The 56315-nt window shown below is 63.5% G+C and carries 57 protein-coding genes (1 of these 57 running past the window's edge); 33 read left to right on the forward strand and 24 right to left on the reverse strand.

The window, feature by feature from the left end:
- Nucleotides 1-219: hypothetical protein (locus tag NCR34_RS12100; RefSeq protein WP_250500042.1), on the forward strand; the 219-nt coding region annotated here is incomplete at its 5' end.
- On the opposite strand, the gene NCR34_RS12105 is transcribed toward NCR34_RS12100, so the two are convergent.
- Nucleotides 206-982, reverse strand: coding sequence for an enoyl-CoA hydratase (locus NCR34_RS12105; RefSeq protein WP_175946657.1), 777 nt, complete (start codon nt 980-982; stop codon nt 206-208). The genes NCR34_RS12100 and NCR34_RS12105 overlap by 14 nt on opposite strands.
- Before the next feature lie 136 nt (nt 983-1118).
- Here NCR34_RS12105 and paaN point away from each other — a divergent pair, with 136 nt between their 5' ends.
- From paaN to paaK, 4 genes are all read left to right on the forward strand, one after another.
- Nucleotides 1119-2828, forward strand: a complete 1710-nt coding sequence (gene paaN, locus NCR34_RS12110; RefSeq protein WP_250500043.1) for a phenylacetic acid degradation protein PaaN — start codon at nt 1119-1121, stop codon at nt 2826-2828.
- 129 nt (nt 2829-2957) lie between these two features.
- Nucleotides 2958-3749 carry a 2-(1,2-epoxy-1,2-dihydrophenyl)acetyl-CoA isomerase PaaG gene (gene paaG / locus NCR34_RS12115; RefSeq protein ID WP_250500044.1) on the forward strand — a complete coding sequence of 264 codons (792 nt, stop codon included), beginning with the start codon at nt 2958-2960 and terminating at the stop codon, nt 3747-3749.
- A gap of 59 nt (nt 3750-3808) precedes the next feature.
- Nucleotides 3809-4195: a hydroxyphenylacetyl-CoA thioesterase PaaI gene (gene paaI, locus NCR34_RS12120; RefSeq protein ID WP_241269903.1), complete on the forward strand. Its 387-nt coding sequence runs from the start codon at nt 3809-3811 to the stop codon at nt 4193-4195.
- 45 nt (nt 4196-4240) lie between these two features.
- Entirely contained in the window at nt 4241-5545 is a 1305-nt protein-coding gene (paaK, locus tag NCR34_RS12125; protein ID WP_250500045.1) for a phenylacetate--CoA ligase PaaK, read from the forward strand.
- Nucleotides 5546-5555: 10 nt separating this feature from the next.
- Here paaK and mltA read toward each other — a convergent pair whose 3' ends face one another.
- The gene (mltA, locus tag NCR34_RS12130; protein ID WP_502800072.1) at nt 5556-6719 is read right to left on the reverse strand and encodes a murein transglycosylase A; all 1164 of its coding nucleotides are present in this window, start codon (nt 6717-6719) and stop codon (nt 5556-5558) included.
- Between mltA and NCR34_RS28345 the strand changes: the two genes are divergently transcribed.
- Nucleotides 6718-6867, forward strand: coding sequence for a hypothetical protein (locus NCR34_RS28345; protein ID WP_502800073.1), 150 nt, complete (start codon nt 6718-6720; stop codon nt 6865-6867). The genes mltA and NCR34_RS28345 overlap by 2 nt on opposite strands.
- Nucleotides 6868-6893: 26 nt before the next feature.
- Here the strand turns inward: NCR34_RS28345 and apaG are convergent, their stop codons facing one another.
- Nucleotides 6894-7268 carry a Co2+/Mg2+ efflux facilitator ApaG/CorD gene (gene apaG, locus NCR34_RS12135; protein WP_250473135.1) on the reverse strand — a complete coding sequence of 125 codons (375 nt, stop codon included), beginning with the start codon at nt 7266-7268 and terminating at the stop codon, nt 6894-6896.
- 263 nt (nt 7269-7531) lie between these two features.
- Here apaG and rpe point away from each other — a divergent pair, with 263 nt between their 5' ends.
- From rpe to NCR34_RS12175, 8 genes are all read left to right on the forward strand, one after another.
- On the forward strand, nt 7532-8221 hold the full coding sequence (gene rpe, locus NCR34_RS12140) for a ribulose-phosphate 3-epimerase (protein WP_250500047.1): 690 nt from the start codon (nt 7532-7534) through the stop codon (nt 8219-8221).
- Nucleotides 8218-8958: a phosphoglycolate phosphatase gene (gene gph / locus NCR34_RS12145; protein ID WP_250500048.1), complete on the forward strand. Its 741-nt coding sequence runs from the start codon at nt 8218-8220 to the stop codon at nt 8956-8958. Before rpe ends, gph begins: the two co-directional genes overlap by 4 nt.
- Before the next feature lie 410 nt (nt 8959-9368).
- A complete protein-coding gene (trpE, locus tag NCR34_RS12150; RefSeq protein ID WP_175946637.1) occupies nt 9369-10865 on the forward strand; it encodes an anthranilate synthase component I in 1497 nt (498 codons plus the stop codon).
- Nucleotides 10866-10877: 12 nt separating this feature from the next.
- Nucleotides 10878-11462, forward strand: a complete 585-nt coding sequence (locus NCR34_RS12155; protein WP_159837057.1) for an aminodeoxychorismate/anthranilate synthase component II — start codon at nt 10878-10880, stop codon at nt 11460-11462.
- Between the two features lie 4 nt (nt 11463-11466).
- Nucleotides 11467-12498 (forward strand): anthranilate phosphoribosyltransferase, encoded by a 1032-nt coding sequence (gene trpD / locus NCR34_RS12160; protein WP_248320559.1) that lies wholly within the window; start codon nt 11467-11469, stop codon nt 12496-12498.
- A gap of 11 nt (nt 12499-12509) precedes the next feature.
- A complete protein-coding gene (gene trpC, locus NCR34_RS12165) occupies nt 12510-13295 on the forward strand; it encodes an indole-3-glycerol phosphate synthase TrpC (RefSeq protein WP_248320560.1) in 786 nt (261 codons plus the stop codon).
- Between the two features lie 12 nt (nt 13296-13307).
- Complete coding sequence (locus NCR34_RS12170; RefSeq protein ID WP_248320561.1) at nt 13308-13961, forward strand: CYTH domain-containing protein; 654 nt, start codon at nt 13308-13310, stop codon at nt 13959-13961.
- Nucleotides 13958-14725: a uracil-DNA glycosylase gene (locus NCR34_RS12175; protein ID WP_248320562.1), complete on the forward strand. Its 768-nt coding sequence runs from the start codon at nt 13958-13960 to the stop codon at nt 14723-14725. Before NCR34_RS12170 ends, NCR34_RS12175 begins: the two co-directional genes overlap by 4 nt.
- A gap of 60 nt (nt 14726-14785) precedes the next feature.
- On the opposite strand, the gene NCR34_RS12180 is transcribed toward NCR34_RS12175, so the two are convergent.
- From NCR34_RS12180 to NCR34_RS12195, 4 genes are all read right to left on the reverse strand, one after another.
- Nucleotides 14786-15382, reverse strand: a complete 597-nt coding sequence (locus NCR34_RS12180; protein ID WP_248320563.1) for an FMN-dependent NADH-azoreductase — start codon at nt 15380-15382, stop codon at nt 14786-14788.
- 146 nt (nt 15383-15528) lie between these two features.
- Entirely contained in the window at nt 15529-17340 is a 1812-nt protein-coding gene (locus NCR34_RS12185; RefSeq protein ID WP_250500049.1) for a M61 family metallopeptidase, read from the reverse strand.
- Between the two features lie 118 nt (nt 17341-17458).
- Nucleotides 17459-18190: a DsbC family protein gene (locus tag NCR34_RS12190; protein ID WP_248320565.1), complete on the reverse strand. Its 732-nt coding sequence runs from the start codon at nt 18188-18190 to the stop codon at nt 17459-17461.
- A gap of 79 nt (nt 18191-18269) precedes the next feature.
- The gene (locus NCR34_RS12195; RefSeq protein WP_248320566.1) at nt 18270-19442 is read right to left on the reverse strand and encodes a UbiH/UbiF family hydroxylase; all 1173 of its coding nucleotides are present in this window, start codon (nt 19440-19442) and stop codon (nt 18270-18272) included.
- A gap of 212 nt (nt 19443-19654) precedes the next feature.
- Between NCR34_RS12195 and ychF the strand changes: the two genes are divergently transcribed.
- The gene (gene ychF / locus NCR34_RS12200; RefSeq protein ID WP_175946619.1) at nt 19655-20749 is read left to right on the forward strand and encodes a redox-regulated ATPase YchF; all 1095 of its coding nucleotides are present in this window, start codon (nt 19655-19657) and stop codon (nt 20747-20749) included.
- A gap of 121 nt (nt 20750-20870) precedes the next feature.
- Nucleotides 20871-21170, forward strand: a complete 300-nt coding sequence (locus NCR34_RS12205; RefSeq protein ID WP_371747347.1) for a DUF3761 domain-containing protein — start codon at nt 20871-20873, stop codon at nt 21168-21170.
- A 42-nt stretch (nt 21171-21212) separates the two neighbouring features.
- Here NCR34_RS12205 and NCR34_RS12210 read toward each other — a convergent pair whose 3' ends face one another.
- The 7 genes from NCR34_RS12210 to NCR34_RS12240 all read right to left on the reverse strand — a co-directional run bounded on the left by NCR34_RS12210 (nt 21213) and on the right by NCR34_RS12240 (nt 28755).
- The gene (locus NCR34_RS12210; protein ID WP_248320567.1) at nt 21213-22403 is read right to left on the reverse strand and encodes an MFS transporter; all 1191 of its coding nucleotides are present in this window, start codon (nt 22401-22403) and stop codon (nt 21213-21215) included.
- Nucleotides 22400-23653 (reverse strand): ATP-grasp domain-containing protein, encoded by a 1254-nt coding sequence (locus NCR34_RS12215; RefSeq protein ID WP_250500050.1) that lies wholly within the window; start codon nt 23651-23653, stop codon nt 22400-22402. The genes NCR34_RS12210 and NCR34_RS12215 overlap by 4 nt, the downstream gene beginning before the upstream one ends.
- Nucleotides 23654-23669: 16 nt before the next feature.
- A complete protein-coding gene (locus tag NCR34_RS12220; protein WP_248320569.1) occupies nt 23670-25025 on the reverse strand; it encodes an ATP-grasp domain-containing protein in 1356 nt (451 codons plus the stop codon).
- 25 nt (nt 25026-25050) lie between these two features.
- Complete coding sequence (locus NCR34_RS12225; RefSeq protein WP_248320570.1) at nt 25051-26400, reverse strand: ATP-grasp domain-containing protein; 1350 nt, start codon at nt 26398-26400, stop codon at nt 25051-25053.
- Between the two features lie 14 nt (nt 26401-26414).
- Entirely contained in the window at nt 26415-27164 is a 750-nt protein-coding gene (locus NCR34_RS12230; protein ID WP_248320571.1) for a hypothetical protein, read from the reverse strand.
- A gap of 81 nt (nt 27165-27245) precedes the next feature.
- Complete coding sequence (locus tag NCR34_RS12235) at nt 27246-27569, reverse strand: 2Fe-2S iron-sulfur cluster-binding protein (protein WP_248320572.1); 324 nt, start codon at nt 27567-27569, stop codon at nt 27246-27248.
- Nucleotides 27570-27744: 175 nt separating this feature from the next.
- Nucleotides 27745-28755, reverse strand: a complete 1011-nt coding sequence (locus tag NCR34_RS12240; RefSeq protein WP_248320573.1) for a LysR substrate-binding domain-containing protein — start codon at nt 28753-28755, stop codon at nt 27745-27747.
- Between the two features lie 176 nt (nt 28756-28931).
- Between NCR34_RS12240 and ettA the strand changes: the two genes are divergently transcribed.
- A complete protein-coding gene (gene ettA / locus NCR34_RS12245) occupies nt 28932-30599 on the forward strand; it encodes an energy-dependent translational throttle protein EttA (RefSeq protein ID WP_206467091.1) in 1668 nt (555 codons plus the stop codon).
- Between the two features lie 136 nt (nt 30600-30735).
- On the forward strand, nt 30736-31860 hold the full coding sequence (locus tag NCR34_RS12250; RefSeq protein WP_248322348.1) for a DUF748 domain-containing protein: 1125 nt from the start codon (nt 30736-30738) through the stop codon (nt 31858-31860).
- Between the two features lie 36 nt (nt 31861-31896).
- On the opposite strand, the gene NCR34_RS12255 is transcribed toward NCR34_RS12250, so the two are convergent.
- Genes NCR34_RS12255 through NCR34_RS12270 form a run of 4 tightly spaced genes read right to left on the reverse strand, consistent with a single transcriptional unit; the run spans nt 31897 to nt 35215 of the window.
- Entirely contained in the window at nt 31897-32520 is a 624-nt protein-coding gene (locus tag NCR34_RS12255; RefSeq protein WP_248320574.1) for an HAD family hydrolase, read from the reverse strand.
- On the reverse strand, nt 32517-33071 hold the full coding sequence (locus NCR34_RS12260; protein ID WP_248320575.1) for a cysteine hydrolase family protein: 555 nt from the start codon (nt 33069-33071) through the stop codon (nt 32517-32519). The genes NCR34_RS12255 and NCR34_RS12260 overlap by 4 nt, the downstream gene beginning before the upstream one ends.
- A 1-nt stretch (nt 33072) precedes the next feature.
- Nucleotides 33073-34902, reverse strand: a complete 1830-nt coding sequence (locus NCR34_RS12265) for an aminopeptidase P family protein (RefSeq protein WP_248320576.1) — start codon at nt 34900-34902, stop codon at nt 33073-33075.
- A gap of 40 nt (nt 34903-34942) precedes the next feature.
- Nucleotides 34943-35215 (reverse strand): hypothetical protein, encoded by a 273-nt coding sequence (locus tag NCR34_RS12270; protein ID WP_248320577.1) that lies wholly within the window; start codon nt 35213-35215, stop codon nt 34943-34945.
- 304 nt (nt 35216-35519) lie between these two features.
- On the opposite strand from NCR34_RS12270, the gene NCR34_RS12275 reads away from it, so the two are divergent.
- The 7 genes from NCR34_RS12275 (at nt 35520) to NCR34_RS12305 (ending at nt 41713) form a co-directional block, all read left to right on the forward strand.
- Complete coding sequence (locus NCR34_RS12275) at nt 35520-36332, forward strand: glycosyltransferase family 2 protein (RefSeq protein WP_250500051.1); 813 nt, start codon at nt 35520-35522, stop codon at nt 36330-36332.
- Between the two features lie 170 nt (nt 36333-36502).
- Nucleotides 36503-37801 (forward strand): glutamyl-tRNA reductase, encoded by a 1299-nt coding sequence (gene hemA, locus NCR34_RS12280; protein WP_248320579.1) that lies wholly within the window; start codon nt 36503-36505, stop codon nt 37799-37801.
- Nucleotides 37802-37900: 99 nt separating this feature from the next.
- Complete coding sequence (gene prfA / locus NCR34_RS12285; protein ID WP_206467097.1) at nt 37901-38983, forward strand: peptide chain release factor 1; 1083 nt, start codon at nt 37901-37903, stop codon at nt 38981-38983.
- The gene (prmC, locus tag NCR34_RS12290; RefSeq protein ID WP_248320580.1) at nt 38980-39816 is read left to right on the forward strand and encodes a peptide chain release factor N(5)-glutamine methyltransferase; all 837 of its coding nucleotides are present in this window, start codon (nt 38980-38982) and stop codon (nt 39814-39816) included. The genes prfA and prmC overlap by 4 nt, the downstream gene beginning before the upstream one ends.
- An 87-nt stretch (nt 39817-39903) precedes the next feature.
- Nucleotides 39904-40215, forward strand: coding sequence for a Grx4 family monothiol glutaredoxin (gene grxD / locus NCR34_RS12295; protein WP_175946598.1), 312 nt, complete (start codon nt 39904-39906; stop codon nt 40213-40215).
- A gap of 13 nt (nt 40216-40228) precedes the next feature.
- On the forward strand, nt 40229-40828 hold the full coding sequence (locus tag NCR34_RS12300; protein ID WP_248320581.1) for a UbiX family flavin prenyltransferase: 600 nt from the start codon (nt 40229-40231) through the stop codon (nt 40826-40828).
- 99 nt (nt 40829-40927) lie between these two features.
- Nucleotides 40928-41713 (forward strand): DODA-type extradiol aromatic ring-opening family dioxygenase, encoded by a 786-nt coding sequence (locus NCR34_RS12305; RefSeq protein ID WP_248320582.1) that lies wholly within the window; start codon nt 40928-40930, stop codon nt 41711-41713.
- Between the two features lie 66 nt (nt 41714-41779).
- Here NCR34_RS12305 and NCR34_RS12310 read toward each other — a convergent pair whose 3' ends face one another.
- A complete protein-coding gene (locus NCR34_RS12310; RefSeq protein WP_248320583.1) occupies nt 41780-43372 on the reverse strand; it encodes an APC family permease in 1593 nt (530 codons plus the stop codon).
- 454 nt (nt 43373-43826) lie between these two features.
- On the opposite strand from NCR34_RS12310, the gene NCR34_RS12315 reads away from it, so the two are divergent.
- Nucleotides 43827-44030: a cold-shock protein gene (locus NCR34_RS12315; protein WP_007000074.1), complete on the forward strand. Its 204-nt coding sequence runs from the start codon at nt 43827-43829 to the stop codon at nt 44028-44030.
- A gap of 87 nt (nt 44031-44117) precedes the next feature.
- On the opposite strand, the gene NCR34_RS12320 is transcribed toward NCR34_RS12315, so the two are convergent.
- The gene (locus tag NCR34_RS12320; protein WP_248320584.1) at nt 44118-45368 is read right to left on the reverse strand and encodes an Hsp70 family protein; all 1251 of its coding nucleotides are present in this window, start codon (nt 45366-45368) and stop codon (nt 44118-44120) included.
- 186 nt (nt 45369-45554) lie between these two features.
- Between NCR34_RS12320 and NCR34_RS12325 the strand changes: the two genes are divergently transcribed.
- Nucleotides 45555-47042 (forward strand): MFS transporter, encoded by a 1488-nt coding sequence (locus tag NCR34_RS12325; RefSeq protein WP_248320585.1) that lies wholly within the window; start codon nt 45555-45557, stop codon nt 47040-47042.
- Between the two features lie 247 nt (nt 47043-47289).
- On the opposite strand, the gene NCR34_RS12330 is transcribed toward NCR34_RS12325, so the two are convergent.
- Nucleotides 47290-47886, reverse strand: a complete 597-nt coding sequence (locus NCR34_RS12330) for a nitroreductase family protein (protein WP_248320586.1) — start codon at nt 47884-47886, stop codon at nt 47290-47292.
- Nucleotides 47887-47959: 73 nt separating this feature from the next.
- The gene (locus tag NCR34_RS12335; protein WP_175946584.1) at nt 47960-49243 is read right to left on the reverse strand and encodes an MFS transporter; all 1284 of its coding nucleotides are present in this window, start codon (nt 49241-49243) and stop codon (nt 47960-47962) included.
- A 113-nt stretch (nt 49244-49356) separates the two neighbouring features.
- On the opposite strand from NCR34_RS12335, the gene NCR34_RS12340 reads away from it, so the two are divergent.
- Together NCR34_RS12340 and NCR34_RS12345 are read left to right on the forward strand one after the other, a co-directional pair.
- Nucleotides 49357-50016 (forward strand): TetR/AcrR family transcriptional regulator, encoded by a 660-nt coding sequence (locus tag NCR34_RS12340; RefSeq protein WP_248320587.1) that lies wholly within the window; start codon nt 49357-49359, stop codon nt 50014-50016.
- Entirely contained in the window at nt 50013-50567 is a 555-nt protein-coding gene (locus tag NCR34_RS12345; RefSeq protein ID WP_248320588.1) for a DUF1415 domain-containing protein, read from the forward strand. Before NCR34_RS12340 ends, NCR34_RS12345 begins: the two co-directional genes overlap by 4 nt.
- Here NCR34_RS12345 and NCR34_RS12350 read toward each other — a convergent pair whose 3' ends face one another.
- Nucleotides 50568-51437: a class I SAM-dependent methyltransferase gene (locus NCR34_RS12350; RefSeq protein ID WP_248320589.1), complete on the reverse strand. Its 870-nt coding sequence runs from the start codon at nt 51435-51437 to the stop codon at nt 50568-50570.
- A gap of 385 nt (nt 51438-51822) precedes the next feature.
- Between NCR34_RS12350 and NCR34_RS12355 the strand changes: the two genes are divergently transcribed.
- A complete protein-coding gene (locus tag NCR34_RS12355; protein ID WP_061125643.1) occupies nt 51823-52143 on the forward strand; it encodes a hypothetical protein in 321 nt (106 codons plus the stop codon).
- Nucleotides 52144-52191: 48 nt separating this feature from the next.
- Here the strand turns inward: NCR34_RS12355 and NCR34_RS12360 are convergent, their stop codons facing one another.
- A complete protein-coding gene (locus NCR34_RS12360; RefSeq protein WP_305854663.1) occupies nt 52192-52890 on the reverse strand; it encodes a FadR/GntR family transcriptional regulator in 699 nt (232 codons plus the stop codon).
- Between the two features lie 267 nt (nt 52891-53157).
- On the opposite strand from NCR34_RS12360, the gene NCR34_RS12365 reads away from it, so the two are divergent.
- From NCR34_RS12365 to NCR34_RS12375, 3 genes are all read left to right on the forward strand, one after another.
- Nucleotides 53158-54288, forward strand: coding sequence for a mannitol dehydrogenase family protein (locus tag NCR34_RS12365; RefSeq protein WP_248320590.1), 1131 nt, complete (start codon nt 53158-53160; stop codon nt 54286-54288).
- Between the two features lie 123 nt (nt 54289-54411).
- Entirely contained in the window at nt 54412-55692 is a 1281-nt protein-coding gene (locus tag NCR34_RS12370) for an MFS transporter (protein ID WP_175946573.1), read from the forward strand.
- 8 nt (nt 55693-55700) lie between these two features.
- Nucleotides 55701-56315 carry the 5' portion of a UxaA family hydrolase gene (locus NCR34_RS12375; RefSeq protein ID WP_248320591.1) on the forward strand. 927 nt of this gene lie beyond the right edge of the window, so 615 of the gene's 1542 nt are visible here — the first part of the coding sequence; its start codon is at nt 55701-55703; the stop codon falls past the right edge of the window.

The following is a 56315-nucleotide window of genomic DNA, read 5'->3' on the forward strand; positions in this document are numbered from 1 at the left end:
CAGAGAAACGAGATTATGTACGTCGTTTCGGTCAGTGTCAACAAGTTTTTGAAGCATTTCACTCGTCAACCGCGCTCGGAACACTTCTCACCTTCCAAGCCAACCACGACACCACTACTTCCCGCTTCCTTCGCGTTTGTTGAATCGCGAAGGAACGGAATTCTAGTGACCGGCGCGGCAATACGCAAGGGTTCCGCGCAAGAAATTATCGATGTTTGAACGCCGGTTTGCGCTTCTCGACGAACGCCGACATTCCCTCCTTCTGATCCTCGGTCGCGAACAGCGAATGGAACAAACGCCGCTCGAAGTGAACGCCTTCGGCAAGCGTCGTCTCATAGGCGCGGTTCACCGACTCCTTGGCCATCATGACCGCCGGCAACGAGAAGCCTGCGATGATGGTCGCGGCTTCCACAGCCTCGTCGAGCAGACGCTCGGCTCCCACCACGCGCGACACCAAGCCCGCACGCTCGGCTTCGGCTGCGTCCATCATTCGCGCCGTGAGACACATGTCCATCGCTTTCGCCTTCGATACGGCGCGCGGCAGGCGCTGCGTGCCGCCCGCGCCCGGAATCACGCCGAGCTTAATTTCCGGCTGACCGAACTTCGCCGTGTCCGCCGCGATGACGATGTCGCACATCATGGCCAACTCGCACCCGCCGCCGAGCGCGAACCCGGCCACCGCAGCGATGATCGGCTTCCGAATGGACCGGATCGTCTCCCAATTCCGCGTGATGTAGTCGCCTTTGTAGACGTCCATATAGGAATACTTGGCCATCATGCCGATGTCCGCGCCCGCCGCGAAAGCCTTCTCACTGCCGGTCAGCACGATCGCACCGATGTCGTCGTCCGCGTCGAACGACTTCAGGGCCGCGCCGAGCTCATCCATTAACGCATCGTTCAACGCGTTCAGCGCCTTCGGGCGATTCAGCGTGATCAGTCCGACCCGCCCGCGTGTCTCGACCAGCAGATTCTCGTAAGTCATGCGCTCCTCCTAGCGATCCTCAGGTAAGTCCTAATGAAAAGACCTCTTGTCCGTCATCTCGATAATGCTAACATCACCAACCAACCGGTCGGTTAATTAATCGGCTGAACCGTCCTTCACTTCCGTTCTCGCGACCATGACACATCCGCTATTCACGAAGCATGAGGCGATGCTCGACCAAGCTCTCGCTGCCATCGAAACCCGCGGCTACTGGAGCCCGTTCGCCGAAATGCCCAGTCCCAAAGTGTACGGGGAAACCGCCAACGCGGACGGAGAAGCGACGTTCAAGGCGTACCTCGGCAAGACGTTCGAACTGGACCAACCGTCGACGGGCGAAACCGTCGGCAAAGAGCAATCGCCTTTCGGCATCGCGCTCGATATTCGCTATCCGAAGGCGGACCCGGACGCGCTCATTCACGCTGCTGCGAAAGCGCAGGTCGAATGGCGCGCCGCCGGTCCGCAGGCGTGGGTCGGCGTGAGCCTCGAGATCCTGTCACGGCTCAATCGCGCGAGCTTCGAGATCGGCTACAGCGTGATGCACACCACCGGACAGGCGTTCATGATGGCCTTCCAAGCAGGCGGCCCGCACGCGCAGGACCGCGCGCTCGAGGCCGTGGTCTACGCCTGGGACCAGTTGCGCCGCATTCCTTCCGAAGCGCACTGGGAAAAGCCGCAGGGCAAGAATCCGCCGCTCGCCATGCACAAGCGCTACACCGTCGTACCTCGCGGCACCGCGCTCGTGCTCGGCTGCTGCACGTTTCCGACGTGGAATGGATACCCCGGTCTCTTCGCCGATCTCGCCACCGGCAACACCGTCATCGTCAAACCCCATCCGGGCGCGATCCTGCCGCTGGCAATCACCGTCCGAATCGCCCGAGAGGTGCTTCGCGAAGCGGGCTTCGATCCCAACATCGTCACGCTGCTCGCAACGGAGCCGAATGACGGCCCGCTCGTGCAGCAGCTCGCGGTTCGCCCCGAGATCAAAGTCATCGACTTCACCGGCAGCACGCAAAACGGCACCTGGCTCGAGCGCAATGCGCATCAGGCTCAGGTCTACACCGAGAAGGCGGGCGTCAACCAGATCGTCATCGATTCCGTCGACGACATGAAAGCCGCCGCTCGCAACATCGCGTTCTCGCTCGCGCTCTACTCCGGTCAGATGTGCACCGCGCCGCAGAACATCTACGTGTCGCGCGACGGCATCAGCACCGCCGACGGTCACTTGAGCTTCGACGATGTCGCGAAGTCGCTCGCCGGCGCGGTCGAGAAGCTGACGTCGGATGCAGCGCGCGCCGTCGAGCTGATCGGCGCAATCCAGAACGAAGGCGTCGTCGCGCGCATTGCCGAGGCCCGCGCAATCGGCGAGGTATTGCTCGATAGCCAGACGCTCACCCATCCGGGTTTCCCCGACGCGCGCATTCATACGCCTCTCCTGCTCAAGATGGACGCCCGCTCCGACCAAGCGAAGTTCACGAAGGAATGGTTCGGCCCCATCTCGTTCGTCATCGCGACGGATTCGACCGCGCAGTCCCTCCACCTCGCCGGCTCGATCGCTCAGGAGCACGGCGCGCTTACGTTGTCCGTCTACAGCACCGACGACGTCGTCATTCATTCCGCTCATGAGGCCGCGATACGCGGCGGCGTCGCGCTTTCGATCAATCTGACCGGTGGCGTGTTCGTCAATCAGTCGGCCGCGTTTTCGGACTTCCATGGCACCGGCGCCAACCCGGCCGCCAACGCCGCGCTCGCGGATGCCGCCTTCGTCGCGAATCGCTTCCGGGTTGTTCAGAGTCGGGTTCATGTTGCCCCGAAAGCAACGCCCGCGGAAGCTGGCCAAACGGCATAGGCGAAAACGACAACACGCGAAAGCGTGCAATCGGCTTATGCCGTTCGGCCGAATGGAAAGCGGCGCGCAGCACGCCTAGTATCGGCGGGTGAGTGAGCAACGCAGCCGGCACCTGTCCAAGGAGATGCCATGTCAGAGAAGTCTGTCCTGTATCACATCGACGGCGATACGCGCGTCGCGACCATCACGCTGAACCGCCCGGACAAGCTGAACAGTTTCACGCGCGAAATGCACGGCCATCTCAGCCACGCGCTCACGGAGGTAGAGGCCAGCAACGCGCGCGCGGTCGTCATCACGGGCGCGGGGCGCGGCTTCTGTGCGGGACAGGACTTGGCCGACCTCGACTTCACGCCCGGTTCGATGTCCGACCTCGGCGAGCTGATCGACGCGCACTTCAATCCGCTCGTGCGCCGCCTGCAGACGATGTCGCTACCCGTCATCGCTGCCGTCAATGGCACAGCCGCCGGCGCGGGCGCGAATCTGGCGATGGCGTGCGACCTCGTCATCGCCGCGCGCTCGGCAAGCTTCATTCAGGCATTCGTGAAGATCGGCCTTGTGCCCGATTCGGGCGGGACGTGGCTGCTGCCGCGCCGCGTCGGCGAAGCGCGTGCCCTCGCCCTCGCGCTCACCGGCGACAAGTTGAGCGCGGAAAAGGCGGAAGCCTGGGGCATCGTGTGGCGGGTCGTCGAAGACAGTGAATTGCAGCAGGCCGCCGCGCAACTGGCGGCGCAACTCGCGCAACAGCCGGCGCGCGCAGTGGCCGCGATCAAACAACTGATGGGTGCGAGCGCGAACAACACGTTCGATGCCCAGCTCGACCTCGAACGCGACATTCAACGCGAACTGGGCGCATCGCCCGACTATATCGAGGGCGTCGCGGCGTTCAAGGAGAAGCGCGCGCCGCGCTTCGAGGGCCTGTAAGACCATTACCGGAGAGACTTGTGACGCCTCAACAGCTGGCGGAAGCCACCGCCAAGGCCATGTACGAAGCGGACGCTTGCTCGCGCGCGCTCGGTATCGAGTTGATAGAAGTGCGCCCGGGCTATGCCCGCCTGCAGATGAACGTCCGTCCTGACTTCCTGAACGGTCACGCGATCTGCCACGGCGGTCTGATCTTCACGCTCGCGGATTCCGCGTTCGCCTTCGCGTGCAATTCGTACAACGTCAGCACGGTCGCGGCGGGCTGCTCGATCGAGTTTTTGCGGCCCGTGCAAGGCGGCGACCGGCTCACTGCGGAGGCGGTCGAACAGACGTTGAGCGGACGCGCGGGCATCTACGACATCCGCGTGACCAACCGCGACAGCGAAACGGTGGCGATGTTTCGCGGCAAGTCGGCGCAAATCAAGGGAACTGTGATTCCCGTCTGACGGGCCGTCCAGCGCACCACGACAGCGAGCATGAAGGAGACACTGATGACCACAGCATTGCCGCTCGATCCGATCGAAAAGGCGAGCCGCGACGAGCTCGTCGCGTTGCAACTGCAACGCCTGAAATGGACGCTGAAGCACGCCTACGAGAACTCGCCGGTCTACCGGCGCAAGTTCGACGAAGCGGGCGTGCATCCCGACGAAGTGCAGTCACTCGCCGATCTCGCGCGGTTTCCGTTCACGACCAAGAAGGACCTGCGCGACAACTATCCGTTCGGCATGTTCGCCGTGCCGCAAGGGCGAGTCGCGCGTATTCACGCGTCGTCGGGAACCACGGGCAAGCCGACAGTCGTCGGCTACACGGCGAAAGATATCGACACGTGGGCGGATCTCGTCGCGCGCTCGATTCGCGCAGCGGGCGCGCGGCGCGGCGACAAGGTGCACGTGAGCTATGGCTACGGCCTCTTCACCGGCGGGCTCGGCGCGCACTACGGCGCCGAACGCGCGGGGCTCACCGTGATTCCGTTCGGCGGCGGGCAAACCGAGAAGCAGGTGCAACTGATCCAGGACTTCCGGCCCGACATCATCATGGTCACGCCGAGCTACATGCTGTCGATTGCGGACGAGCTCGAGCGGCAAGGCTTGGATCCGTCGAACTCGTCACTGCGCATCGGCATTTTCGGCGCGGAGCCGTGGACGAACGACATGCGCCGTGCCATCGAGCAACGCATGGGTATCGATGCCGTGGACATTTACGGATTGTCGGAGGTCATGGGACCGGGCGTAGCGTCCGAGTGCGCCGAGACCAAGGACGGCCCGACGATCTGGGAAGATCACTTCTATCCCGAGATCATCGATCCCGAAACGGGCGAAGTCCTGCCCGATGGCGAATTCGGCGAGCTCGTGTTCACCTCGCTCACGAAGGAAGCGTTGCCGATCATCCGCTATCGCACACGCGATCTGACGCGCCTTTTGCCCGGCACCGCTCGGACGATGCGCCGCATGGAAAAGATCACCGGCCGCTCCGACGACATGATGATCGTGCGGGGCGTCAACGTGTTCCCGACGCAGATCGAGGAATTGCTGCTGAAGCGTCCCGTGCTCGCGCCGCATTATCAGATCGTGCTGACGAAGGACGGCCCGCTCGACGTTCTCACGCTCAACTGCGAGCCGTGTCCGGAATCGGCGCCGGATCTAGCCGCGTTGGAGAGTGCGAAGACCGCGCTTGCCTATGACATCAAGGCGCTCATCGGCGTGAGCGCGGTCGTGAAAGTCCTTGCGGTCAATGGCATCGAAAGGTCGGTCGGCAAGGCGCGGCGTGTGGTCGACAAGCGCAATGTGAGCGCGTAAGTCGATGCGTTCAGGAGTTCGGCATCAGCAGCCACATCCGGCCGCCTTGCTTCATGCGTCCGGCAAGATCGCCGGCATCGTCGCCGAGGCCCCAGAAGTAATCGGCGCGCACGCCGCCCTTGATCGCCGTGCCGGTGTCCTGCGCGAAGACGAGGCGGTTCATCGGCTGGTTGCTGAGCGGCCGCGTGGTCTGCAGGAACACGGGCGTGCCGAGCGGAATGGCAGACGGATCGACGGCAATCGAACGTTCGGGCGTGAGCGGTACGCCGAGCGCGCCGACGGGGCCATCGCCGAGACTCGCGCTCATCACGTCGTTCGCGGGCATCTCGCGGAAGAAGACGAAGCGCGGGTTCACGTCGAGCAGCGCATCGACGCGCGCCGGGTTCGCCTTCGCCCACGCCTTGATGCCCTGCATCGTCGCCTGCGCGGGCGTGAGTTCGCCGCGATCGAGCAACTCTTTGCCGATGGATCGGTACGGCTGGTTATTCGTCCCGCCGAAACCCACGCGCATGACGCTGCCGTCTTCCATCACGATGCGCCCCGACCCCTGCACTTGCAGGAAGAACGCTTCGATGGGGTCGTCGACCCACACGAGTTCGTTGCCGTTCAGCACGCCGGAGCGTTCGAGTTGCGCGCGCGCCGGCAGCGCGGAGCCCGGCTTGTACCGATACGGCCAGCGATACAACGCGTACTGATAAGCACCGTGGCGCGTGCGCGAGCCGCGCAGCAACGGCTCGTAATAGCCGGTCACGAGGCCGTCGACGGTGCCGTCGGTATTGGCGAGCTGGAACGGCGTGAAATACGCTTCGAAGAAACTGCGCGCCGCCGACATGTCCAGATCGTCGAGGCTTTGTGCCGCCGCGCATGCCTTCTGCCATCCGGGCTGGCGCGCGAGCCGGCTGCAGTTTTGTCGGAGCGCAGCCGTCGCGCCGATCAGACTATCGTCCTGCCAGCCGGGAACCTGCTGCCAACTGACTGCGGTGAGTCGCGACGACGCGCGCTGGCCGGTGGTAATGGGCGTGCCGCCCGCCGTGCTCGGCCCCGGCTTCACGTAACTGCCGCCGCCGCACGAGGCGAGCAGCACGGCCGTTGCAATCGACGCGGCCCAGGCCGCTCCTCGCGCGGCGCGTGGCGCTAACCGCATACAATGCTCGTTCTTGATGGGAACCGCCATGTCTGATCTGTTCGACGAATATCCAATGCTGATCTTCGCGCTCGAGGCGCTCGTGGCGCTCGGGCTCTTGATTTTCATCGTCGCGTGGACGGCTTCGGGCAAAAAGAAACACCAGAACCGCGCGAACGATTCGGCCAAACGTCGTTGATTTGCGCTCGGCCGCTGCCTGCGCACTTAGTGCAGCGTGCGCGGCACGTGCAACGCGAATTCCGCGATGGGCGCTTCGAAGCGTTCGCCGTCGTCCGCCACGCAGAAGTACTCGCCGCGCATGGTGCCCACCGGCGTCGCGATCACAGCCCAGCTCGTATATTCGAACTGCTCGCCCGGCGCAAGCAACGGCTGCTGGCCGACCACGCCTAGCCCCTTCACTTCCTGCACCTGATTGTCGCTATCCGTGATGATCCAGTGGCGCGAAATCAACTGAGCCGTCACATGGCCCGTATTGCGGATCGTCAGCGTGTAGGCGAACGCGTATTGGCGGCTGTCCGGGTCGGACTGCTCGGGCATATATCGCGTCTCGACGGACACGGTGAATTCGTACTGGCTCATCGTCGTTCCAATTCAATTCATCGCTGCGCTGCGCAAAAACAGCGCGCGGGTGCGCCGCTACTGGTCAGGCATTCTGCTTGATGCAGCCCGCGCCCGCAACACGGACCGGGCCTCGCGGGCGTTTTCCGCGCTGCCAAGCTGGCCGTCCGGCCGACTTACGCTAAAGACAGCGCGGGTTAGAATTGCGTTTCAGACCGTCGGCTGCACGCTTGGCCGCGCGAATCGAGTCTCGTGGTCCCTGCGGCCCCAAACCGGATACGTCCATGGCGCAATTTCACATCGCTCCCAGCATCCTTTCCGCCGACTTTTCCCGGCTCGGCGAGGAAGTCCGCAACGTCGTCGCCGCGGGAGCCGACTGGATTCACTTCGACGTGATGGACAACCATTACGTGCCGAATCTCACGATTGGCCCGATGGTGTGCGAAGCCATTCGCCCGCACACGGAAGTGCCTATCGACGTGCATCTGATGGTGCGGCCGGTGGATCGCATCGTGCCCGATTTTGCGAAAGCCGGCGCGAATGTGATCAGCTTTCACCCGGAAGGTTCGGACCACATCGACCGCACGCTTTCGCTCATTCGCGACCACGGCTGCAAGGGGGGTCTCGTCTTCAATCCCGCAACGCCGCTCAATTATCTCGATCACGTGATGGACCGGCTCGATCTCGTGCTGATCATGTCGGTGAATCCGGGCTTCGGCGGGCAGTCGTTCATTCCGGAAGCACTCAACAAGCTGCGCGAGGCGCGCGCGCGCGTCGACGCGTACCGCGAGCGCACGGGCCGCGAGATTCATCTGGAAATCGACGGCGGCGTGAAAGTGGACAACATCGCGGAAATCGCGGCGGCCGGGGCGGACACGTTCGTCGCGGGCTCGGCCATTTTCGGCAAGCACGACTACAAGCAGGTCATCGACGCCATGCGCGCCGAACTGGCGAAATCGGGAGCGCAGCAATGAGCGAGCTCACCGCGCCGCCGTCGGCATTCACGAACCGCCCCATCCGCGCCGCGATCATCGACCTCGACGGCACGATGGTCGACACCGCAGACGACTTCGTCGCCGCGCTCAACGGCATGCTGACGCGCGTGGGCATCGACCAGCCCGCCACCCGCGAAGAAGTCGTCGGCTACATCGGCAAGGGTTCGGAAAATTTGATCCGCAGCGTGCTCGGCGCGCGCCTGCCGCATCCGCAGGCCACCGCTCAGTTCGACGACGCCCTGGCCACGTATCAAAGCGAGTACGCGAAGATCAACGGCAAGCATTCGACGCTTTTCCCCGAGGTCGAGGCAGGGCTCGAAGCCATGCGCGAGCTCGGCATCGCGCTCGCGTGTGTCACGAACAAGCCGCATCGCTTCGCGGTGGAATTGCTGTCGCACTTCGGCATCGCGCAATACTTCAAGGTCATTCTCGGCGGCGATTCCGTGCCGTTGAAGAAACCCGATCCGCTGCCGATGCTCACCGCATGCGAGCGGCTGGACGTGCTGCCGCGCGAGACGGTGGCCGTTGGCGATTCCGAAAACGACGCGCTCGCGGGCCGCGCCGCCGGCATGGCGACGCTCACGGTGCCCTACGGTTACAACCATGGGAAAGCCGTGCAATCGGTGAAATCCGATGGTATAGTTTCCTCGCTGCGCGCAGCCGCTTCGGCAATTGCCGCCACGCTTGCGCCGCCGAATACCACACTGACTGAATAGTCCATCTCTCATGTTTCTCAACAGAAAACGGAGTCTGAGCAGCATCGACCGGGGAGCCTGGCCCTGGCGTCGCTGGTCGCGCTAACCTCGCCCGAGGTACGCTGAAGTGACGTTGCGTTCCGCTTCACTCGCTTCAGCAACCGTTTTTTGTTTCGCTGCGCATTCCCGCGCCGTTTCCGTTGATTGGTCGTACATCGGTCGTACATCGAGCCTTGCTTCGGCATGCGCCGTCTAGCGTTGCGCGCGGCATGTGCCGTACGTGCAGGCCGCTCACGTGACATCGAACTCGTTCGATGCCGCGCGGCCAAGCCGCATCGACCGTCAATCCGGCAAACGGGCTGCTCGCAGCGCCGTAAGCATCCCCTTTGACGCGCCCTGACACAACGAACGCGTCGCTCAAGGACCGCAAGATGACCGAACTCGAATTCCAATCGCTGGCGAACGAAGGTTACAACCGCATTCCGCTGATCGCCGAAGCCCTCGCCGACCTCGAAACGCCGCTCTCGCTCTACCTTAAGCTCGCCCAGAGCGAGCGCAATGGCGCGAACTCTTTCCTGCTGGAATCGGTCGTCGGCGGCGAGCGGTTCGGGCGTTATTCGTTCATCGGCTTGCCGGCCCGCACGACGGTGCGCGTGCAGAACGGCGTGTCGCAAGTGGTCACGGACGGCACGGTCACCGAGACCGACGAAGGCGATCCGCTCGCGTTCATCGAACGCTTCCAGAAACGCTTCAAAGTGGCCATGCGCCCCGGCCTGCCGCGCTTTTGCGGCGGTCTCGCCGGGTACTTCGGTTACGACGCGGTCCGCTACATCGAGAAGAAGCTCGCCGACACGGCCCCGCGCGACGATCTCAACCTGCCCGACATCCAGTTGCTGCTGACTGAAGAAGTCGCGGTTATCGACAATCTGGCGGGCAAGCTCTACCTCATCGTCTATGCAGACCCGACGAAGCCCGAAGCGTACGCGAAGGCGAAGCACCGTCTGCGCGAGTTGCGCGGCCGTCTGCGCGCCACGGTTCAGCCGCCGGTGACGTCGGCGAGCGTGCGCACGGAGACGTATCGCGAGTTCGCGAAAGAGGACTATCTCAAGGCCGTTCGTCGCGCGAAGGAGTACATCGCGGCGGGCGAACTCATGCAGGTGCAAGTCGGCCAGCGGCTGATCAAGCCGTTCCGCGACAATCCGCTTTCGCTGTATCGCGCGTTGCGGTCGCTGAATCCGTCGCCGTACATGTACTACTACAACTTCGGCGGCGACGTTCACGTGGTCGGCGCATCGCCCGAGATTCTCGTGCGTCAGGAAAAGCGCGCCGAAGACCGTATCGTCACCATTCGCCCGCTCGCCGGCACGCGGCCGCGCGGCAACACGCCCGAGCGCGACGCCGAACTCGCCACCGAGTTGCTGAACGATCCGAAGGAAATCGCCGAACACGTCATGTTGATCGACCTCGCGCGTAACGACGTGGGCCGTATCGCGGAGACGGGCTCGGTCGCGGTGACGGACAAGATGGTCATCGAGAAGTACTCGCACGTGCAGCATATCGTGAGCTCGGTCGAAGGCAGATTGAAGCCGGGCATGAACAATTTCGACGTGCTGCGCGCGACATTTCCCGCCGGCACGCTTTCCGGCGCACCGAAAGTCCGCGCGATGGAACTGATCGACGAACTCGAGCCCGTCAAGCGCGGGCTGTACGGCGGCGCAGTCGGCTATCTGTCGTTCAGCGGCGAGATGGATTTGGCCATCGCTATTCGCACCGGCCTCATCCACAAAGGCAATTTGTATGTGCAGGCGGCGGCAGGCGTCGTCGCGGACAGCGTGCCCGAATCCGAATGGCAAGAGACGGAGAACAAGGCGCGCGCCGTGCTGCGCGCGGCCGAGCAAGTGCAAGACGGCCTCGACAGCGACTTCTGAGGAGACAAGACCATGCTGCTGATGATCGACAACTACGATTCGTTCACCTATAACCTGGTCCAGTACTTCGGCGAGCTCGGCGAGGACGTGCGCACGTATCGCAACGACGAAATCACGCTCGACCAGATCGCGGAACTGCAACCCGAGCGCATCTGTCTCTCGCCCGGGCCGAGCAACCCGCAGCACGCGGGCATCACGCTCGACGTGCTGCGCGAATTCTCCGGCAAGCTGCCGATTCTCGGCGTCTGCCTCGGCCATCAGGCGATCGGCGAGGCGTTCGGCGGGCGCGTCGTGCGCGCGCAGACCATCATGCACGGCAAGGTGAGCCAGATCGAGACGGACTGCAAGGGCGTCTTCTCCGATCTGCCGAAGCACTTCAACGTCACGCGCTATCACTCGCTCGCCATCGAGCGCGAGTCGTTGCCGGACTGTCTGGAAGTGTCGGCGTGGACGGCGGACGGCGAAATCATGGGCGTGCGTCACAAGGAACTCGCCGTCGAAGGCGTGCAGTTCCACCCGGAATCCATTCTTTCCGAGCACGGCCACGCGCTGCTCGAAAACTTCGTGAAGAACACGGCGTCCGGCAAGCGGGCTTAAGAACATGACGATCACTGCACAAGAAGCCCTGCAACGCACCATCGAGCACCGCGAAATCTTCCACGACGAAATGCTGCATCTCATGCGCCAGATCATGCGCGCGGAGATGTCGCCCGTGATGGCCGCCGCGATCATCACCGGCTTGCGCGTGAAGAAGGAAACCATCGGCGAGATCGCGGCGGCGGCGACCGTCATGCGCGAGTTCGCCAATCACGTCGAGGTGGCGGACAACTCCAATTTCGTCGATATCGTCGGCACGGGCGGCGACGGCTCGCACACGTTCAACATCTCCACGGCGTCGATGTTCGTCACCGCAGCAGCCGGCGCGAAAGTCGCGAAGCACGGCAATCGCGGCGTGTCGAGCAAGTCGGGCAGCGCGGACGTGCTCGAAGCACTCGGCGTCAACATCGACCTGACGCCGGAGCAAGTGGCCGCCTCCATCGCCGAAACGGGCATGGGCTTCATGTTCGCGCCAAATCATCATCCGGCCATGAAGAACATCGCGGCCGTGCGGCGCGAACTCGGCGTGCGAACCATCTTCAATATCCTCGGGCCGCTCACGAATCCGGCGAGCGCGCCGAACCAGCTTCAGGGCGTGTTCCACGAAGACCTCGTCGGCATTCAGGTTCGCGTGATGCAGCGGCTCGGCGCGAAACACGTGCTCGTCGTGCATGGCAAGGACGGCATGGACGAAGTGTCGCTCGGCGCGGCGACGAAAGTCGGCGAACTGAGGCACGGCGAAGTGCGCGAGTACGAGATTCATCCGGAAGACTTCGGCTTGCAGATGGTCTCGAACCGCTCGCTCAAAGTGCAGGACGCGCAAGAGTCGAAGGCCATGCTGCTCGGCGCGCTGAACAACAAGGCGGGCGTCGCGCGCGAGATCGTCATACTGAACGCGGGCGCGGCGCTCTATGCCGCCGACAGGTGCGATTCGATCGCCGAAGGCATGGCCGCCGCGCGCGAAGCGATCGAAAGCGGCGCGGCGCGCGAGAAGGTCGAGGCCTTGGTACGCTTCACGCAGCAATTCACGAAATAACGGAACCCATCATGAGCGACATTCTCGATCGCATCATCGCGGTCAAGCGCGAGGAAGTTCGCGCCGCCGAACAGAGCGCGCCGCTCGAAGAGCTGAAGCTCGAAGCGAGCGCGCGGGACCTGCGCGATTTCGTCGGCGCATTGCGCGCGAAGCACGCCGCCGGGCAAGCCGCGGTGATCGCGGAAATCAAGAAGGCGAGCCCGTCGAAAGGCGTGATACGCGAGGACTTCGTGCCCGCCGACATCGCGCGTTCGTACGAAAAAGGCGGCGCCGCGTGCCTGTCCGTGCTCACCGACGTGCAGTTCTTCAAAGGCAGCGTCGCGTATCTGGAAGAGGCGCGCGCCGCGTGCAGCCTGCCGGTGCTGCGCAAGGACTTCATCGTCGATCCGTATCAAGTGATCGAAGCTCGCGCGATGGGGGCGGACTGCATCTTGCTGATCGCAGCAGCACTGGAGCTCTCGCAGATGCAGGACCTGGAAGCGTACGCGCATTCGCTCGGTCTCGCGGTCCTCGTCGAAGTCCACGACACCGACGAACTGCGCGACGCGCTCACGCTCAAGACGCCGCTCATCGGCATCAACAATCGCAACCTGCGCACGTTTCAGACGACGATCGATACGACCATCGGCATGCTCGAATCGATGCCGGACGACCGTATCGTGGTGACGGAATCGGGCATCCTGTCGCGTCTCGACGTCGAGCGGCTGCGCGCGATGCGCGTAAACACCTTCCTCGTCGGCGAGGCGTTCATGCGCGCCGACGACCCGGGCGCGGAACTCGCCCGCATGTTCTTCTAATTGGACTGCATCGTGGCAATCGAACGCGAAATCAAGCTGGCGCTGCCGCCGTCGCAACACGACGACGTGGCGCGTTTCTTCGACGAGCGCGCCGGCGCGGGCAGGCCGTTCGATCTGGGCAACGTCTACTTCGACACGCCTCAGCTCGCGCTCGCCGAAGCCAAGGCCGCGCTGCGCCTGCGCCGCGCGCCGGACGAATGGCTGCAAACCTACAAGACGCTCGGCGAATCGCGCGCGGGCATGCACAGCCGCCACGAATGGGAAATGCCGGTGAAAGGCGAGGCGCTCGAAATCGACGCGCTGCTCGCCGCCTGCGACGACGAAACCGCCCGCGAGGCGCTCAAAGCCGCCGCGCCGGAACTGGTTGCGCTGTTTCGCACGGACTACCGGCGCATCGTGTGGGACGTCGAGCACGAGGGCGCGCAGATCGAAGTGGCGCTCGACCTCGGCGAAGTGACAGCAAATGTCGACGGCGAAACGCGTCGCGCGGAAATCAGCGAACTGGAGTTCGAGTTGAAGTCGGGTAACGAACACGCGCTGGAAACGCTTTCCGCCGAAGTGCGCGGCGCTTTTCCGGAACTCGTTCCCGAAGATCTGAGCAAGGCGCAGCGCGGCTACCGGCTGCGCGAGCAGCCGCAAAGCGGTATTCAAGACGCCGAAGCATGAATCGTCAGCCTTCCCTGTTTGCGGAGCCGGAAGGCGCGACGGACGCGCCCGCGTTCACCACGCTCGAAAGCCAGTTCGATGCGCTGCCCGCCGACTGGCGGCGGCATTTGATGCCGTTCATCGAAAGCCCGCGCTATGCGACGCTCTGCGCGTTCGTGGATGCCGAGCGCGCCGCCGGCAAGACCGTCTATCCCGCCGACGTTTTTCGCGCACTGCGTCTGACGCGCCCCGGCGACGTCAAGGTCATCATTCTCGGCCAGGACCCGTATCACGGCGAAGACAAGGGCGCGCCGCAAGCGCACGGTCTCGCGTTTTCGGTGCCCGCGCCGGTGCGGCCGCCGCCGTCGCTGCGCAACATCTTCAAGGAGATTCAGGCGAGTCTCGGGTTCGCGGCGCCGTCGCATGGTTGTCTCGATGCTTGGGCGAAGCAAGGCGTCTTGCTTCTGAACACGTCCTTGACGGTCGAGCGCGACAAGGCCGGCAGTCACGCGAAGCGCGGCTGGGAGCAATGCACCGACACGCTCATCCACGAGATGGCGCTGCGGCACGACGGCCTCGTGTTCATGTTGTGGGGCGCGCACGCGCAGGCCAAGCGCGGGTTGATCGAGGGCACCGGCAAAGCGCACTGCGTGCTGGAAGCGCCGCATCCGTCGCCGCTCTCCGCGCATCGCGGATTTCTCGGCTGCGGGCATTTCGCGCGGGCGAACGCGTATCTCGTCGAACACGGACGAGCGCCGATCGACTGGCGCTTGCCGCCTGCATAAAAAAGCCCGCTGCGTCGAACGACGCAGCGGGCTTTAACTATCGGCGGCTCTAGAAGCCGCTTACAGCGCCGCAATCGCCTCGCGCGCTTGCGCCAGCGCCGTGCCGGCCACGTCCGCGCCCATGTTCAGGCCTTCGGCGTAGATGAAGTTGACATCCGTCATGCCGAGGAAGCCGAGGAACGACTTCAGATACGGCGTCTGCGAGTCATGCGGCGTGCCGACATACTTGCCGCCGCGCGCCGACACCACGAACACCTTCTTGCCCTTCACGAGACCTTCTGGACCGTTCGCCGTGTAGCGGAACGTGATGCCGGACCGCGCGATCTGGTCGAAGTACGCCTTCAGTTGCGACGAAATGCCGAAGTTGTACAGCGGCGCCGCGATCACGACGATATCCGCCGCTTGCAGTTCTTCGATCAGCGCGATGCTCTTCGCATCGATGGCGGCCTGCTCGGGCGTGCGCTTGTCGGCGGGCGTGAAGAACGCGCCTAGCGTGGCGTCGTCGAGGTGCGGCAGGTTGTCGGCGAGCAGATTGCGCACAACGACCTTCGCGCCCGGATTGCTTTGTTGCAGTTTCGCGGTGAGTTCGTCGGCGAGCAGCGTCGACTGAGCGCCTTGCGAACGCGCGGCGGAATTGATTTGCAGAATCGTCGTCATGATGTCTTCCTTCCTGAGTGAGGAGCGGACGGCAAGCGCGCCCGCGTTAGGAAGCATTCTTCAATTTTCGACGTTCGGGAAAAAGCGGCGCGGCCGTGAAGGATCGTTGCATCGGTAGAACAATCCTCCGACGGCCGCGCTGCAGGTCAGCCTTTCAGCCAGCGCTCGCGCCACTGCTTCGACGGACCGCGGCCGTCCATCGCGGTCAGCACGTAGCGCGACACTTCGGGCGCGTCGAGCCTGACCTCGGTGCGACGCAGTTCGTCGCGGCGGAACGCATGCACCTCGATTCTCGCGCCCGGCAAATAGCGCGACAGCAGCGCGTCCAGATTCGACCCGGTGACGCGCAGGCCGTCGATGGCCACCAGCACGTCGCCGGCCGACAGTCCCGCCTTCTGCGCCGCGCCGCCGTCATGAACGACCGCGAGCGTGCATTCCGCGCCGCCGCGCACCCGCGCCCCGAGCGACGGCTTGCCGGCCGTGCCGTTGGTCGGCATGTCGGGCGCGAGGGCGATGCCGAACGGCTCGAGCAGCGCATCGAGCGGCAGATCGCGCGTGCCGCGCACGCCATCGCGAAAGAGCGCGCGCAGGTCAGCGCCGGTCGCCTCCGCGAACAGCGCCTCGACGTCTTCTTCGCGGATGCCGCGCGGCTTGCCGTTGTAGAACTCGCGGCCGTATCGATGCCAGAGTAGCCGCATCACGTCATCGAGCGATCTGCGGTTGTCGGTCTGCGCGCGGATCGACAAATCGAACGCCAGCGCGAGCAGCGATCCCTTCTGGTAATAGCTGACGATGGCGTTGGCCGCATTCTCGTCGGCGCGATAGTACTTGACCCATGCATCGAACGAACTCTGCGCGACCGATTGCTTGAGCCGCCCGCTGCCCCGCAGCACGCCCCCGATGGTCTTGCCGAGCAGCGAGAAATAATCGCCCGCGCTGATGAGACCGCTGCGCACGAGCATCAGATCGTCGTAATACGACGTGAAGCCCTCGAAGAGCCAAAGCAGCGACGTGTAATTTTCCTGCGACAGATCGTACGGCGCGAACGCCGCCGGCTTGATGCGCTTCACGTTCCACGTGTGGAAGTACTCGTGGCTGCACAGGCCCAGATACGTGCGATAACCGTCCGTCATCTCCGGGCGGCCCTGCACCGGAAGGTCGGTGCGATTGCAGATCAGCGCCGTCGATGCCCGATGCTCCAGCCCGCCGTAACCATCGCTGACGGCGACCGTCATGAACACGTAGCGGTCCATCGGCGCTTTCTTCGTGCGCGGTTCGAAGAGCGCGATCTGCGCTTCGCACACGCGCTTCAGGTCCGCCGCGAGCCGTTGCATGTCCAGCGCGACGACGCGCCCCGCGATCACGATGTCATGCCTCACGCCGTGCGCGGTGAAGTTGCCGAGCGCGAATTCGCCGAGCGTAACCGGATGGTCGATCAGTTCGTCGTAGTTCGCGGCTTCGTAGCTGCCGAAGCCGTAGCGCTTCGTTCCGCGCGATTCGGCGAGCGCCGTCGCGACGCGCCAGTTGCGGTGCGCGCCGCCCGGTGGCGGCTGAATATCGACGACGCACGGCGCGCTCGACTGCCCTTCCACCGCGAGAAAGACGCTGGTGCCGTTGAAGAATCCGACCGTATCGTCCAGATGCGCGGCACGCACCGACATGTCCCACGCATAGACTTCGTAGCGCAGCGTGATCGGGCCGTCGACCGGCGCGGCTTGCCACGCGTGCTTGTCCGTCTTTTCGATGGCGACGCGCCGGCCGGCCGCGTTGAACGCCTGCAGCGTGACGATATTGCGGGCGAATTCGCGGATCATGTAGCTGCCGGGAATCCACACCGGCAGCAAAAACCGCTGTCCAGCCGGATCGGGCTGCGCGACGGTCAGCGTCACTTCGAACAGATGCGCCGCCGGGTTCTTCGGAACGATGCTGTAGCGCACCGGTTGCGTGAGCGAAGTCATTGCCATAGTCGTCCTTGTTCTTGTTCTGGGCGTTGCTTCATTGCGCCGGATGCGCAATGGCGAGCCGTAAAACGAAAGGAGGCGCCCTCACGCCTCCTCTTGCCAGATCGGGCCGCGATCAGTGCGCGGCCGAGATTTCCTTTTCCAGCCGGTCGGCGGGCACCGCGCCGGGCAGACGGCGGCCGTCCGCGAGAAACACGGTCGGCGTGCCCGAGACGTTCATCGCGTGGCCGAGCTTCAGGTTCTTGTCGATCGCGGCGGTGTCGCACGTGCCGGCGGTGGTCGGCGGCTTGCGGTCGAGCATCCAGCTCTCCCAGCTCATCGCGCGATCTTTCGAGCACCAGATCGACTTCGATTTCTCGGTCGAATCCGGCGAAAGCACCGGATACAAGAACGTGTACACGGTCACGTTGTCGATGGACTTCAGCGACGATTCGAGCTGCTTGCAGTACGGACAGTTCGGATCGGAGAACACCGCGATCTTGCGGCTGCCGTTGCCTTTGACGACCTTCACCGCGTTCTCGAACGGCAGCTTCGCGAAGTCGATCTTGTTGGTCTCGGAGAGCCGCGCTTCGGTCAGGTTCTTGTTGCTGCGCGTGTCGACGAGATCGCCGACCATCACGTAGTTGCCGGTCGCGTCGCTATAGACGATCTGCGTGCCGAGGTTCACTTCGTAGAGCCCCGGAATCGGCGTCTTGTCGATGCTCTTGATGGTCACTTCGCCCATGCGCGCTTCGAGCGTGGACTTGAGCTTGTCGGTGGTTTGATCGGCCTGCGCCGAACAGCCGAGGCCGAGCGTCGCGGCGAGCGTGGCTGCCGCGGCGAGAGCAAGGCGAAGAGTGGTTTTCATGCCGTATCCCGATAATGGGGCGACGCGTGACGACCGCGCCCGCCTTGGTGTTGTGAGTTGGACCGTTGAACTTGCCGCGTCACCCGAGCGCCGCCGAGACGAGCCAGCGTTTGGCGAGCGGCTGGGCGCCGACGAGCGCCATGCCGGTATTTCGAATGGCCTGCGCGAAGGTGCCCGGCGCGGAGAACAGGCGCTGCATGCCGTCCGTCACGAGCGTCAGCTTCTGAATGTCTTCGCGGCGCGCGCGCTCGTAGCGGCGCAGCAGAATCGGATCGCCGAGATCGCGGAAGGCTTCCTTGTTCGCGATGACATCGGCGAGCGTGGCGACGTCGCGCAGGCCGAGATTCATGCCCTGCCCGCACAGCGGATGAATGAGATGCGCGGCATCGCCGACAAGCGCCACGCGCGGCGCGATCAGCCGGTCCACCGTCTGCAGCCCGAGCGGAAAGCCCTGCGCGGGCGTCACGCATTCCAGCGCGCCGAGCGTGTTCTGCGTGGCCGCTTCGACTTGCGCGGCCAGTTGCGCCGGATCGAGCGCGAGCAGTTCGTCCGCGTGCTCCGTGCGCGCCGACCAGACGAGCGACACGTGATCGCCCGGAAGCGGCAACAGCGCGATGATTTCGGTATCGCGGAACCATTGGTATGCAGTTTCGCCGTGCGGCCGCTCGGCCTTGAAGTTCGCGACGACGCCCGTTTGCCGGTAATCGCGGCGATGCATCTTCGCGCCCATCTGCGCGCGCACCCACGAATGCGCGCCGTCCGCGCCGACGATCAGGTCCGTTTGCAGCGTTTCGCCGCTCGACAGCACGACGTGCGCGGCATCGTCGTCGATCGTCATGCCCTGCGCGCGCGCCTCGAACCACGAAAGGCTCGGCTGGAAGCGCAAGGCGGCGTCGAGCGCCTGTTCGATCAACGTCGATTCGACGATCCACGCGAGCTGCGGCACCGAAGCCTGAAACGCCGAAAAGTGCAGTTCCGCGTGCGTGTCGCCGAACACGCGCATGTCGAACACCGGGCCGAGCCGCGAACGATCGAGCGCCTGCCACACGCGCAGCCGTTCGAGCAGCGTCTCCGAACTGGACGACAGCGCGTAGATGCGCGAATCGAAGACGGCGCCGGGCGGCAAACCGGCCGCGGGCGGCGCGAGCAGCGCGACGCGCCGGCCGGACTGGGCGAGCGCGAGCGCGGCGGTCTTGCCGACGAGCCCGCCACCGACGACGACCGCGTGAAAGGTCAGGGGATGCGAAGTCATGCGGGCATTATAGCTGCGAGGGTTGCGCTGGTTTTGGCGCTTGCTCAAAGGACAAGCCGGCGGAAACGCCGGCCCGGCCCGGCGGTACAATAGCGGTTTGCCCGGCCGCCCGAGCGGCCGCTGCGCTGGCGGACGCCCTTGTCGCCGCCCGGCGCGCATCGTTTGACGAACCCCGCGCGGCGAAGCGCCGTCTCACCAGTTCGAAGGATTCCATGAGCCTCCAATGCGGCATCGTCGGCTTGCCTAACGTCGGCAAGTCCACGCTTTTCAATGCACTGACCAAGGCGGGGATTGCCGCCGAGAACTATCCGTTCTGCACCATCGAGCCGAACGTCGGCGTCGTCGAAGTGCCGGACGCGCGCCTTCAGGCGCTTGCCGAGATCGTGAAGCCCGAGCGCATCCTGCCGGCTGTCGTCGAGTTCGTCGACATCGCGGGTCTCGTCGCGGGCGCGAGCAAGGGCGAAGGCCTCGGCAACCAGTTTCTCGCGAACATCCGCGAAACGGACGCCATCACGCACGTCGTGCGCTGCTTCGAAGACGAAAACGTGATTCACGTCGCGGGCAAGGTCGATCCGCTCGCGGACATCGAAGTCATCGACACGGAACTCGCGCTCGCCGACCTCGCCACGGTCGAAAAGGCGCTTACCCGCTATTCGAAGGCGGCGAAATCGGGCAACGACAAGGAAGCGGCGAAGCTCGTCGCGGTGCTTGACAAAGTGCGCGCGCAGCTCGATCAGGCAAAGCCGGTGCGCGCGCTTTCGCTGACCGACGAGGAGCAGGCGCTCATCAAGCCGTTCTGCCTCATCACGTCGAAGCCGACGATGTACGTCGCAAACGTGAAGGAAGACGGCTTCGAGAACAATCCGTACCTCGACGCCGTGCGCAAGCACGCGGAAGCCGAGGGCGCGCCGGTGGTCGCGGTGTGCGCGGCGATCGAAGCGGAAATCGCCGATCTGGACGATGCCGACAAGCAGGATTTCCTCGCCGACATGGGCATGGATGAGCCGGGGCTGAACCGCGTCATCCGCGCCGGTTTCAAGCTGCTCGGCTTGCAGACGTACTTCACGGCAGGCGTGAAGGAAGTCCGGGCGTGGACGATTCATATCGGCGATACGGCGCCGCAGGCGGCCGGCGCGATCCACACGGACTTCGAGCGCGGCTTCATCCGTGCGCAGACCATCTCGTTCGATGACTACGTCGCGTTCAAGGGCGAGCAAGGGGCGAAGGAAGCCGGGAAGATGCGGGCGGAAGGGAAGGAATACGTCGTGCAGGACGGGGATGTGATGAATTTCTTGTTCAACGTCTGAGCGTCAAAAGTCGTCACAACGGCTTGATTCGAAAAGCGGAGTGCCTGAAAAATGGCGCTCCGCTTTTTTCATGAGCGGACGGCGGCCAAGACCGTCGAGTACAACAACGAGAGACCAGAAAATGAAGATACAGCCACGAATCGGCGCGTTCGTCGTCGGTTGCATGATCGCGCTCGCATGCGCACCGGCTCACGCGTACTACCACCACGGCTACAGCCCGCAGCAACCCGACGAATCCGACCTCGATTCCCACCGCCACTACCGCAACCACGACGGCAACGTGATCCACTCCCCCGCCCGCTCGCGCTCCGGCGCCGTTCCCGAAGGCGCGAGCGCGCAATGCCGCGACGGAACCTACAGCTTCAGCCAGCATCACAGCGGGACGTGCTCGCGGCATGGGGGCGTCGCGCGCTGGGAATAGCGGCGGGACGTGTCGTGCGCACTTGGCCTAACCGATTTGCGGCTAGGCCACATCGCGTCGAGCAGTGGCCCGTCGCAGATCGAACGTTGCGATTCCGCCGATGACGGCCATCGCAGAGAAAGCGACAAACGGAACGAACGCACCGCGCTCCCAAGTCTGCGCGTACAGAAGCGCGAGAACCGTAAGCACCGGAAATCCGTATGCATTGCACGATGCAACCGTCTGCCCGACCCGATGTGCGGGTTGCGTCGCGATGAGCTGCCTGCGCAGACTCACACGGAGCAGCCCAAAGCCGATACCACAGACGAAGAATGCAAGCGCCAACACGGGAAGCAGATAAGGGGCAGCTAAGAGCACGACGAATGGCAAGGGGACGCAGCACACGGCCGCCGCAACGAAGCCCCGCCGCATTGGGGTAGGCAACCGCGCCACGCGCTCATAGGCCACACCAATGCACGCCATGCCGAGGCCAATGGCCGCGTCGAGAACGGCCGCGTGCTCCACCGTTCCATGCCCTTTCGAGTTCGCGACCAGCGGCACCACCATGTTGACGAGCGTCAGACATGGCCACACCAGCGCGAGCGTCGTCTTCACGCTCCACTCAGTCAAGGGCATCGACTCAGTCGCCTTCGTTATCGCCGCCGCGTTCGCTTCGGTCGCAAGGAGCCGCGGCTCATTCCATACGATGCGCCGTAGCGCGGGCAAAGTGAACAGGAGCAGCGCCGCCACGTAAAGCACAGCTGCTGCGATGAAGGGTGTGGCGCTGCCGCCGAGACGAACGAGCCAACCGAGCGGCAGTCCGCCGAGCATGAGGCCGGCCTGCGTGGCGGCGCTTTGCCGTGCGTTGAGTCTGTCGCTCACGCTCTCTGTCAGACTGCTCGCGATCGTGGCTAGAAGTGCATCCCACGCGCCTTCAAGTACGAAAAAAATGGACAACACCGCGAAGTTGATGACTAGCAGCGCGACCGAAAGATGCAAGAAGAGCGTGAATGCCAATGCGCACACGGACAACGCAACCATGCCCCAAAGTGTCAGTCTGCCGACATCCACGCGCTCAAGCAGGCGGCGCGCGAACGGTGCGGCGATGACCGCGGGGAGAAATCCGCCGATGGCCGAAACCGCGAGCGGCATCGCGCCGCCGTGGGCAGACGTCACGAGGTTCCAGGCGACTGCGAGAAACAGTAAGCCATTGGCGAAGCGATAGATGAACGTAGCCAGTAAGAAGAGGTTCATCTTCCCTCCGCGGACGCACGGTGCGGCACCGTTTGGTGCGACGCAGACGCAAACAAGCTTTCTATCCAGTCGCGGGTGTGGCTCGCGCAATCAGTCGCAATGACGCCCGCGAGCGGCGTCTCGTGCGCTTGGTAAGTGATGTTTCGAGGCAACGTCGCACCGAAAGGCAATTCGTGCCAGTGAACGACGTATGGACTTCGGCTGAACGCAGCCGCGCCAGCGACGCCAAAGTTGGCCGCATTCCTGAGATGATGCCCCGGGTAGACGAACCACCCGTGCCACTTCGTGCGTGACTTCTCGCAACTGCAGAAGTCACCGCCTTCGCCGAGCAAAATGCGCAATTCCTGCGACGGCAGATGTATTCCTGTCGCCAATTCAAACGTTCTCACGACATCAGCGCCGCCGACTCGGTTGCCAACCTCGAGAAATACCAACTCGTCGCGCCGTCGGATCGCCTCCAGGTGAAAGCTGCCATTGCAGATGCCGGTAGCACTCAGTGCGCTTGATACCCAGGCACGGGCGGTGTCATCGAATGGAATGTGAAATGACCCTAGCGGTTCGCCATTGGCAAATCGCAGGCAATCACCAACATACTCACTGGCAGTCATTGTGAGGACGTGCCCATCTTGCACGAGTCCATCGAAATGCAGTATCGCGCCTGTGACGAACTCTTCTAGCTCGTACTGCGCCGCGTCACGGTGCCCGCTATCAAGCCCTGGCACCCCCGAACGGTGTGCTTTGATGGCCGTGTACGCATCCGCGACGCTCGGAAACACAACCACCTCTTCGCTCGAAGCGCCGCTGTGCGGCTTCAGCACCGTGGCGCCCTGCCACGCCGCCCTCCCCCCCGACGAAAGGAAGTCCGGAAGCAGAAGAAAGCGCGGCGCGCTCAGTCCCGCCTCGGTCACCGCGGTTTTCATCAGCGTCTTGTCGCGCGCGAGGCGCACCTGTTCGAGCGCCGGGCCGGGCACGCCGAGCCACTCGCGCAGACGCGCCGCGTCGAGAAGTTCGTACTCCGACAGCGAGATGATCCGGTCGAACCGTTTCGGCTCGCGCGTCAGCCACACGCGCGCTTCTTCGAATGCGCTAGCAACACCGGGCCGTTCGAAGGTGGCGCAGCGCAACGATGCCGGAAGCGTGTCGAGCGCTTCACGCTTGCCAAAATACGTCACCTCGTGCACGTCGTGATCAACGGCGCGGTGATACTCGATCTTTTGATAGGGGATGCGGTGCAGGATTAGAATTCTCATGAGCGTCCCATCGGGGTCAGGATGCCAGTTGCACGCCGACTTGCTCCAGTGACTCGGATTTGTCGTCGGCCGATGTAATGCGCCCCAGCGACTCCGTCCAGCAATCGCGCACGCTCGCCACCACTTCACGAATATCAACTGCATCTGTGTGCAGCGAAATACAGACGCAGGCGACGAAATCGCCGTTGTCGCGGGGCACTGCCGGCACGAACCTGCGATCTTGCCCAAGCCAGTTGAAATCGATAATGCGCAGTGCATTTTCGGCGAGGCCGTGCCGTTGGCGAGTCGCTGCAAGCGCCCGATTCAGGAGTTCCTCGCCGGGTCTTACCTCCTCCGGTGCGAACCAGCTATCCGCGGCCACGCCGAGCATCACGCTCGCTGCTTGACACGTCGGTGCGAGCACCGATGCTTCGAAGCCGCCGCCGAGCACTGAATCGATCCACAACTTATAAAAGTCAACGTGAAACACTGTCTCCGCGAGCTTCCAGATCTTCATGCCGGCGGGGCGGCGGTTTGGCTCAACTACGGCGGCGGACCGGCCGTCGTCGCTAAGCTTGATCTCATTATGGAAGGGCCCGTCGCGCTGGCCCACGAGCCAATTCGCCGCTTCTCCGGCGCGACGCAGCGTCTCATTTTCGTGCTGTTCGAGGCGCGCCGGCACCACCTGCGCCACTTCGACTGGATAACGACCTGACGCACTGACTTTTTCAGTGACGAACGACAGCCTCCCTACGCCGTCGTATGAGAATTCCCGGTGATAGGGAATGAGTTGTTCGCAAATGACGCCGCTTTCGAGATAGGGCATTACCTCGTTGAGCGCGCTCGTCAGGTCGTCGCCCGACCGAAGCATCACGACGCCACGATTGTTGCCCTCGCAGGATGGTTTGATGACGAAACCCTCCGGATGGGCAGCGGCGAAGCGCTCCAGGTCCTCGAGAGTCGCCACGGCCTGGCACCCGGGAGTCATGATGCGCTGCGCTGCCAATATGTCGCGAAACCGAGTCTCCGTGCGTCGGTATTCCAGCTTGCTGAATGCGCCGAGCGCAAGTTCGGCGGAGTCGGCGGGCAATCCGAGACGTTCCAGCAGTGCCGCACCGTTGAATACTGCATTGTCCGAGAACACAATGGCGCCGCGCAGAGCGTGGCGCCACGGGGCAAGCGCCTCGAATGCGGCATCGACAAAACCGGGGGAACGTGGATCTAGCGCGATCACATGGTCGCAGAGGCGTTTGTCGTGCTCGCCCGGATTCGCACGAATCAGAAGCGTATCGACGTGATAGCGGCGCCGCGCATAGTCGGACATATGCGCGACTTCGGCGACACGAGCTAGGTTGTAGTCGATTATTAGGAACACTGAGGTCTTTATAGTCATAGCGCTCTCTCGTTAGCTTGGGTTCTCAGGCGGCACGTACCGCGTTCGGCTCCGTATAGCGGACTTCGACGGCCTGTTCGGAGATCCGCATCAGCTTCGGCAACGAAGCCTCAAGTTCCCGACGGGCGACGCGCCACAACAATTGTCCCAGGAACACCTCTCGGGACGCCTGCGTGATTTCGGTTCCCACCGTGACGAATAATTGACTTAAGATCGGCGCCGGGTCCACGTCACGCACACCGACGTAGTCCAGCTTGCCCGTACGTCCGAAGTAGGCCCGAAAAAATGTCGCGTGCTCGTAGGGGGGCGCGCCGTCCGCAGTGAATGAGAGCGACGCGAGGCGAGCCTCGAAGGCGTCGAGCGTACTCTCGTTTCGTGCGCTCGACGCGAGCAACAAGTCGAGCCACAACTCGAGTATGCCGTCCTCGCCGTTCAGCGCCTTCACGCTGGGCGAGATCAGACAGCCGCCGACGCGCGGATTGATTTCGATCAGATCCCAGCGCGCACCGTCCTGCCGCGCCTCGACATGAAAGCATCCCCACTTCAGGCCGAGTTGCCGGAAAGCCCGGTCGATCCATTCGATTCCTTCCGCACACGCCGCTGCGTCGATCGATATCGGCGGACTCGCGCACGCGTCCTCGAGAACAGTTCCCGCCATCTCGGTGACTGCGCACTTCTCGTGAATGGCCAACACGTGAACACGCCCGCTCGTCAAAAGCAGTTCGAAGCTGTACTCCCGTCCAGGTATGTAGTCTTCGGCCATGAAAGCGAGGCCCTCGCCGAACGCGGAACGGTAGACTTCGTCGATGCGCGCCTCTTGGGCGATGCGTTCAATCGAATCCCATGACGTGTCCGGACGAAGCGCGAAGGCGCCATAGGATGCGATCCCACAGATCGGCTTAATAAAGTAAGGACGTGCCTCGCACTTGAGCACGTCCAGGTTGTCCCGCGTTAGTGCTACGGCGCGAGCATGACTCAAGCCCGCCGCAGCGAGTTGGTTTCGAACTGCGAGCTTGTTTCTCAGGAAGTTCACTTGGGACGAGCTCAAGTCGGCGACACCGAGCTTTTCATTGCCGAGCGCCATCAGGCCTCGATAGCCTTCCCATACCGATACGCAAGCTACGACGCGCTCGCCCCGTTCCCGCAACTCATCCAAGGCGGCTTCGACGTCATCCGCCGTCAGTGCATCGCATTCGGTGCAGAAGAGAGCGTCCGCTTTCGTCGACAGTTCCTGTAGCCGCTTTGCCCGGCCAGGCGCCAAAGGCGACGATGACAAGACGAAGCTGCACAAGCCGCGTGCTTCGAGCGCAGCGATCAGGTCCTCCATGAAGGAAAAGCCGCGGTGGCTAAGAAGCAATACTCCGGTTCTCGTCATCGTCGTGCGCCTCTTCACGCGGCTTGCCGCCGTTCGCCCAGGATTTTGTCGTCGTGGAGTTCCTTGAAGTACATCGCAAGGATGGCTTGGTGCTCGGCGAGGTAACGTTTCAGGTTTTGCACGTCAGCGTCGGAGCGGATCAGATGGCGGATCGTTTGCCACACTTCACCCGGGTGATCGTCGTTGATGTCGGTATGGGAATGCGAAACCTGCCCGCCAATATTCGCCTCGCCGACCGATTGCTTGAGCGCCTCGATCTTCTTCGGCTCGAGCTTCACATTGACATATTCGACCAGGTACGAGTAGGCCACGACGCCAAGAGGCCCTTCGTGATCCAGTAGATACGAGAAGAAGCCGGTCAGCAGCTTGGTGGACAGATACGGCTCCGTTGCAAGAAACTGCTCGCGTGTCACACCCGTGCGAGCCAGATCCTGTATGAAGAGCTCGTCGTGGAGCATTTCCTCGCGTTCATAGTTCGCCCAGACTTGCGCCGCCTCCGGGCTGCACTTGGCAATTTCTGCAAGGGCTTTCGACTCCGAAACACGCAGGAGCCGAATTCGCCATGCAGTCTCGATGAGATGGCGCTTGTAGTACTCCGAATCTACCGCTTTACCTTCGAGGTGCGCAGCATACGGGACGGTCTCGTACCACTGCTCGATCTGACGATCAATGATCGTATCGATTTCGCTGCGAAGGTTTATCGATGCTGCCGCGCTCAGGAACGGCGTCCTGTGCTCAAGTCCAACGTTTTTTACGCGATTCACTGCTTTTGCCTCTTGGAACGTTTGACGAAATGCCGATCGAACGCCGGACTTGTCTCGTCAGGGTGGGAACTGGCCGATTCTTTATTGATCGACTTCGATGCTTTCTGCATATGGACGCGCCGCCGTGCTGATGGTGACGTCACCGATCAGCCGGCACTGGCAAGCCAGCCGGAAACGCTCGCCCTTGAAGCCAAGGTGGTCGAGGAACTCCGCCTCGCAGCCGTGCTTCGCGCCAAGTGCCCCGGGACCATTCAACACCTCTATGACACAAGCGCCGCACGCGCCAGAGCGACAGCCGAACGGAATGCCGTCCTGACCATGCAACTCGAACTCGAGTTCCGTCAGCGAGCTATTCGCGGGTAGCAGAACTTCCACGTCCTGCGGCACCAACGTTAACTTGAACATTCGACACTTCTCCTGATAGGCCAGACACCTGCAATTGAGCGACGCGCTTCGACACCGATCGCCTTCGCTCCAGAGCATGTCAGGTTCGAACTTGCAATCCCAAACTGGTAGTGATCCTATCTAACATCTACACCGCTGACCAATCAAACGTTTGCGGCCTACCTATCGAAATAACTCATCCGTCACGACGTTGCACGGCTGCCGCAGCGGCGTGCCTTATCCAGTCGACGAATCGCTCGATCGTGGCATCCGCCGAACGTTCGGCCGTGACCAGCCAATAGCCGATCCTTCCTTCGTAGACTGAACCGGGAACCGCTTCGACGAGCGTCCGCGCAGTGAGCCGCCTTTCAATCAAGCGGTGGCGGCCCATCGCAATTCCGTGCCCAGAAGCAGCAGCTTCAAGCACAATGTTGTAATCGTGCAGCATAATTCTCGGAACCCCTGACAGATCACATCCAAAGCGGACGCTCCATGCCTCCCATTCGAAGTGACGTTGTGCGTAGGACAGAAGCAGCGGTCCCTTCCTGATGGTCGAAGCATCTAGAAACGGCCCGTGCGCCGCGAGAAAAGCCGGACTGCAGACCGGTGACAAGCGCTCCGCCATGAGCAGCGATGCGGTGACGTTCTTCCAGTCGCCCTCACCGTAACGGATTGCGACATCCGGCCCCCCCTCGCCTACGTTTGCCAGCTCGATCGACGGCAGTAGTTGAAGATTAATCTCTGGATACATGGCGCTGAAGTCCGCTAGCCGCGGAGCCAGCCAGTGCGTCGCAAATGACGACAGCAGACTGACCCGCAGAAGCGCGCGCGACTCTCGCTTATTGCGCATCTCGCGCGTTCCCTCGGCGATCCATTCGAGCGCCCGACGTATCTTCGAGTAGTAGATGCTGCCATCGGGCGTCAATTCGATAGAGCGTGTCCGGCGCACGAAAAGCGACGCGCCCAGGTGGTGCTCCAGCTTGTGGATCTGGTGGCTTACGGCGCTTTGCGAGACAGCAAGTTCGCTAGCGGCGCGAACAAAGCTTAAATGCCGCGCCACCGACTCGAAAACGCGCAAAGTGAGTAGAGGTGGTAGATCATGCGAGAGAGGTTCGTTGGAGTGATGCATGTGAAGTAGAACGATGAAGGCGTCCGTCAAGAGCTGGGTCATGACCGAGCCGATATCATCCTGCATTGCGTCAGACAAGAGAACCGCCGCCAACACGCGGAACGTGAGTGGCCCGGCTCGACGAACGCCCGCGCAGTACAATCACAACCTGTTCACGCCCGGATCGCCACAGAGCAAGGAAGCATCGCGCACGCGCCGATTGCCCCGTGCGCGACGCCCCAACTTCGATCAACACATACATCGCACCCATCCAAATGGCCCAATACGTCTTCACCATGAACCGCGTCGGCAAGATCGTGCCGCCGAAGCGTCAGATTCTGAAAGACATCTCCCTCTCGTTCTTTCCCGGCGCGAAGATCGGTCTGCTCGGGCTGAACGGTTCGGGCAAGTCCACGCTCATCCGGATCATGGCGGGCGTCGATAAGGACATCGAAGGCGAAGCGCAGCCGATGCCCAATCTCAACATCGGCTATCTGCCGCAGGAGCCGCAGCTCGATCCGCAGCAAACGGTGCGTCAGGCCGTGGAAGAAGGTCTCGGCGATGTGTTCCAGGCACAAAAGAAGCTCGACGAAATCTACGCCGCGTACGCCGAGCCCGACGCCGACTTCGACAAGCTCGCCGCCGAGCAGGCGAAGTACGAAGCCATTCTCGCGACGAGCGACGGCGGCAGTCCCGAGCAGCAGCTCGAAGTCGCCGCCGACGCGCTGCGCCTGCCCGCGTGGGACGCGAAGATCGAACATCTGTCGGGCGGCGAAAAGCGCCGCGTCGCGCTGTGCAAGCTCCTGCTGCAAAAGCCCGACATGCTGCTGCTCGACGAGCCGACCAACCACCTCGACGCGGAATCGGTCGAATGGCTCGAACAGTTCCTCACGCGCTATCCCGGCACCGTCGTCGCCGTCACGCACGATCGCTACTTCCTCGACAACGCCGCCGAATGGATTCTCGAACTCGACCGCGGCCACGGCATTCCGTGGAAAGGCAACTATTCGAGCTGGCTCGATCAGAAGGAAGAGCGCCTCAAGCAGGAAGAAGCGAGCGAATCCGCGCGCCAGAAGGCCATCAAGAAGGAACTGGAGTGGGTGCGCCAGAACCCGAAGGGACGCCAGGCGAAGTCGAAGGCGCGTATCGCGCGGTTCGAGGAACTCAATAGCCAGGAATACCAGAAGCGCAACGAGACGCAGGAAATCTTCATTCCGGTCGGCGACCGGCTCGGCAACGAGGTCATCGAGTTCAAGAACGTGAGCAAGGCGTACGGCGATCGTCTGCTCATCGACAACCTGAGCATGAAGATTCCGGCGGGCGCGATCGTCGGCATCATCGGGCCGAACGGCGCGGGTAAATCGACGCTGTTCCGCATGTTGACCGGCCGCGAGCAGCCGGATTCGGGCGAAATCATCATGGGGCCGACCGTCAAGCTGGCCTATGTCGATCAGAGCCGCGACGCGCTCGCCGCCGACAAGACCGTCTTCGAGGAAATCTCCGGCGGCGCGGATGTGCTGACGGTCGGCAAGTACGAAACGCCGTCGCGTGCGTATATCGGCCGGTTCAACTTCAAAGGCAGCGATCAGCAGAAGCTGGTCGGCAACTTGTCGGGCGGCGAGCGCGGGCGGCTGCATCTCGCCAAGACGCTGATCGCGGGCGGCAACGTGCTGCTGCTGGACGAGCCGTCGAACGACCTCGACGTCGAAACGCTGCGCGCGCTCGAAGACGCGCTGCTCGAATTCGCCGGCTCGGTCATGGTCATCTCGCACGACCGCTGGTTCCTGGACCGCATCGCGACGCACATTCTCGCGTTCGAAGGCGAATCGCACGTCGAATTCTTCGACGGCAACTATCAGGAATACGAGGCCGACAAGCGCAAGCGTCTGGGCGAGGAAGCCGCGAAGCCGAAGCGTCTGCGGTACAAGCCGATCACGCGCTAATCATGCGATAAGCGGCAAAGCGCGCCTAATGCGGGCGCGCGCACCGACATCGGCTCCGAAAATGGCGACCGTCTAGCGACCGTCGCCATTTCTGTTTTTGGCGGCACGATAACGCCCAAAAATGGAGACGCATCAGATGGCGGGACGGCGCGCGCAGCGGGGAGCGCGGTGGGCAATGGGAATCGTCGCGGCGCTCGTCGTCGTGGCGGTCGGCGGCTGGTTCTTCGTCGCGCATCAAATGAAGGAGCGCATTCGCGAGACGCTCGGGCCGAACGGTTCCGTCGATGAGATCGATGTCGGCTTCGGACACATCACGCTCTCGCGCGTGCGGCTGCGCGGCCCGCATGACTGGCCGACAAGCGACGCGTTACGCGCCGAGCGCATCGTGCTCGACGTGGACATGCGCGCGGCACTGTCGAACCGCGTTCATTTGCGCGATGTCAGCGTCGACAACTATTACCTTTCGATCGCCCGTTCCGCCGATGGCCGCGTGCGCGTGCTGCCGGGCCTCAAGGAAACGGCGCGCGAAGCCGACGCGAAGCCCGGCGACAAAGCCGCCCAACACGCGGAGGAAGAGAAGCTGATCGACCGCGTGTCGTTCGAGCGCGGCGCGATGGAGTTCTTCGATGCCTCCGTTCGGCAGCCGCCGTATCGCGTGCTGATCAGCGACGCGCGCGCGACCATCGACCATTTGCATCTGCCCGCGCTGACCGACCGCACCGCGCTGTCGATGAACGGCTCGATCAAAGGTCCGTCGCACACCGGCGCCATTTCGTGGGGCGGCTGGATGGTCATCGCGAACAAGGATTCGCAAACGCACGCAATGCTGCGCAGCGTCGATATTTCGACGCTCGATCCGTACCTGCTGAAGAAAGCCGGCGCGAAGGCCGCGGTGACGGGCGGGACCATCGACATGACCATCGACGCGAACGTCCGCGATTACCGCATCCACGCGCCGGGAACGCTCACGCTGAATCACTTGCAGATCAGCGACGGCGACAGTCCGCTCGACACTTTTCTCTCCATTCCGACGAAAGCAGCGATCGCCGCGCTGAAGGACCGCAAGCAGGAAATCAAGCTGGATTTCGTGCTCGAAGGCGATTTGCGCGATCCGAAGTTCTCGCTCTCAGAGAGTCTGTCGAAGAAGCTCGCGGCCGGCTTCGCGAAGGCGCTCGGCGTGAGCGCCGAAGGCGTGGCGAAGGGCGCGGGCGAAACGGTGAAGGGAATCGGCAACGCGCTGAAGAACCTGCTGGGGCAGTAGCGCGCCGCCGTTTGCTTCGCTCGGAGCGGGATTGGGTTAGACGGGAACGCCCAGCGCGCGCAGCTTCGCTTCCGTTTCCTGCGCGCCGGTGTGATGCACGCCGTGCCAGCCGAGATCCGTCGCGGCTTGCGCGTTGGCCGCGTTGTCGTCGATGAAAACGAGCTCATGCGGCTGGATGGCCGGCAGATGCTTTTCGATTTCCGCGCGCATCAACGCGAAAATCTGCGGATCGGGCTTCACCAGCCCCACGCGCCCCGACACCACGATTTCCTTGAAGCGCCGCAGCACGTCGAAGCGTTCCCACGCGTACGGGAACGTCTCCGCCGACCAGTTCGTCAGCCCGAAAAGCGGCACGCCTGCGGCATCGAGCCGGTCGACGAGCGCCACGCCTTCTTCCAGCACGCCCGCCACCATTTCGTGCCAGCGCGCATAGAACGCGCGGATCAGCGGCTCGTGCTCCGGGTACTGCGCGACGAGTTCGGCCGTGCCCTCTTCCATGCTTTGCCCGCCGTCCTGCTGCACGACCCATTCCATCTTGCAGACGTTGTCCAGAAACCAGCGGCGCTCGGCTTCGTCGGGGATCAACTGCTTGTACAGATATTCCCGATTCCAGTCGATCAGCACGCCGCCGAAATCGAACACGACTGCTTTGATGGTCATGCGAACTCCTTTTGCAGGATCTCGGCGGAAGGCAGAACGCTGACGCCGTTGCCGGACATCGACGAATGTGTCCAGACGAAGTTCTGATGCTCGACGATCTTCGCGGCGTCGAGATGCGGCTTGTCCGCGGTCGTATGCAGATCCGCCGCGACAACCGTGCGAAAACCGAGCAATTCGGCGCGGCGCGCGGTGGCGTTCACGCAGAACTCCGTCGCGTAACCGCACAGCACGACGCTTTCGATGCCGCGCTCGCGAAGACGCTGTTCGAGCGGCGTGCCCTGAAACGAATCGCCGACCGTTTTGTAGATTGACGCGTCACCCGCTTCGCGCGCGAGCGACAAAGGCAACTGCCACGCGTCGCTCTCACGCGCGAGCGGGCCGTTTGCGTCGCTCTCGTGCTGCACGATGAAGACCGGCGCCTCCGACCGGCGCGCCGTCGCCGTCAGCCGGTTGATGCCATCGATCACCTCGGCTGCGCGATGCGCAGGCTTCGCGCCGCCGAAAAACATGTTCTGCACGTCGATCACGATCACCGCGGTTTCTTTGCCCATATCAAATGGCCTCGGTCCGTTTGAGGAGCCACGCCTTCGCCGCGCCCTCCACATGCGGCGACACGCGCCGCCGCACCGTCTCGTGATACGCGTTGAGCCACGCGCGTTCGTCTTCGCGCATGAGCGACATGTCGATGCAGCGCGTGTCGATCGGGCATAGCGTCAGTGTTTCGAACGAGAGGAAATCGCCGAATTCGGTTTTGCCCGCGCTCTGGTTCAGCACGAGGTTTTCGATGCGGATGCCCCACTTGCCCGGCCGATAGATGCCCGGCTCGATCGACGTGATCATGCCCTCTTCCATGGCCGTCCACGGCTCGGCGGGCGCGTAGTGCGAGATGACTTGCGGTCCTTCGTGCACGTTCAGGAAGTAGCCGACGCCGTGGCCCGTGCCGTGGCCGTAGTCCGCGCCCGCTTCCCAGATCGGCGCGCGGGCGATCGAATCCAGCATCGGCGAGCGAATGCCGCGCGGAAAGCGCGCGCGCGAAAGCGCAATCGTGCCTTTGAGTACCGTCGTGAAATCGCGCTTGTGCTCGGGCGTGATCTCGCCCACGGGCACCACGCGCGTGATGTCCGTCGTGCCGCTTACATACTGACCGCCGGAATCGATCAACAGCAGTCCGTTGCCTTGGATCACGGAATGCGACGCCTCCGTCGCGCGATAATGCGGCATCGCGCCATTCGCGTTGAAACCCGCGATCGTGCCGAAGCTCAACGTGACGAAGCCCGGCCGCCGTGCGCGCGCCGCCGTGAGCTTCTCGTCGATGGTCAACTCCGTGATGCGCTCGCGGCCCAGCGCGTCTTCGAACCACGCGAAGAATTCGGCGAGCGCCGCGCCGTCCTGCTCCATCGTCGCGCGAATATGCTCGGCCTCCGCCGCCGTCTTGCGCGATTTCGCAAACGTCGACGGATTCACCGCTTCGACGATATTCACCGCCGACGGCACCTTCTCCAGCAGGCCGTGCGTGATGCGGCGCGGATCGATGAGCAGCGTCGAGCCGGCCGGCAACGAGGCGAGCGCCTGCATTGCGTCCGCGTACGGAGCGACGCGCACGTTGTCGCGGACGAGCGCCGCCTTCAGCGCGTCGGGCACCTTGCCTTCGGCGACGAAAAGCGTGGCGTCGTCCAGACCGACCAGCGCATGCGCGACGAACACCGGGTTGTAGCTGACATCCGCGCCGCGCAGATTGAAGAGCCACGCCAGATCGTCGAGCGTCGAAATGAAATGCCACTGCGCGCCCTTGCCGCGCATGGCTTCGCGGATATGCGCGAGCTTTTCGGCGCGGCCGACGCTCGCGTGCGGCGCGGCGTGTTCGTACACCGGCGCATCCGGCAGGCCGGGCCGCTCGGGCCAGACGGATTCGAGCACGTCCACGTCCGTCCGAAGCGTGATGCCGCGCGCCGTCAGCGCATCGGCCAGCGTGCGCGCCGCCGCGACGCCGAGCACCGCGCCATCCACCGCGACGACCCCGCCCGACGGCACGTTCTCCGCGAGCCATTCGACGTGCGGCGCGGTCTGCTGCCCGCCCATCATCTTCATGAGCAAGATGCCGGTGCCGGCGAGTTGCGCTTCCGCCTGCGTCCAATAGCGGCTATCGACCCAGACGCCCGCGAAGTCTTTCGTCACGACGAGCGTGCCGACCGAGCCGGTGAAACCCGACAGCCATTGGCGGCCCTGCCAGCGCTCGGGCAGATATTCGGAAAGGTGAGGATCGGCGGACGGAATGAGAACGGCGTCGATGCGCTCCGCTGCCATTCGGCTGCGAAGCGTTTCGACGCGCGCGGCGAATGTCGAAGGATCGGGAACAGCGGAATGTGCGATGCGGTCGTTCATGAATCACCTGCCGAAAGTGGCGAATTAAGATGCGAAAGCTTTAGCGGCGCGCGGCCAGTCCGACGGTCGCCGTCACGGCGATGAGCGCGAAGAGCGTGCACGCGAACCATTCGAGCGTCTCGCCATCGTGATAAATATCGATGACATTGCCGAACATGCGCGCAACCACGGTGGCAATGATGCCCGCGACGATTGCGGCCCACACGCGACCTGCCGCGCCCCGACCGACGCGCCCCGCCCGCCGCAGCGGATGCAGCCACCAGCCTGCCACGCCGATAACCGCGCCGAGAAAAACCAAGCCGATCCAGCTCATCGGGACGCTGCTCCACTGCTCTAAAGATGGAAAACGGCGCGCGGCGCCGGACGTAAGCGAACGAGTTTAGGGGGCCGGGTTGGCGAAGGCAAGCGCCCTCGGACGGCCGCATATCCATTCAATTTCGCGATTTGTTTCTGCGAATATGCCTAAAAATGAAACGACGCGCGAGTGCTAAACTCCGAAATACATTCAGGGCGATCAACTCAGCGACTTTGCATCGATCAATACGCCCGGCATTTCTTTCAACCAGTCCGGCCGTGCGAATTGCAAGGCCGATTGGTCATCAACGGTTAGAAGCATCATGAGTGAAAACAAGCCGATATCTCTCGGTGGTCTCGAAATAATTATGACTTACCGCGGCGCGACGCAGGAGCGGCGGGAGAACCTGCGCGGCGTGCTGCGCCATCTCGACCTGACTTACCGCGATTACGTGCTCTATCTGATCGAAGCGGACGCGACGCCAACCTTTCACTGGTCGGGTTTCGGCGACGAGAAAATCCGCCATATCTTCATTCACGACGACGGACCTTTTCCGAAAGCAAAACTGTGTAATCTCGGCGCGCGTTTATGCACCGGCAATATCATCTGTTTCCACGACGCCGATATGATCGCCAATCCGGAATACCTGCCGCTCAGCCTCAATTCATTGAAAGACGGAAACGCGAGCGATGCGTTATGTCCATTTCTTCGCGTCATTAATATCACCGGCGATTATCGAAGCGACTTTATTCGGTCCGCGAATTACGCGGCACTGGAAAAATATTTGGAATCGGATTTGCCCGACGGAATGGAAGTGCTCTACGAAAATACGCCGGGCGCCATCGTGCTGATGAAGCGGTCCGAATACATGCGCGTCGGCGGTTACGATCCGCGCTTCACCGGTTGGGGCGGCGAGGACGACGACCTGCTCACGCGTGCGACGCGCCTCGGCGTGCGCTGGCATTCCATTCCCGAATCGCGGGCCGCGTTGTTCCATCTGCATCACGACGCCACGTCGCGCCAGGACGCGATCGCTGCCGCCCAGCGCAATCGCCAAGCCGCCGCAGAGACGCACGCCATGCCGCTTCCCGAACTAGAAGCGCGCGCCGCCGAACTCGCGCAATACTTCGAGTAAGCGTCCACTGCGGTCGATTGTCGCGCCGGATAACGCCGACATTTTCCGCGAGCCTCGCGCTGCCGTCCGCGGTCCGTCCCCGAATGCCGCCTATAAATGAACGAATTCCTAAAACGCTATAATATTGGGCTATCTGAAAGGCCAACGGCTTAGGGCCAACGCATAACTACATGCAGCTCCTCACGATCGGAATCAACCACCACACTGCGCCTGTCGCCTTGCGCGAACGCGTGGCGTTTCCGCTCGAACAGCTCAAGCCCGCCCTTTCCGCGCTGAAGGACGTCTGGCTCGGCCCGCTCGCGAAGGCGTCGCCCGAAGCGGCCATTCTGTCCACCTGCAACCGCACCGAACTCTACTGCGCGACGGACGACACCGCCGCGCGCGACGCCGCCATCCAGTGGCTGTCGAAGTATCACAATCTGCCGGTCTCCGAGCTCGCGCCGCACGTCTACGCGCTGCCGCAATCGGAAGCCGTGCGCCACGCCTTTCGCGTCGCGTCCGGGCTGGATTCGATGGTGCTCGGCGAAACGCAGATCGTCGGCCAGATGAAGGACGCCGTGCGCACCGCGTCGGAAGCGGGCGCGCTCGGCACGTATCTGAACCAGCTTTTCCAGCGGACGTTCGCGGTCGCGAAGGAAGTGCGCTCGACGACCGAAATCGGCGCGCAGTCCGTGTCGATGGCCGCTGCCGCCGTGCGTCTCGCCGAGCGCATCTTCGAAGACATCTCGAGCCAGCGCGTGCTGTTCATCGGCGCGGGCGAGATGATCGAGCTTTGCGCGACACACTTCGCCGCGCAGAATCCGCGCGAACTGGTCGTCGCGAACCGCACCGCCGAACGCGGCGAAAAGCTCGCGGAGCGTTTCAACGGCCGCGCGATTCCGCTCTCGGAACTGCCCACGCGCATGCACGAGTTCGACATCATCGTGTCGTGCACGGCGTCCACGCTGCCTATCATCGGTCTCGGCGCGGTCGAGCGCGCGGTGCGCGCGCGGCGGCATCGGCCCATTTTTATGGTCGATCTCGCCGTGCCGCGCGATATCGAGCCGGAAGTCGGCAATCTGCAGGACGTCTTCCTCTATACCGTCGATGACCTCGGCGCCATCGTCCGCGAAGGCAATGCGTCGCGGCAAGCGGCGGTCGCGCAGGCCGAAGCGATCATCGAAACGCGTGTCGCCAATTTCATGCAGTGGCTGGATGCGCGCAGCATCGTGCCGGTCATCCGCCACATGCACACGCAGGCCGACGCGCTGCGCCGCGCCGAAGTCGAACGCGCCCGCAAGATGCTCGCGCGTGGCGACGATCCCGCCGCCGTGCTCGAAGCGCTGTCGCAAGCCCTCACGAACAAGCTCATTCACGGCCCCACGCACGCGCTCAACCGCGCGAGCCGCGAAGAGCGCGACCAGCTCATCGACCTGATGAGCGGCTTCTACCGACACGGCGGCGCCGGCAGCGATTCGTCGGGCCGTTAGCGGCCGTCTCTTTGCTATTCTCAAATGCTCCGCGTCTTAGGCGCGGCGGCTTCTCCGATTGCAGTTTTTCCTGACGCCCGAGCGCGTCATTCCCGCCCGATGAAAACCAGCATGCAAAGCAAGCTCGACCAGCTTGCAAAACGGCAGGTCGATCTCAACGAACTGCTGAGCCGTGAAGACGTGACGTCCGACATGGACCAGTACCGCAAGCTCACGCGTGAGCACGCGGAAATCAGCCCGATCGTCGAGCAGTACGCGCTCTGGCGTCAGGCGCTCACCGACGAAGCCACCGCGCAGGATCTGCTCGCCGACCCTTCGATGCGCGATTTCGCCGAAGAGGAAATCGGCGAGGCTCGCGAGCGCATGGCGAAAATCGAAAGCGATCTGCAGACGATGCTGCTGCCGAAGGATCCGAACGACGAACGCAATATCTTCATCGAAATCCGCGCGGGCACGGGCGGCGACGAATCGGCGCTTTTCGCCGGCGACCTGCTGCGCATGTATCTGCGCTACGCGGAGCGCAACCGCTGGACCGCCGAGACGATGTCGGAAAGCGTTTCCGATCTCGGCGGCTACAAGGAAGTGATCGTGCGGATCGCGGGACAAGGCGCGTATTCGCGGCTCAAGTTCGAATCGGGCGGGCATCGCGTGCAGCGCGTTCCGGCGACCGAAACGCAGGGGCGCATTCACACGTCCGCCTGCACGGTCGCGGTCATGCCCGAAGCCGATGAAATCAGCGAAGTCGTCATCAATCCTGCGGATTTGCGTATCGACACCTTCCGCGCGTCGGGCGCGGGCGGGCAGCACATCAACAAGACGGATTCGGCCGTGCGCGTCACGCACTTGCCGACGGGCATCGTCGTCGAATGTCAGGACGACCGCTCGCAGCACAAGAACAAGGATCGCGCGCTGAAGGTGCTCGCCGCGCGCATCAAGGACAAGCAGTATCACGAGCAGCACGCGAAGGAAGCCGCGACGCGCAAGAGCCTGATCGGTTCGGGCGACCGCTCGGAGCGCATTCGCACGTACAACTTCCCGCAAGGGCGCATGACGGATCACCGCATCAATTTGACGCTCTACAAGCTCGAATACATCATGGACGGCGATCTGGACGAACTGATCGGCGCGCTCGTGTCCGAGCATCAGGCGGAACTGCTCGCGGCGCTCGGGGAAGCGGAGTGACGACCGCGGCGGACTTGCTGCGCGCCTCGCCGCTGCCGGCGCTGGAGACGCGCGTGCTGCTGACGCATGTGCTGGGCTGGCGGCGCACCGAGCTGATTACGCGCGATACGGATACGCTCGATGCTACGGCCGTCGCGCGGTTCGAAGCGCTCGCGGCGCGGCGCGGCGCGGGCGAACCGATCGCACAACTGACCGGCAAGCGCGAGTTCTTCGGACTCGACTTCGACGTGACGCCCGACGTGCTCATTCCGCGCCCGGAAACCGAATTGCTCGTCGAAACGGCGCTCGATGCCATCGCCGGGACGCCGAATGCCCGCGTGCTCGATCTCGGCACCGGAACCGGCGCCATCGCCATCGCGATCGCCCACGCGCGGCCCGATGCGCGCGTCTTTGCCGTGGATCGGTCGCCCGCCGCGCTCGATGTCGCCCGGCGCAACGCCGATCGGCTGCTGGATTCGGCACGCGCGGGCGGCGCGATCACGTTCATCGAAAGCGACTGGACTGCGAGCGTCGATGCATCGGTGCGCTTCGACGCGATCGTCAGTAATCCGCCGTATATCGCATGTGACGACCCGCATCTCGCGCAAGGCGACCTGCGCTTCGAGCCGCGCGGCGCGCTCACCGACGAGGCCGACGGACTTTCGGCGATCCGCGTCATCGTCGAGACAGCGCCTTTGCTGCTCGCGCCCACCGGCGCCCTGTGGATCGAGCACGGCTACGATCAGGCCGAAGCCGTGCGCCAGTTATTGTCCGAACGCGGCTTCACCGCCGTGCGTTCGTTGCGCGATCTCGCGGACATCGAACGAATTAGCGGCGGTCTCGCGCCGGCCTGAGTGAAAGCCCGGCCAGGCGAAATCCGCTATCATTTCAAGACTCATCAGCTTCTTCCGAAACATCCGACATTCACGCGCAGGAACGCCATGGAAACGCAAGAACGCATCAAGCAGATCGTCGATCAACATCCGGTGGTCCTTTTCATGAAAGGCACCGCGCAATTCCCGATGTGCGGCTTCTCGGGCCGCGCCATTCAGGTGCTGAAGGCGTGCGGCGTCGACCAGATCATGACGGTGAACGTCCTCGAAGACGACGCCATCCGCCAGGGCATCAAGGAATTTTCCAACTGGCCGACCATTCCGCAGCTTTACGTGAAGGGCGAGTTCATCGGCGGCTCGGACATCATGATGGAGATGTATCAGTCGGGCGAATTGCAGCAGCTTTTCGCCGCCGCTTAAAGCCGTATCGCAAGTGAGTGCGCCCGCTGCCGCCAAGCGACGGCTGATCGTCGCGATTACCGGAGCAACGGGCGCCATCTACGGCGTGCGTCTGCTCGAGACGCTGCGCCGGCTGGGCGGCGTCGAGACGCATTTGCTCGTGTCGAGCGCGGGCTGGCTCAACGTCCAGCACGAACTCGATCTCGACAAAGCCGCCGTCAACGCGCTCGCGGACGTCGTGCATAGCGTGCGCGATGTCGGCGCGAGCATCGCCTCCGGTTCGTTCGCGACGGACGGCATGATCGTCGCGCCCTGCTCGATGCGCACGCTCGCGAGCATCGCGCACGGTCTCTCCGACAATCTCGTCACCCGCGCCGCCGATGTCGTGCTCAAAGAGCGCCGCCGGCTCGTGCTGCTCGTGCGCGAAACGCCGTTCAATCTCGCGCATCTGCGCAACATGACGGCCGTCACCGAGATGGGCGGCATCGTCTTTCCGCCGCTGCCGGCGTTTTATCACAAGCCCGCGAGCATCGACGAAATGGTCGATTACACCGTGGCGCGCGTCATCGACCTGTTCGGGATGGCGCAGCCGAGCGCGGCCGCGTGGTCGGGCATGGGCGGCGCAAGCGACTGATTGCCAACGGCGCGGACATAATCCGTTGCCTCGGCCGCCGTTTATCTTCCTTGCGGTTGGCTATACATTCGTGGCATCACATCTTCCGAGGCTGCTGCCATGAGCCGACTCCCGACTGTCTTCATCTCCCACGGAGCGCCCACGCTGCCGATCGACCCGGCCATGCCTTCCGCCGAGTTCGCCGCGCTCGCCGCCACGCTGCCGAAGCCTCGCGCGATTCTCGTACTGTCCGCGCATTGGGGCACGGCGCAGCCCGTGGCGAGCGTCGCCGCGCGGCCCGACACCATCCACGATTTCTACGGCTTTCCGCCCGCGCTGTACGAGCTGCGCTATCCAGCGCCCGGCGCGCCGGATGTCGCCGAGCGCGCCGCCGCGTTGCTCGGCGCTCACGGCGTGCCGAGCGCAACGACGGTCCACGGACTCGACCACGGCGCGTGGGTGCCGCTGCTGCTGATGTTTCCGGACGCCGACGTGCCGGTCGCGCAACTCTCCATCCAGCCGCGCCTCGACGCCGCGCATCACTTTCGCGTCGGCCGGGCGCTGCGCGATCTGCGTGATGACGGCGTGATGATCGTCGGTTCCGGGCAGATCACGCACAATCTGCGTATGGCCGATTTCGGCGCGCGGCCGGAAGACGCCGATCCGCGCGTGGTCGAGTTCACCGACTGGTTCGAGTCGCGGCTGAAAGCGCGGGACATCGACGCGCTGCTCGACTATCGCGCCCGCGCGCCGCACGCCGCGCTGATGCATCCGACCGACGAGCATCTGCTGCCCGTGTTCGGCGCGCTCGGCGCGGCGGCGGACGATTACGACTTGCGCATCCAGTCGCTCGGCACCTTCCAGCGCGCGCTGGCGATGACCAACTACGTTTTCGCGGACGCTTGATCCGGCCTAGAAACGACAAAGCCCGCCTGTTCAGGCGGGCTTCGTTTCAATGCGGCGGGTGACGCTTTAGGCGCCGATTTCGTGCAGGATGTCGTCGCGGCTTTCGCGCTCGTCCAGGTAGTCCGAGCGATAACCGGTGTGCACGCCCCAGTAGTAATACAGCAGCGACATGACGGCGACCACGGCCATATCCCAGCCATACGGCAACAGGCCGCTGCCGCCGAACTGCTTGCTGCCGATGAGCGACATCACGGCCATCGACGGCAGATAGCCGATCAGCCACCACGCCGCCTTCAGATCGCGGCCCCAGCCGGCAAAGCCCGTCTTGCCCTGAAAGTAGAAATACACCGGCAAGGCAACGACCATCAGCAGAATGATGTGGCCCGTCAGCGGCCACTTCGCCCAATACAGCACGAGCGACGCGCAGACGAACGCGAACGGCGCGATCACGCCCATCATCGGCAGCTTGAGCGGGCGTTCGAGATCCGGCGCGGAACGGCGCAGCGCCATCAGGCTGATCGGACCGGTGAGATATGAAATGACCGTCGCCACCGAGATGACCGCCGCGAGCGTGCCCCAGCCGCGGAAGAAAAACATGAAGATGAACGCGACGATCAGGTTGAACCACATGGCCGGACGCGGCACGCCGTAGAACGGATGCACGTTGCCGAACATCTTCGGCATCGTGTTGTTGCGCTCCATCGCGTAGATCATGCGCGTGGTCGTCGCCATGTACGTGGTGCCGGTGCCGCTCGGGCTCACGAATGCGTCGATGTACAGCAACACGGCGAGCCAGTTCAGGTTCAGCGCAATCGCCAGTTCCGCGAACGGCGACGCGAAGTGGAAGTGCTTCCAGCCCTGCATCACGTCGCTCGGGTTCACCGCGCCGATGTACGCGATCTGAAGCAGCACGTAGATCACGAGCGCGATCAGAATGGACCCGACCACGGCGAACGGCACGCTGCGCGCGGGATTGCGCGCTTCGCCGGCCAGATTCACCGGGCTCTGGAAACCGTTGAAGCTGAACACGATGCCGCTTGTCGCAACCGCCGTCAGCACGGCAGGCCAGCCGTAGGGCGCAAAGCTCGACGTGGTGCCGAAGTTCTCCGAGTGAAAGCCGGCGAAGATGAGGCCCGCGATGGTCGCGCCGGGAATCAGGAACTTGAAGATGGTGATGGCCGTGTTCGCCCGCGCGAACACCTTCACGCCCCAGTAATTCAGCATGAAGTAGATGATGACGAGCAGCGCGGACAGCGCGAGCCCGCTCGTGGTGAGCGTCTCGTTGACGAAGAGCGCGTGCGCCCAGTCGTACGGCCACGTGCTCATGTACTGAATGGACGCTTCGGCCTCGATGGGAATCACCGAAACGATGGCGATCCAGTTGGCCCACGCCGCGATGAACCCGACGAGCGCGCCATGCGAGTAGCGCGCGTAGCGCACCATGCCGCCCGATTCCGGGAACATGGCGCCCAGTTCGGCGTACGTCAGCGCGATGGCCAGAATGACGACCGCGCCGATCACCCACGCGCAGATGGCGGCCGGCCCGGCGATCTGCGACGCTTTCCACGCCCCGAACAGCCAGCCCGAACCGATGATGGATCCCAGGCCGGTCAGCATCAACGCCAACGGCCCGATATTTCTTTGTATCGAACTCTTCACGATCTTCTCCAATGTCTCGCGTCGCACGCGAGGTCGAACACGGCTAAGCGGCCGCATTCGCCGGGGTGCCGGAATGAAATGCCGGCGACACGGCGACGCTGGTGCAACCCCTCTTGACGAGGCGCGTAGTTTAACGGTTGCACCTTTCGATTGCAGCCGGGTGGCGCAGAATTCAGCATTTCTGCGCGGCGTGGCGGGTTGCTGGCAGTGGAGAAACTCGCGGGCGAACGCGCCCGGATCGTGTCTCAAAAAAATCCCTTCAGACTGGTCGGATATTATTTGACCGCGAAATGGTTTCGCCGTATAAACCTTCTTGCAGGATTTCAAGTGGCGAGTGAAGTGGTTCTTTCGTAGTTCGCCATCACGGTACTCCGGTTGGTCCCATTGCCCCTTCCTTGATTTTCATGCACCCCTGGCTTCGGCCTTAATCATCAAATTTTTTGGAATAAGTAATATGGAAACCGGTACCGTCAAGTGGTTCAATGACGCAAAGGGCTTTGGCTTCATCACCCCGGATGGCGGCGGCGAAGATCTGTTCGCGCACTTCTCGGAAATCCGCATCGAAGGCTTCAAGACGCTTCAGGAAAACCAGAAGGTCAGCTACGAAGTCAAGACCGGCCCGAAGGGCAAGCAAGCTGCAAACATCAAGCCGGTCTAAGACCCGCTCGATCGAAAAAAACCCCGCATTCGCGGGGTTTTTGCTTTGGGCCGTGCAAAACATCAGGCGAAATGTAACGGTTGAGCGTCAGCCGAACACGCGCTGCGCGTAAATGCCCAGACCGGTCGCCACGCTCGCCAGCCGATCGCCGAACACCGGCTGCGCGGCCGGGAACGCCGCCGCGAGCGCGTCCGAGAGAAAGCGCAAGCCGGTCGTGCCCCCGGTGAAATAGACCGCGCCGACATCCGCGGCGGCGACGCCCGCGCGCTTCACCGTCTCCAGCGCCGCTTCCACGATGCGCCGCGTTTCGTCTTTTCCCGCCTCGATCAACTGCTGCTCGTCGAACGGCACGCGCAGCGCCTCCTCGATTTCCTCCATGTCGATCTCGGTCGCGCCGCCCGCCGACACGTCGATCTTCGCTTCTTCGGCGTGCGCGGTGAGCGCGTGCCCCAGCCGGCGATCGACCACGCGCATCAGCCGGTCGTGATGACGCGGATCGACGTACAGATGGCGCATCAGCTGCAATTCGCCGACGCGCTTCGGCGTGTAGACGGTGTTGATGAGATGCCACGTCGCGAGGTCGAAGTAGACGCGGTTCGGCACTTCGCGGCCCTGCGGATCGAGCGCCTGATAGCCGAGCTGCCGGAGAATCGTCGCGAGTTCGACGCGACGGTCGAAATCCGTGCCGGCCACGTGAACGCCGTGATGCGCGAGCACATCGCTCTTGCGATCCAGATGACGCGCCCGCTCCGGCCCCACGCGCACCAGCGAAAAGTCCGACGTGCCGCCGCCGATGTCCGCGACGAGCACGAGTCCTTCTTGCGTGAGACGCGCCTCATAGTCGAAGGCCGCGGCAATCGGTTCGAACTGAAAGTGGATCTCGCGGAAACCGACCGCGTGCGCGCACGCTTCGAGTTGCTGCTGCGCCATGCGGTCGGCGCGCGGGTCGTCGTCGACGAAAAATACCGGCCGGCCCAGCACGGCGCGGGTCAGCGGCTCGGGCGCCACCGCCTGCGCCTTCTGCTTGAGGTGCTGGAGGAACAGCGTGATGACGTCGGTGTATTTGATCGCCGAGCCGTCGCCGAGATCGGTGACGTTGTCCCCGAGCGGCGAGCCGAGGATGCTCTTCATCGAGCGCATCAGACGGCCGTCGAAGCCGTCGATGTACGCCTCCAGCGCCGCTCGGCCGTACGACTGCTCGTTTTCGTCGGTGTTGAAGAAGACGGCGGTCGGCAGCGTGGTCGCGTCGCCCTCGACGGGCGCGAGCCGCATGCGCAGGCCATCGGGCAGGGCGACGGCAGAGTTCGACGTGCCAAAATCGATCGCGCAATAGGTCATGGGATTCGCGGCGGCGTTACGAGGCAACGCCGCGTATCAAAAAAACTTGGACGGGGTTTGTACCACGGCGACGCGAGGATCATCAATCTCTCGTGGGCTAAATTTAGCCTGCTCGGTTAGCCCGAGAAAAGCGGAATGGAGCTTGCTCCGGCCTTTTCGTCGCTCAACCGCCGACGGCCGGACGTCATGAACGAAACCACCGCACCCGAAGACACCCGTTCGACAGCCGGCTCAGGCGAGCGATCCGGCATCATCGAAACCGATTTGCCCGGTCGGCTCGACCGTCTGCCGTGGGGACGCTTTCATACGCTCATCGTCTTCGCGCTCGGCATTACGTGGCTGCTGGATGGGCTCGAAGTGACGCTCGCCGGCGCGGTCGCGAGCGCGCTAAAAACCAGTCCGGTGTTGCGCTTCTCGAACGCGGACGTCGGCTTCGGCGGCAGCGCGTATATCGCAGGCGCCGTGGTGGGCGCGCTCGGATTCGGCTGGCTCACGGACCGGCTCGGACGGCGCAAGCTGTTCTTCATCACGCTGTTTCTCTACGTGGCCGCCACCGCCGCGACCGCGTTTTCGTGGAATCTCGCTTCGTTCGTGCTCTTTCGTTTCCTGACGGGCGCGGGCATCGGCGGGGAATACACGGCCATCAATTCGACGATTCAGGAGTTCACGCCCGCCCGGCTGCGCGGCTGGACCGACCTTGCGATCAACGGCACGTTCTGGGTCGGCGCGGGCATCGGCGCGGCGGGGTCGCTGGTGCTGCTCGATCCGGGCGTGCTGCCGCCCGATTGGGGCTGGCGCGGGTGCTTTCTGATCGGCGCGGCGCTCGGGCTCACGATTCTGTTCATGCGGATGTGGGTGCCGGAGAGCCCGCGCTGGCTCATCACGCACAACCGCGAAGACGAAGCGCGGCAGGTGGTCGAGGACATCGAAGCGCATTTCCGCGAGCACGGCGTGACCGTGCCCGACACGCCCGTCAAGCCGCTGCGGCTGCACGCCCGCGAACACACGCCGCTGCGCGAAGTCGCCGATACGCTTTTCAAGGTGCATCGGCGGCGCTCGCTCGTCGGGCTGATGCTGATGACCGCGCAGGCGTTTTTCTACAACGCGATCTTTTTCACCTACGCGCTGGTGCTGACGGACTTCTATCACGTACCGGGCGATCACATCGGCTGGTACGTGCTGCCGTTCGCCGCCGGCAATTTTCTGGGGCCCGTGCTGCTCGGCAAGCTGTTCGACGTGCTCGGCCGCCGCCGGATGATCGCGTTCACGTACGCGACCTCGGGCGTGCTGCTGACGATCAGCGGGTGGATGTTCACGCAAGGCATGCTCACCGTCACCACGCAGACCGTCGCGTGGATGATCATTTTCTTCTTCGCGTCGGCGGCGGCGAGTTCGGCGTATCTGACGGTGAGCGAGACGTTCCCGCTCGAAATCCGCGCGCTCGCGATCGCCGTGTTTTATGCGTTCGGGACCGCGCTCGGCGGAATCATCGGACCGGCGCTTTTCGGGCATTTGATCGACACGCACGAGCGCAGCGCGGTGTTCATCGGCTATCTGATCGGCTCGGCGCTGATGGTCGCGGCGGCGGTGGTCGCGGGCATCTGGGGCGTCGCGGCGGAACGGAAGTCGCTCGAGGACGTGGCTCGGCCGCTGTCGGCTGCGAATGATCATTGAGTTTTCGCTGCAGTCGGACGCTTGTTTGGTGCGCTTGCGGAAGCTGTCTCGCGCAGCGTTTCGTCCAGGAGACTCGCATCGCCGTGATGCCCGACGATCACTGACTCCGCATTCTCGGCCGGACGCCTTGCCACACGCGCCGCAGAGTCGGCGGGCGCGCGCGGCGGTTTCGCCTTCGCAATAGGATTTCGCCAATCGAACCGGCGTCCCCGCGACGCCCGACGCTCACCGGCGCCCACACCCTCGCTCAACCAAACGCCTTCCCCCACGCGCCCTCGAACGCCGTTTCGCCCAACGGCCGACGCGAGCGCGGCGCGGTTTCCCTCTCTCGCAGGGTCTCGTCCAGCAGACTCGCGTCGCCGTGATGCCCGACCGAAATCATCGCGATCAACTGGACATCGTCAGGCACGGAGAACGCAGCGCGGAAGGCGTCGCGATCGAAGCCGCCCATCTGATGCGCCGCGAGGTCCAGCGCGTGCGCCTGAAGCACGAGCGCCATCGCCGCCGCGCCGGTGTCGTAGGCGGCTGCCTGATTCGGCTCGCCCTTCGGCGTCAGCGTGGACGCCGCCACGCAGATCAGCAACGGCACGTTCGCGTTCCACTTCTGGTTGAACGGCACGAGCGTCTCGAACGCCCGCTGAAACACCGCCTCGTCGCGATGACGATCGAACACGAGGAATCGCCACGGCTGCAAATTACTCGACGACGGCGCCCAGCGGGCCGCTTCCAGCAACCGATGCAACTGCGCGCGGTCGACCGGCTCGTTCGAATACGCGCGCGGGCTCCAGCGGCCGGCCAGCAGATCGTGGATGTCGATGTCGGTCGGAGCGGGCTTTGCACTCATGGCGTGACTCCTTGTCAGTGAGAAAGAGCAAGCATAAACAAGGACGCCGCAGCACGCAGACACCGCTCTCGCGTCAAGTCGCGGCCACGCCGGCAGCACGCCGCGCCCGGTTGATGCGCAGCACCGCCACCGCCGCGACGAGGCAAAGTCCGCCGGAGATCATCGTCGCGACGGTGTAGCTGCCGAGGCTCGAGCGCAGCATGCCGCCGCCGAGCGCCGCGAACGCCGCGCCGAGCTGGTGCCCCGCGACGATCCAGCCGAACACGATCGGCGCGGATTCCTTGCCGTACACGTCGGTGGCGAGACGCACGGTCGGCGGAACGGTGGCAATCCAGTCGAGGCCGTAAAACACCGCGAAGACCGGCAAGCCGAAAAAGTCGATGCCGAACGCATACGGCAAATACATCAGCGACAGCCCGCGCAGCCCGTAGTACCAGAAGAGCAGCACGCGCGCGTTGAAGCGGTCGGAAAGCCAGCCCGAAAGCGTGGTGCCGAAGAGATCGAAGATGCCCATCGCGGCGAGCAGCGTCGCGCCCTGCACCTGCGTCATGCCGTAATCCGCGCACATGGCGATCAGATGCGTGCCAACATAGCCGTTCGTGCTCGCGCCGCAGACGAAGAAGCTGAAAAAGAGCAGCCAGAAATCCCGCGTCCGGCTTGCCGACGACAGCGCGCCGAACGCCACCTTGATCGGATTCTTATGCGCCGCAGCGGCGGCGGGCGGCGTGCCGGCGGCCTCTCCGACGGGCCGCAGCGCGACATCGGCCGGACGCTCGGGGAGCAGCCACGCGACGAGCGGCAGCACCACGGCCGCGGCAGCAGCGACCACGAACACGACCGGCCGCCAGCCGTGGTGTTCGGAAATCGACGCGAGGAACGGCAGGAACACGAGCTGACCGGTGGCCGAACTGGCGGTGAGAATGCCCATCGCGAGGCCGCGATGCGTCGTGAACCAGCGATTCACGACCGTCGCCGAAAGCGTCAGGGCGGCGACGCCCGTCGCACCGCCGACCACCACGCCCCAGACCAGCACCATTTGCCACGGCGCGGTCATCATCGAAGACGCGCCGACGCCCGCCGCGAGCGTCGCCAGCGCGGCGAGCAAGGTCGGACGCACGCCGAAACGCTGCATCGCGGCGGCGGCGAACGGTCCGGTCAAGCCGTACAGCGCCAGATTGATGGAAATCGCGAGTGAAATCGTGCCGCGTGACCAGCCGAGTTGCTTTTCGAGCGGCAGCATCATCACGCTCGGCGTGGCGCGCGTGCCGGCTGCGGCCAGCAGCACCAGAAACACGACGCCCACCGTCACCCATCCGTAGTGCATGCGGCCGTCAAGCCGTTTCGCTACCCAATTCATCGCCGCTCCGCTCGGTTGATTGTTCTTCGTTACTGATCAGTCACATTGGAGTTGCGAGCTTAGTTACTGATCGGTAACATGTCAAGACCAATCCAGTTTTCGAGGATCCGACTTTGACACGATCACCCGCCGCCCCGGCGAAAACCCCTGCCCGCCGTCAGGTTCGTACCGACGGCGCAACCGCGCAGGAGCAACTGCTCGACGCGGCGCAGGCACTTTTTTATCGCGAAGGCATTCGGGCGGTCGGCGTCGATGCCGTCGTGGAGCGGGCCGGCGTCAACAAGATGAGTCTGTATCGGCGGTTCGCGTCGAAGGACGAACTCGTCGTCGCGTATCTGGAGCGCATGGACGACCGCTTCCGGCAACGGCTAGAAGCGAGCTTCGACAAGCATCCGGGCGATCCGGCGAAACAACTGGTGCAGGCGTTCGACGATTTGGTCGAGCGCGCGTCCGCGCCGGACTATCGCGGCTGCCCGTTCGTGAACGTGTCGTGCGAGTTCGGCGACCCAGCGCATCCGGCGCGGCAACTGGTCGAGCGAAACAAACGCTATGTGATGACGCGCTTCATCGAAAAATGTCAGGCAGCCGGCGCGGAACAGCCGGTGGAACTGGCAGAATCGCTGGCGCTGCTTCTGGATGGCGTGTACGCAACCAGTCAGACTTATGGTCCCGGCTCGGGGCCGCTGCGCGCGGCGTCGCGCGTGGCGCGCGCGTTAGTCGATGCAGCATGCGAGAAGCGCAATCACCGGCAAGGAAATCAGGAAAGCTCATGAAGCACCGAAGCACCCGCGAAGATGTCATCGCGGCCACCGAGCACTGGCTCACACGAGCGGTCATCGGCCTCAATTTGTGCCCGTTCGCCAAGAGCGTGCACGTGAAGGGACAGATTCGTTATGTGGTGAGCGAAGCGCGAACCGTGGAAGACGTGGTCGTCGAACTCGCGGACGAATTGCGCCTGTTGCACGAGAGCGATCCGAACGCCATCGACACGACGCTTTTCATCACGCCCGACGCCTTCGCCGACTTCACCGATTACAACGACGCGCTCTTTTTTGCCGAACGTCTGCTCGGCGAACTCAAGCTGGCGGGCGAGTTGCAGATTGCGAGCTTTCATCCGCAGTATCAGTTCGATGGCACCGAGCCGGACGATATCGACAACTATACGAATCGCGCCCCGTTTCCCATCTTCCATCTGTTGCGCGAAGCGAGCATCGATCGCGCGGTCGCCGCGTTCCCGGACGCCTCCGACATCTACGAGCGCAACATCGAAACACTGCGCCGCCTCGGGCACGACGGCTTCAAGGCGTGGATGAACAAACGGTAACTACTGCGTAAAGAAACGCTCGCGAAGCTCGTCGAGCCCGAGCGTTTCGAGCACATCCGAAAGCCGCTGCGCCGGACGGCCGCGCGGCAAGTCCTTGAACTGCGCAATGATCAGTTCGTTTTTCATCGAATGTTCCCAGCCCACGAGCTCGGTCACGCTGACCTGATAACCGTGCGATTCGAGTTGCAGGCAACGCAGCACATTGGTGATCTGGCTCCCGAATTCGCGCGTGTGCAGCGGATGCCGCCACATTTCGGTCAGCACATTCTTCGACAGCGCGTGTCCCTTGTTCTTGCGCAACACCGACGCGACTTCCGCCTGACAGCACGGCACGACCACGATGTACTTCGCCTTCTTCTGCAGAGCGAAATGGATGGCGTCGTCCGTTGCGGTATTACATGCATGCAATGCGGTGACGATATCGACCGAGTCCGGCAATTGCTGCGAATGAATCGATTCGGCCACCGACAGATTCAGAAACGACATGCGATCGAAGCCGAGCCGTTCTGCCAATTCTTCCGACTTTTTTACCAGCTCCTCGCGCGTCTCTATGCCATAGATGTGTGACCGATCGCGCAGAGTCTTGAAGAAGAGATCGTAGAGAATGAAGCCCAGGTAAGACTTCCCTGCTCCGTGATCGACAAGCGACACGGATCCTTGCCGCTGATGCACATCGGCCAGAAGCGGTTCGATGAACTGAAACAAGTGATAGACCTGCTTCAGTTTGCGACGGCTGTCCTGATTCATCTTGCCGTCGCGCGTGAGGATATGCAGTTCCTTCAGCAGCTCGATGGACTGTCCTGGGCGGATTTCGTGCTTGGTTTGCAAATCGGACGCGCCGGGCGACGCGGCAGTGGACTTCTTGGCCATCGTAATCAGTGACTGGAGTGTGAAAAGCGGAGCATGTTCGCGCTGAATGTGCGCTAACCGCTGGTTCTGCCGTCTCAAAAGAGGAAGTTTACCCAAAAGCGCAAAGACGCTCTTGTTCCGCCTGACGGTTGGAGGGCAAACGCGGCCCGAAGAGGCCCGTGGAACGGATCGTGCATCGTCTGACAATGAGGCCATTGATACAGACAGCACACGATGCGACCCGGAAGATCGCACGACGATGCAACAAGGCAGGAGCAACAAGCTGGGTAGCAAAGCCGCGTTTCGCAACGCTTACGTTGTCGCCGCGTGTGGCTCTGTTACGTAACACCTAACGCACAGCGCGGCGAATGCGACTCGCCGGCGCCATGATCAAGAGAGGACGGCGATGGATGCGATCCCGGACAAGAAAGCAGAGAAGCAGTTTCAGGAGATGCTTGCGGCACTGACCGCGATGCCGGCGTGGAGCGAAAAGCAGCAGCTCGAACTGGAAATGGCACGAGAGATTTCCGTGGAGATGCTGCGCCTTGCAGAATCGATGCGCGACGGCTCCACCGATATCGAAACGTGCCTGACCATGCTCAAGTACGCCAAGGTGATGGATTTCGTGCTGACGACGCTCGCGTCGCGCCGGGACATCGCCCCGCAGACGCTGCGCGTGATCTTCAAGCTAGCCGGCTTGAAGGTCGATGAAGCCTACCCGGGCTGACGCGCCGCTGCGCCCCGAGCCGGCCCGCCCTTCGAGGACGCGCCGGCTTCACGCCTTGCGTTTTGTCATGAGCCGCGCCGCGGAATTGCGCATGTGCCGCTGCATCGCGGCCTGAGCCTGAACCGCGTCGCGCGCCTCGAGCGCCTCAAGGATGTCGCGATGTTCCGTCAGCGCGGCCGCCCACGTTTCTTCTCCCTCGAAATGCCCCCGAAGCGTCGATGACAGCGGGCTATGCCGCTCGTCGTAGAGCGCGCCGACGGTCCGCACGAGCACGTCGTTGCCGGACATCTGCGCGATCGCGACATGAAACGCGCGATCCGCGCTCATTGGGATGAGGCCGTTCTCCACTTCGCGCGCCATCGTTTCGTACACCGTACGCAGCGCCTTCAGCGCCTTGGGCCGCGCGAACGGCGCGACGCTCGCGGCAATCGCGCCTTCTATCACGCTGCGCGCATTCATGATCTCGATGGGACTCTCGCCGAGCTCGGCTTCGGCGCGCGGCGGCTTCGCAGCCGGCGTCGCGCAGGTATAGACGCCCGAACCCATGCGGATTTCGACGCGCCCTTCCAGTTCGAGCGCAACCAGCGCCTCGCGCACGGACGGCCGCGACACGCCGAGCGTCTGCGCCAGTTCGCGCTCGGACGGCAGTCGGCCGTTAGGCGCGAAGTCCTTCTGTTCGATCAACCCGCGCAGCTTGTCGGCGATCTGCAAATAAAGACGCCGCGTCTCCGGTGGTTTCACACTCACGTGCTGACTCCTGAAAGCTCGGGGAAAACGTGGATTGTAATCAGGCGAGGCGCTGAAGCACCGTAGGCGGGCGGTTCACCGAACATTCGCTGCTTACAAGTGGCTTGACCAATCACGATTCAAGCCACTAGTATGCGATCTGGTAAGGCCACGTGGCCACCTTTTTTTCGATCCCGCTGGAACCGTTTCCAGACGGACACGACCGAGCCCAATGCGTCATCCGTCGCGGGCACGGCGAATGCACCGCACGACGCGAGCGACGCAATCATGAGCAATCCGATTCTTCAGTTCGGCACGAGCCGCTTTCTGCAAGCGCACGTGGATTTCTTCGTCGCCGAAGCGGCGCGGCGCGATCCGTCGAAGGCGCTCGGCAAGATCACGGTCGTGCAGACGACGTCGAGCGCGGATAGCCGCGCCCGCACCGATGCGCTGCGCGCGACGGGACGCTATCCGGTACGCATTCGCGGACGTCGCGGCGACGAGACTGTGGACGTCACCATCGAGAGCGATTCGATCACCGAGGCGCTGCACGCAAACGAAGACTGGCCGCTGCTTCTGCAACGCATCGAGCGCGACGTGAAAGTCATCGTCTCGAATACCGCCGATGCCGGCTACGCACTTTTCGATGAAGACACCGCCGACCTGCTTGACGGCCGCCGCACGCCGCGCGGCTTCGCCGCGAAGCTCGCGGTGCTGCTGCATGCGCGCTTCCGCGCGGGCGCCGAGCCGATCACCCTGCTGCCGTGCGAACTCGTTTCCCGCAATGGCGACACGCTGCGCGACCTCGTGTGCGGCGTCGCGCGCGGGTGGAGCCTGGACGACGCTTTCATCCGCTATCTGACGAACGACTGCATCTGGGTCAACTCGCTGGTGGACCGTATCGTGTCGGAGCCGATCGTTCCGGTTGGCGCGATTGCCGAGCCTTACGCGCTGTGGGCCATCGAGCGGCAGCCGCGCATGGTCCTTCCGTGCGAGCACGAAGATATCGTGGTGACCGACGATCTTGCGCACTACGAACGGCTCAAATTGCTGCTGCTCAACCTCGGCCACACCATGCTTGCTGAAATCTGGCGTACGCGCGACGGCGCGCCGAACATGACCGTGCTCGACGCCATGCGCGACCCGGCGTACCGCGATCCGCTAGAGACAGTTTGGCGCGACGAAGTGTTACCGGTGTTCAACGCGCTCGGCCAGCACGACGTGGCGACGGAATATCTCGCGAGCGTGCGCGACCGGTTCGAGAACCCGTTTCTCGTGCATCGGCTCGCGGACATCGCCCGGAATCATGAAGAGAAGAAGGCCCGGCGCTTTCAGCCGGTCATCGAGCTCGCTCGCGAGCTCAAGCTCGATGTCGAGCAAAAACGACTGCGCGAGGCCTTGGAAACGACGACACACTGATCTACCACGCCAGTCCGCCGCAGAAGCGGACAGCGCCATGAATTTCATAAACACGGCCCGCCGCACGGCATAAGGCGGACCGGCCGACACGAACGTAGTGCCGCTTCCAGCAGGAGACAACAAATGCGCAAGATGCGTTGGGTAGTGATTTTTCTGGCCTTTCTGGCCATCGCCATCAATTACATCGACCGGGCCAATCTCGCGGTCGCAGCGCCTCAGATCGAGAAGGCGCTCGGCATCGGGCCCGCGGAGATGGGCTTCATCCTGAGCGGCTTCTTCTGGACTTACGCGCTCATGCAGATGCCGTTCGGCTGGTTCGTCGATCGCGTCGGCGCGCGCATCGCGCTCCCGCTGGCGGTCGGCTGGTGGTCGGTGTTCACGGCGCTGACCGCGGTGACCACGAGCGTCGCCGGCATGTTCGGCTGCCGGCTCATGCTCGGCATCGGCGAAGCGGGCGCGTATCCGTCGTGCGCGAAACTCGTGTCGCAATGGTTCACGAAAGAGCAGCGCGCCTTCGCGACCAGCATCTTCGATAGCGGCTCGCGCGTCGGCTCGGCGCTGTCGATTCCTGTCGTCGCGCTCATCATCAGTTCGTTCGGCTGGGAAGCGTCGTTCGTGATCACCGGCCTGCTCGGCTTCGTGTGGATTGTCGGCTGGTTCGCGATCTACCGGAACAAGTCGAAGGGCGACCTCACCGGCGAGGTCGATGTGCCGCCGCAACCGGTTGCCCCGAAGAACAAAGTGTCGTGGGCCTCGCTTTTCAAGTACCGCACGCTGTGGGGCATGATGCTCGGCTTCTTCTGCCTGAACTTCGTGATCTACTTCTTCATCACGTGGTTCCCGAGCTATCTCGTTCAGGCGCACGGCTTCTCGCTGAAATCGCTCGGCACGCTCGGCACGATTCCCGCGCTGATGTCGATTCCGGGCGGCTGGCTCGGCGGCTTCGTCTCCGACTCGCTGTTCAAGCGCGGCTGGAGCCTGACCGCTGCTCGCAAGACCTGCATGGTCGGCGGCATGCTGCTCTCGTCGGTCATCACGCTGTCGGCGTTCACGTCGAACATCTATCTGATGCTTGCGTTCTTCGGCATTGCTTACGCGAGCCTCGCGTTCGCCGCGGCCAGCATCTGGTCGCTTCCGAGCGACGTCGCGCCGACGCCGGACCACGTTGCGTCGATCGGCGGCATTCAGAACTTCGCGTCGAATCTGGCGGGCATCGTCATCACGACGTTCACCGGCGTGATGCTTTCCATCACCAAGGGCTCCTTCGTTATTCCGTTGTGCGTCGCGGGCGGCTTTTGCTTCCTTGGCGCGTTCAGCTATCTTGTGATCGTCGGCAAGATCGAGCCGCTCGATGAAGCGGACAAACGCGCCGTCGCCGACAAGCGCGCACCCTCCACCATCTAAGAAAGATCATGTCCACCGTATCCAACGACCATGCGGTCATCCGGCTGCATCCGAAAGACGACGTCGTGATCGCGACACGTCAATTGCTCTCCGGCGCGCGCATTGCGTCGGAGGATCTCGTCGTCACCGGGCTGATTCCGCCGGGCCACAAGATCGCCACCCGCGCGATCGCGGCGGGCGAGCCCGTCAAACGCTACAACCAGATCATCGGCGTGGCGAAAGAGGCGATTGCGCGCGGCCAGCACGTGCACACGCACAATCTCTCGATGGCCGATTTCGCGCGCGAACACGAGTTCGGCGTCGACAAGCATCCGACGCCGTTCGTCGACTCGCCGGCCACGTTCATGGGTATTCGCCGCGACGACGGGCGCGTCGCCACGCGCAATTTCGTCGGCGTGCTGACGAGCGTGAACTGCTCGGCGACGGTCGCGCGCGCGATCGCGGACCATTTCCGGCGCGACGTGCATCCGGAAGTGCTGGCGGATTATCCGAACGTCGATGGCGTGATCGCGCTCACGCACGGTCTGGGATGCGGCATTGACATGCAAGGCGAAGGGCTCGGCATTCTGCGCCGGACGCTCGCCGGCTACGCGGTGCATCCGAACTTTCATTCGGTGCTGTTC

Source organism: Caballeronia sp. GAWG1-5s-s (assembly GCF_023631445.1).
GTDB lineage: Bacteria > Pseudomonadota > Gammaproteobacteria > Burkholderiales > Burkholderiaceae > Caballeronia.

Bases quoted from the DNA above. Each gene is read 5' to 3' on its own strand.
- trpE (WP_175946637.1), top strand. From the start codon at position 9,369: ATGACCGAACTCGAATTCCAATCGCTGGCGAACGAAGGTTACAACCGC.
- paaK (WP_250500045.1), top strand. From the start codon at position 4,241: ATGACCACAGCATTGCCGCTCGATCCGATCGAAAAGGCGAGCCGCGAC.
- NCR34_RS12355 (WP_061125643.1), top strand. From the start codon at position 51,823: ATGGATGCGATCCCGGACAAGAAAGCAGAGAAGCAGTTTCAGGAGATG.
- NCR34_RS12205 (WP_371747347.1), top strand. From the start codon at position 20,871: ATGAAGATACAGCCACGAATCGGCGCGTTCGTCGTCGGTTGCATGATC.
- NCR34_RS12330 (WP_248320586.1), bottom strand. From the start codon at position 47,886: ATGAGTGCAAAGCCCGCTCCGACCGACATCGACATCCACGATCTGCTG.
- rpe (WP_250500047.1), top strand. From the start codon at position 7,532: ATGGCGCAATTTCACATCGCTCCCAGCATCCTTTCCGCCGACTTTTCC.
- NCR34_RS12210 (WP_248320567.1), bottom strand. From the start codon at position 22,403: ATGAACCTCTTCTTACTGGCTACGTTCATCTATCGCTTCGCCAATGGC.
- ettA (WP_206467091.1), top strand. From the start codon at position 28,932: ATGGCCCAATACGTCTTCACCATGAACCGCGTCGGCAAGATCGTGCCG.
- NCR34_RS12345 (WP_248320588.1), top strand. From the start codon at position 50,013: ATGAAGCACCGAAGCACCCGCGAAGATGTCATCGCGGCCACCGAGCAC.
- NCR34_RS28345 (WP_502800073.1), top strand. From the start codon at position 6,718: ATGTCTGATCTGTTCGACGAATATCCAATGCTGATCTTCGCGCTCGAG.
- trpC (WP_248320560.1), top strand. From the start codon at position 12,510: ATGAGCGACATTCTCGATCGCATCATCGCGGTCAAGCGCGAGGAAGTT.
- NCR34_RS12305 (WP_248320582.1), top strand. From the start codon at position 40,928: ATGAGCCGACTCCCGACTGTCTTCATCTCCCACGGAGCGCCCACGCTG.
- NCR34_RS12265 (WP_248320576.1), bottom strand. From the start codon at position 34,902: ATGAACGACCGCATCGCACATTCCGCTGTTCCCGATCCTTCGACATTC.
- NCR34_RS12225 (WP_248320570.1), bottom strand. From the start codon at position 26,400: ATGACGAGAACCGGAGTATTGCTTCTTAGCCACCGCGGCTTTTCCTTC.
- NCR34_RS12370 (WP_175946573.1), top strand. From the start codon at position 54,412: ATGCGCAAGATGCGTTGGGTAGTGATTTTTCTGGCCTTTCTGGCCATC.
- ychF (WP_175946619.1), top strand. From the start codon at position 19,655: ATGAGCCTCCAATGCGGCATCGTCGGCTTGCCTAACGTCGGCAAGTCC.
- NCR34_RS12335 (WP_175946584.1), bottom strand. From the start codon at position 49,243: ATGAATTGGGTAGCGAAACGGCTTGACGGCCGCATGCACTACGGATGG.
- apaG (WP_250473135.1), bottom strand. From the start codon at position 7,268: ATGAGCCAGTACGAATTCACCGTGTCCGTCGAGACGCGATATATGCCC.
- NCR34_RS12180 (WP_248320563.1), bottom strand. From the start codon at position 15,382: ATGACGACGATTCTGCAAATCAATTCCGCCGCGCGTTCGCAAGGCGCT.
- NCR34_RS12195 (WP_248320566.1), bottom strand. From the start codon at position 19,442: ATGACTTCGCATCCCCTGACCTTTCACGCGGTCGTCGTCGGTGGCGGG.
- NCR34_RS12260 (WP_248320575.1), bottom strand. From the start codon at position 33,071: ATGGGCAAAGAAACCGCGGTGATCGTGATCGACGTGCAGAACATGTTT.
- NCR34_RS12350 (WP_248320589.1), bottom strand. From the start codon at position 51,437: ATGGCCAAGAAGTCCACTGCCGCGTCGCCCGGCGCGTCCGATTTGCAA.
- NCR34_RS12250 (WP_248322348.1), top strand. From the start codon at position 30,736: ATGGCGGGACGGCGCGCGCAGCGGGGAGCGCGGTGGGCAATGGGAATC.
- NCR34_RS12175 (WP_248320562.1), top strand. From the start codon at position 13,958: ATGAATCGTCAGCCTTCCCTGTTTGCGGAGCCGGAAGGCGCGACGGAC.
- NCR34_RS12215 (WP_250500050.1), bottom strand. From the start codon at position 23,653: ATGAGAATTCTAATCCTGCACCGCATCCCCTATCAAAAGATCGAGTAT.
- mltA (WP_502800072.1), bottom strand. From the start codon at position 6,719: ATGGCGGTTCCCATCAAGAACGAGCATTGTATGCGGTTAGCGCCACGC.
- grxD (WP_175946598.1), top strand. From the start codon at position 39,904: ATGGAAACGCAAGAACGCATCAAGCAGATCGTCGATCAACATCCGGTG.
- NCR34_RS12325 (WP_248320585.1), top strand. From the start codon at position 45,555: ATGAACGAAACCACCGCACCCGAAGACACCCGTTCGACAGCCGGCTCA.
- NCR34_RS12235 (WP_248320572.1), bottom strand. From the start codon at position 27,569: ATGTTCAAGTTAACGTTGGTGCCGCAGGACGTGGAAGTTCTGCTACCC.
- NCR34_RS12105 (WP_175946657.1), bottom strand. From the start codon at position 982: ATGACTTACGAGAATCTGCTGGTCGAGACACGCGGGCGGGTCGGACTG.
- NCR34_RS12270 (WP_248320577.1), bottom strand. From the start codon at position 35,215: ATGAGCTGGATCGGCTTGGTTTTTCTCGGCGCGGTTATCGGCGTGGCA.
- NCR34_RS12315 (WP_007000074.1), top strand. From the start codon at position 43,827: ATGGAAACCGGTACCGTCAAGTGGTTCAATGACGCAAAGGGCTTTGGC.
- paaG (WP_250500044.1), top strand. From the start codon at position 2,958: ATGTCAGAGAAGTCTGTCCTGTATCACATCGACGGCGATACGCGCGTC.
- hemA (WP_248320579.1), top strand. From the start codon at position 36,503: ATGCAGCTCCTCACGATCGGAATCAACCACCACACTGCGCCTGTCGCC.
- NCR34_RS12255 (WP_248320574.1), bottom strand. From the start codon at position 32,520: ATGACCATCAAAGCAGTCGTGTTCGATTTCGGCGGCGTGCTGATCGAC.
- paaN (WP_250500043.1), top strand. From the start codon at position 1,119: ATGACACATCCGCTATTCACGAAGCATGAGGCGATGCTCGACCAAGCT.
- NCR34_RS12275 (WP_250500051.1), top strand. From the start codon at position 35,520: ATGAGTGAAAACAAGCCGATATCTCTCGGTGGTCTCGAAATAATTATG.
- NCR34_RS12190 (WP_248320565.1), bottom strand. From the start codon at position 18,190: ATGAAAACCACTCTTCGCCTTGCTCTCGCCGCGGCAGCCACGCTCGCC.
- paaI (WP_241269903.1), top strand. From the start codon at position 3,809: ATGTACGAAGCGGACGCTTGCTCGCGCGCGCTCGGTATCGAGTTGATA.
- NCR34_RS12185 (WP_250500049.1), bottom strand. From the start codon at position 17,340: ATGACTTCGCTCACGCAACCGGTGCGCTACAGCATCGTTCCGAAGAAC.
- trpD (WP_248320559.1), top strand. From the start codon at position 11,467: ATGACGATCACTGCACAAGAAGCCCTGCAACGCACCATCGAGCACCGC.
- NCR34_RS12155 (WP_159837057.1), top strand. From the start codon at position 10,878: ATGCTGCTGATGATCGACAACTACGATTCGTTCACCTATAACCTGGTC.
- NCR34_RS12220 (WP_248320569.1), bottom strand. From the start codon at position 25,025: ATGACTATAAAGACCTCAGTGTTCCTAATAATCGACTACAACCTAGCT.
- NCR34_RS12365 (WP_248320590.1), top strand. From the start codon at position 53,158: ATGAGCAATCCGATTCTTCAGTTCGGCACGAGCCGCTTTCTGCAAGCG.
- NCR34_RS12320 (WP_248320584.1), bottom strand. From the start codon at position 45,368: ATGACCTATTGCGCGATCGATTTTGGCACGTCGAACTCTGCCGTCGCC.
- prfA (WP_206467097.1), top strand. From the start codon at position 37,901: ATGAAAACCAGCATGCAAAGCAAGCTCGACCAGCTTGCAAAACGGCAG.
- gph (WP_250500048.1), top strand. From the start codon at position 8,218: ATGAGCGAGCTCACCGCGCCGCCGTCGGCATTCACGAACCGCCCCATC.